The organism is Streptomyces sp. R-74717 (genome assembly GCF_047305335.1).
In the GTDB taxonomy this organism is placed as follows: domain Bacteria; phylum Actinomycetota; class Actinomycetes; order Streptomycetales; family Streptomycetaceae; genus Streptomyces; species Streptomyces atratus.
The window spans coordinates 57672-112245 of record NZ_CP102361.1 but is presented as its reverse complement, the minus strand read 5'-3'; the positions used below and the strand labels follow the sequence as shown (position 1 = coordinate 112245).

The 54574-nt window shown below is 68.4% G+C and carries 60 protein-coding genes, 4 pseudogenes and 1 riboswitch; of the genes and pseudogenes, 33 read left to right on the top strand and 31 right to left on the bottom strand.

Annotated features, from left to right (window positions below; genetic code table 11):
• Positions 1-140: 140 nt before the first annotated feature.
• Positions 141-899 (top strand): hypothetical protein, encoded by a 759-nt coding sequence (locus NRF20_RS00565; RefSeq protein WP_413751759.1) that lies wholly within the window; start codon positions 141-143, stop codon positions 897-899.
• On the opposite strand, the gene NRF20_RS00560 is transcribed toward NRF20_RS00565, so the two are convergent.
• Positions 800-1858: an IS630 family transposase gene (locus tag NRF20_RS00560; protein ID WP_413754502.1), complete on the bottom strand. Its 1059-nt coding sequence runs from the start codon at positions 1856-1858 to the stop codon at positions 800-802. The two genes, NRF20_RS00565 and NRF20_RS00560, sit on opposite strands and share 100 nt — an antisense overlap.
• Before the next feature lie 59 nt (positions 1859-1917).
• Here NRF20_RS00560 and NRF20_RS00555 point away from each other — a divergent pair, with 59 nt between their 5' ends.
• On the top strand, positions 1918-2706 hold the full coding sequence (locus tag NRF20_RS00555; protein ID WP_413751758.1) for a Fic family protein: 789 nt from the start codon (positions 1918-1920) through the stop codon (positions 2704-2706).
• A gap of 346 nt (positions 2707-3052) precedes the next feature.
• Here the strand turns inward: NRF20_RS00555 and NRF20_RS00550 are convergent, their stop codons facing one another.
• The 6 genes from NRF20_RS00550 to NRF20_RS00525 all read right to left on the bottom strand — a co-directional run bounded on the left by NRF20_RS00550 (position 3053) and on the right by NRF20_RS00525 (position 7237).
• Positions 3053-3814 (bottom strand): (2Fe-2S)-binding protein, encoded by a 762-nt coding sequence (locus NRF20_RS00550; protein ID WP_398635047.1) that lies wholly within the window; start codon positions 3812-3814, stop codon positions 3053-3055.
• Positions 3811-4599, bottom strand: coding sequence for an ABC transporter ATP-binding protein (locus NRF20_RS00545; RefSeq protein WP_398635046.1), 789 nt, complete (start codon positions 4597-4599; stop codon positions 3811-3813). Before NRF20_RS00545 ends, NRF20_RS00550 begins: the two co-directional genes overlap by 4 nt.
• On the bottom strand, positions 4596-5651 hold the full coding sequence (locus tag NRF20_RS00540; protein ID WP_398635045.1) for a FecCD family ABC transporter permease: 1056 nt from the start codon (positions 5649-5651) through the stop codon (positions 4596-4598). Before NRF20_RS00540 ends, NRF20_RS00545 begins: the two co-directional genes overlap by 4 nt.
• On the bottom strand, positions 5648-6634 hold the full coding sequence (locus NRF20_RS00535) for an ABC transporter substrate-binding protein (protein WP_398635044.1): 987 nt from the start codon (positions 6632-6634) through the stop codon (positions 5648-5650). The genes NRF20_RS00540 and NRF20_RS00535 overlap by 4 nt, the downstream gene beginning before the upstream one ends.
• A gap of 38 nt (positions 6635-6672) precedes the next feature.
• Positions 6673-6810, bottom strand: a riboswitch (cobalamin riboswitch).
• Positions 6801-6989, bottom strand: a complete 189-nt coding sequence (locus tag NRF20_RS00530; RefSeq protein ID WP_398635043.1) for a hypothetical protein — start codon at positions 6987-6989, stop codon at positions 6801-6803. It overlaps the preceding riboswitch by 10 nt.
• A gap of 65 nt (positions 6990-7054) precedes the next feature.
• Complete coding sequence (locus NRF20_RS00525) at positions 7055-7237, bottom strand: hypothetical protein (RefSeq protein ID WP_413751757.1); 183 nt, start codon at positions 7235-7237, stop codon at positions 7055-7057.
• Between the two features lie 263 nt (positions 7238-7500).
• On the opposite strand from NRF20_RS00525, the gene NRF20_RS00520 reads away from it, so the two are divergent.
• Positions 7501-8753 (top strand): IS3 family transposase gene (locus NRF20_RS00520; RefSeq protein WP_413751756.1). Its coding sequence is split into 2 segments (ribosomal slippage): positions 7501-7783 and positions 7783-8753, totalling 1254 coding nucleotides; the frame shifts between segments, so codons are not numbered across the junction.
• 23 nt (positions 8754-8776) lie between these two features.
• Here NRF20_RS00520 and NRF20_RS00515 read toward each other — a convergent pair.
• Positions 8777-9699, bottom strand: a pseudogene (locus NRF20_RS00515) (DNA-binding protein); the annotation flags it as partial.
• Positions 9700-9887: 188 nt separating this feature from the next.
• Between NRF20_RS00515 and NRF20_RS00510 the strand changes: the two are divergent.
• The 4 genes from NRF20_RS00510 to NRF20_RS00495 all read left to right on the top strand — a co-directional run bounded on the left by NRF20_RS00510 (position 9888) and on the right by NRF20_RS00495 (position 14402).
• Positions 9888-10496, top strand: a complete 609-nt coding sequence (locus tag NRF20_RS00510; RefSeq protein WP_398635040.1) for a hypothetical protein — start codon at positions 9888-9890, stop codon at positions 10494-10496.
• Positions 10490-12109 carry a hypothetical protein gene (locus NRF20_RS00505; RefSeq protein WP_413751755.1) on the top strand — a complete coding sequence of 540 codons (1620 nt, stop codon included), beginning with the start codon at positions 10490-10492 and terminating at the stop codon, positions 12107-12109. The genes NRF20_RS00510 and NRF20_RS00505 overlap by 7 nt, the downstream gene beginning before the upstream one ends.
• A 1446-nt stretch (positions 12110-13555) precedes the next feature.
• Positions 13556-13756: a hypothetical protein gene (locus tag NRF20_RS00500; RefSeq protein WP_398635049.1), complete on the top strand. Its 201-nt coding sequence runs from the start codon at positions 13556-13558 to the stop codon at positions 13754-13756.
• A 313-nt stretch (positions 13757-14069) separates the two neighbouring features.
• Positions 14070-14402 (top strand): hypothetical protein, encoded by a 333-nt coding sequence (locus tag NRF20_RS00495; RefSeq protein ID WP_413751754.1) that lies wholly within the window; start codon positions 14070-14072, stop codon positions 14400-14402.
• Between the two features lie 35 nt (positions 14403-14437).
• Here NRF20_RS00495 and NRF20_RS00490 read toward each other — a convergent pair whose 3' ends face one another.
• Both NRF20_RS00490 and NRF20_RS00485 read right to left on the bottom strand, forming a co-directional pair.
• Complete coding sequence (locus NRF20_RS00490; RefSeq protein ID WP_413751753.1) at positions 14438-15475, bottom strand: IS630 family transposase; 1038 nt, start codon at positions 15473-15475, stop codon at positions 14438-14440.
• Between the two features lie 111 nt (positions 15476-15586).
• The gene (locus NRF20_RS00485; protein ID WP_413751752.1) at positions 15587-17044 is read right to left on the bottom strand and encodes an IS701 family transposase; all 1458 of its coding nucleotides are present in this window, start codon (positions 17042-17044) and stop codon (positions 15587-15589) included.
• A 992-nt stretch (positions 17045-18036) separates the two neighbouring features.
• Between NRF20_RS00485 and NRF20_RS00480 the strand changes: the two genes are divergently transcribed.
• The 7 genes from NRF20_RS00480 (at position 18037) to NRF20_RS00450 (ending at position 24102) form a co-directional block, all read left to right on the top strand.
• Positions 18037-18180, top strand: a complete 144-nt coding sequence (locus NRF20_RS00480) for a hypothetical protein (RefSeq protein WP_398635402.1) — start codon at positions 18037-18039, stop codon at positions 18178-18180.
• 716 nt (positions 18181-18896) lie between these two features.
• Positions 18897-19538, top strand: coding sequence for a reverse transcriptase domain-containing protein (locus tag NRF20_RS00475; protein ID WP_413751751.1), 642 nt, complete (start codon positions 18897-18899; stop codon positions 19536-19538).
• Positions 19539-19615: 77 nt separating this feature from the next.
• Positions 19616-19963, top strand: a complete 348-nt coding sequence (locus NRF20_RS00470; RefSeq protein ID WP_327411920.1) for a hypothetical protein — start codon at positions 19616-19618, stop codon at positions 19961-19963.
• A 132-nt stretch (positions 19964-20095) separates the two neighbouring features.
• Positions 20096-21826, top strand: coding sequence for a recombinase family protein (locus NRF20_RS00465; protein ID WP_413751750.1), 1731 nt, complete (start codon positions 20096-20098; stop codon positions 21824-21826).
• Between the two features lie 103 nt (positions 21827-21929).
• A complete protein-coding gene (locus NRF20_RS00460; RefSeq protein WP_413751749.1) occupies positions 21930-22409 on the top strand; it encodes a hypothetical protein in 480 nt (159 codons plus the stop codon).
• Positions 22410-22487: 78 nt separating this feature from the next.
• The gene (locus NRF20_RS00455; RefSeq protein WP_413751748.1) at positions 22488-23318 is read left to right on the top strand and encodes a transposase family protein; all 831 of its coding nucleotides are present in this window, start codon (positions 22488-22490) and stop codon (positions 23316-23318) included.
• Between the two features lie 115 nt (positions 23319-23433).
• Positions 23434-24102 (top strand): group II intron maturase-specific domain-containing protein, encoded by a 669-nt coding sequence (locus tag NRF20_RS00450; protein WP_413751747.1) that lies wholly within the window; start codon positions 23434-23436, stop codon positions 24100-24102.
• A gap of 267 nt (positions 24103-24369) precedes the next feature.
• Here the strand turns inward: NRF20_RS00450 and NRF20_RS00445 are convergent, their stop codons facing one another.
• From NRF20_RS00445 to NRF20_RS00430, 4 genes are all read right to left on the bottom strand, one after another.
• Positions 24370-24837 (bottom strand): GNAT family N-acetyltransferase, encoded by a 468-nt coding sequence (locus NRF20_RS00445; protein WP_398635215.1) that lies wholly within the window; start codon positions 24835-24837, stop codon positions 24370-24372.
• Positions 24834-25352: a hypothetical protein gene (locus tag NRF20_RS00440; RefSeq protein WP_398635216.1), complete on the bottom strand. Its 519-nt coding sequence runs from the start codon at positions 25350-25352 to the stop codon at positions 24834-24836. Before NRF20_RS00440 ends, NRF20_RS00445 begins: the two co-directional genes overlap by 4 nt.
• Before the next feature lie 142 nt (positions 25353-25494).
• A complete protein-coding gene (locus tag NRF20_RS00435) occupies positions 25495-26352 on the bottom strand; it encodes a maleylpyruvate isomerase family mycothiol-dependent enzyme (RefSeq protein ID WP_398635217.1) in 858 nt (285 codons plus the stop codon).
• An 883-nt stretch (positions 26353-27235) separates the two neighbouring features.
• Positions 27236-27622 carry a hypothetical protein gene (locus tag NRF20_RS00430; RefSeq protein WP_413751746.1) on the bottom strand — a complete coding sequence of 129 codons (387 nt, stop codon included), beginning with the start codon at positions 27620-27622 and terminating at the stop codon, positions 27236-27238.
• A 214-nt stretch (positions 27623-27836) separates the two neighbouring features.
• On the opposite strand from NRF20_RS00430, the gene NRF20_RS00425 reads away from it, so the two are divergent.
• Positions 27837-27986 (top strand): hypothetical protein, encoded by a 150-nt coding sequence (locus NRF20_RS00425; protein WP_398635219.1) that lies wholly within the window; start codon positions 27837-27839, stop codon positions 27984-27986.
• On the opposite strand, the gene NRF20_RS00420 is transcribed toward NRF20_RS00425, so the two are convergent.
• The 5 genes from NRF20_RS00420 to NRF20_RS00400 all read right to left on the bottom strand — a co-directional run bounded on the left by NRF20_RS00420 (position 27965) and on the right by NRF20_RS00400 (position 31571).
• Complete coding sequence (locus NRF20_RS00420) at positions 27965-28240, bottom strand: hypothetical protein (protein WP_398635220.1); 276 nt, start codon at positions 28238-28240, stop codon at positions 27965-27967. The genes NRF20_RS00425 and NRF20_RS00420 overlap by 22 nt on opposite strands.
• A 442-nt stretch (positions 28241-28682) precedes the next feature.
• Positions 28683-29180: a hypothetical protein gene (locus NRF20_RS00415; RefSeq protein ID WP_398635221.1), complete on the bottom strand. Its 498-nt coding sequence runs from the start codon at positions 29178-29180 to the stop codon at positions 28683-28685.
• Between the two features lie 147 nt (positions 29181-29327).
• Complete coding sequence (locus NRF20_RS00410) at positions 29328-29726, bottom strand: hypothetical protein (RefSeq protein ID WP_398635222.1); 399 nt, start codon at positions 29724-29726, stop codon at positions 29328-29330.
• Complete coding sequence (locus tag NRF20_RS00405; RefSeq protein WP_413751745.1) at positions 29723-30724, bottom strand: hypothetical protein; 1002 nt, start codon at positions 30722-30724, stop codon at positions 29723-29725. Before NRF20_RS00405 ends, NRF20_RS00410 begins: the two co-directional genes overlap by 4 nt.
• Positions 30725-30986: 262 nt before the next feature.
• Positions 30987-31571 carry a TetR/AcrR family transcriptional regulator gene (locus NRF20_RS00400; protein ID WP_398635224.1) on the bottom strand — a complete coding sequence of 195 codons (585 nt, stop codon included), beginning with the start codon at positions 31569-31571 and terminating at the stop codon, positions 30987-30989.
• Between the two features lie 104 nt (positions 31572-31675).
• On the opposite strand from NRF20_RS00400, the gene NRF20_RS00395 reads away from it, so the two are divergent.
• From NRF20_RS00395 to NRF20_RS00360, 8 genes and pseudogenes are all read left to right on the top strand, one after another.
• Positions 31676-32116 carry a 4-oxalocrotonate tautomerase family protein gene (locus NRF20_RS00395; RefSeq protein WP_398634923.1) on the top strand — a complete coding sequence of 147 codons (441 nt, stop codon included), beginning with the start codon at positions 31676-31678 and terminating at the stop codon, positions 32114-32116.
• A 129-nt stretch (positions 32117-32245) separates the two neighbouring features.
• Positions 32246-32917: an enoyl-CoA hydratase-related protein gene (locus tag NRF20_RS00390; RefSeq protein WP_413751744.1), complete on the top strand. Its 672-nt coding sequence runs from the start codon at positions 32246-32248 to the stop codon at positions 32915-32917.
• Between the two features lie 94 nt (positions 32918-33011).
• Positions 33012-33323 (top strand): annotated as a pseudogene (locus NRF20_RS00385) (replication-relaxation family protein); the annotation flags it as partial.
• 308 nt (positions 33324-33631) lie between these two features.
• Positions 33632-33940 (top strand): AAA family ATPase, encoded by a 309-nt coding sequence (locus tag NRF20_RS00380; protein WP_398634925.1) that lies wholly within the window; start codon positions 33632-33634, stop codon positions 33938-33940.
• Positions 33937-34701, top strand: a complete 765-nt coding sequence (locus NRF20_RS00375) for a DUF899 family protein (RefSeq protein WP_398634926.1) — start codon at positions 33937-33939, stop codon at positions 34699-34701. Before NRF20_RS00380 ends, NRF20_RS00375 begins: the two co-directional genes overlap by 4 nt.
• Before the next feature lie 360 nt (positions 34702-35061).
• Positions 35062-35497 (top strand): annotated as a pseudogene (locus tag NRF20_RS00370) (relaxase domain-containing protein); the annotation flags it as partial.
• Positions 35498-35517: 20 nt separating this feature from the next.
• Positions 35518-35838, top strand: coding sequence for a hypothetical protein (locus NRF20_RS00365; protein ID WP_398634927.1), 321 nt, complete (start codon positions 35518-35520; stop codon positions 35836-35838).
• 107 nt (positions 35839-35945) lie between these two features.
• Positions 35946-36137 (top strand): hypothetical protein, encoded by a 192-nt coding sequence (locus tag NRF20_RS00360; protein ID WP_398634928.1) that lies wholly within the window; start codon positions 35946-35948, stop codon positions 36135-36137.
• Between the two features lie 16 nt (positions 36138-36153).
• On the opposite strand, the gene NRF20_RS00355 is transcribed toward NRF20_RS00360, so the two are convergent.
• Positions 36154-36648, bottom strand: a complete 495-nt coding sequence (locus NRF20_RS00355; RefSeq protein WP_398634929.1) for a hypothetical protein — start codon at positions 36646-36648, stop codon at positions 36154-36156.
• Between the two features lie 193 nt (positions 36649-36841).
• Here NRF20_RS00355 and NRF20_RS00350 point away from each other — a divergent pair, with 193 nt between their 5' ends.
• Positions 36842-37309, top strand: a complete 468-nt coding sequence (locus NRF20_RS00350; protein ID WP_398634930.1) for a hypothetical protein — start codon at positions 36842-36844, stop codon at positions 37307-37309.
• Between the two features lie 787 nt (positions 37310-38096).
• Here NRF20_RS00350 and NRF20_RS00345 read toward each other — a convergent pair.
• Together NRF20_RS00345 and NRF20_RS00340 are read right to left on the bottom strand one after the other, a co-directional pair.
• Positions 38097-38669: an HD family hydrolase gene (locus NRF20_RS00345; protein WP_398634931.1), complete on the bottom strand. Its 573-nt coding sequence runs from the start codon at positions 38667-38669 to the stop codon at positions 38097-38099.
• 16 nt (positions 38670-38685) lie between these two features.
• Positions 38686-39774, bottom strand: coding sequence for a helix-turn-helix domain-containing protein (locus NRF20_RS00340; protein ID WP_398634932.1), 1089 nt, complete (start codon positions 39772-39774; stop codon positions 38686-38688).
• A 169-nt stretch (positions 39775-39943) separates the two neighbouring features.
• Here NRF20_RS00340 and NRF20_RS00335 point away from each other — a divergent pair, with 169 nt between their 5' ends.
• Both NRF20_RS00335 and NRF20_RS00330 read left to right on the top strand, forming a co-directional pair.
• A complete protein-coding gene (locus tag NRF20_RS00335; RefSeq protein WP_398634933.1) occupies positions 39944-40336 on the top strand; it encodes a DUF6415 family natural product biosynthesis protein in 393 nt (130 codons plus the stop codon).
• 109 nt (positions 40337-40445) lie between these two features.
• Complete coding sequence (locus NRF20_RS00330; RefSeq protein ID WP_413751743.1) at positions 40446-41030, top strand: hypothetical protein; 585 nt, start codon at positions 40446-40448, stop codon at positions 41028-41030.
• Here NRF20_RS00330 and NRF20_RS00325 read toward each other — a convergent pair.
• Positions 40981-41277, bottom strand: coding sequence for a hypothetical protein (locus NRF20_RS00325; protein WP_398634935.1), 297 nt, complete (start codon positions 41275-41277; stop codon positions 40981-40983). The two genes, NRF20_RS00330 and NRF20_RS00325, sit on opposite strands and share 50 nt — an antisense overlap.
• 1139 nt (positions 41278-42416) lie before the next feature.
• Here NRF20_RS00325 and NRF20_RS00320 point away from each other — a divergent pair.
• Positions 42417-42887: a GNAT family N-acetyltransferase gene (locus NRF20_RS00320; RefSeq protein WP_398634936.1), complete on the top strand. Its 471-nt coding sequence runs from the start codon at positions 42417-42419 to the stop codon at positions 42885-42887.
• Between the two features lie 82 nt (positions 42888-42969).
• Here NRF20_RS00320 and NRF20_RS00315 read toward each other — a convergent pair whose 3' ends face one another.
• Positions 42970-44172, bottom strand: a complete 1203-nt coding sequence (locus NRF20_RS00315; protein ID WP_413751742.1) for an IS110 family transposase — start codon at positions 44170-44172, stop codon at positions 42970-42972.
• A 324-nt stretch (positions 44173-44496) separates the two neighbouring features.
• Here NRF20_RS00315 and NRF20_RS00310 point away from each other — a divergent pair, with 324 nt between their 5' ends.
• Entirely contained in the window at positions 44497-45381 is an 885-nt protein-coding gene (locus tag NRF20_RS00310) for a DUF2268 domain-containing protein (RefSeq protein ID WP_398634938.1), read from the top strand.
• A 10-nt stretch (positions 45382-45391) separates the two neighbouring features.
• Complete coding sequence (locus NRF20_RS00305) at positions 45392-46150, top strand: MerR family transcriptional regulator (RefSeq protein WP_398634939.1); 759 nt, start codon at positions 45392-45394, stop codon at positions 46148-46150.
• Positions 46151-46299: 149 nt separating this feature from the next.
• On the opposite strand, the gene NRF20_RS00300 is transcribed toward NRF20_RS00305, so the two are convergent.
• Genes NRF20_RS00300 through NRF20_RS00290 form a run of 3 tightly spaced genes read right to left on the bottom strand, consistent with a single transcriptional unit; the run spans position 46300 to position 46972 of the window.
• A complete protein-coding gene (locus NRF20_RS00300; RefSeq protein ID WP_413751741.1) occupies positions 46300-46617 on the bottom strand; it encodes a hypothetical protein in 318 nt (105 codons plus the stop codon).
• A 10-nt stretch (positions 46618-46627) separates the two neighbouring features.
• Positions 46628-46771, bottom strand: a complete 144-nt coding sequence (locus tag NRF20_RS00295; RefSeq protein WP_398633990.1) for a hypothetical protein — start codon at positions 46769-46771, stop codon at positions 46628-46630.
• Positions 46772-46819: 48 nt separating this feature from the next.
• Positions 46820-46972 carry a hypothetical protein gene (locus NRF20_RS00290; RefSeq protein ID WP_398633991.1) on the bottom strand — a complete coding sequence of 51 codons (153 nt, stop codon included), beginning with the start codon at positions 46970-46972 and terminating at the stop codon, positions 46820-46822.
• Between the two features lie 41 nt (positions 46973-47013).
• On the opposite strand from NRF20_RS00290, the gene NRF20_RS00285 reads away from it, so the two are divergent.
• A complete protein-coding gene (locus tag NRF20_RS00285; RefSeq protein ID WP_024757633.1) occupies positions 47014-47391 on the top strand; it encodes a nuclear transport factor 2 family protein in 378 nt (125 codons plus the stop codon).
• Positions 47392-47544: 153 nt separating this feature from the next.
• On the opposite strand, the pseudogene NRF20_RS00280 reads toward NRF20_RS00285, so the two are convergent.
• Positions 47545-47793 (bottom strand): annotated as a pseudogene (locus NRF20_RS00280) (IS630 family transposase); the annotation flags it as partial.
• Positions 47794-47865: 72 nt separating this feature from the next.
• Between NRF20_RS00280 and NRF20_RS00275 the strand changes: the two are divergent.
• Genes NRF20_RS00275 through NRF20_RS00265 form a run of 3 tightly spaced genes read left to right on the top strand, consistent with a single transcriptional unit; the run spans position 47866 to position 49689 of the window.
• Entirely contained in the window at positions 47866-48171 is a 306-nt protein-coding gene (locus tag NRF20_RS00275) for a transposase (RefSeq protein WP_331737113.1), read from the top strand.
• A 17-nt stretch (positions 48172-48188) separates the two neighbouring features.
• Positions 48189-49079, top strand: coding sequence for an IS3 family transposase (locus NRF20_RS00270; RefSeq protein WP_413754501.1), 891 nt, complete (start codon positions 48189-48191; stop codon positions 49077-49079).
• A 13-nt stretch (positions 49080-49092) separates the two neighbouring features.
• Positions 49093-49689, top strand: a complete 597-nt coding sequence (locus tag NRF20_RS00265; protein WP_413751740.1) for a hypothetical protein — start codon at positions 49093-49095, stop codon at positions 49687-49689.
• Positions 49690-50257: 568 nt separating this feature from the next.
• On the opposite strand, the gene NRF20_RS00260 is transcribed toward NRF20_RS00265, so the two are convergent.
• The 3 genes from NRF20_RS00260 to NRF20_RS00250 are packed head-to-tail and all read right to left on the bottom strand — an operon-like array spanning position 50258 to position 54488.
• Entirely contained in the window at positions 50258-52906 is a 2649-nt protein-coding gene (locus NRF20_RS00260; RefSeq protein ID WP_398633994.1) for a non-ribosomal peptide synthetase, read from the bottom strand.
• Between the two features lie 44 nt (positions 52907-52950).
• Positions 52951-53775: an SDR family oxidoreductase gene (locus NRF20_RS00255; protein WP_398633995.1), complete on the bottom strand. Its 825-nt coding sequence runs from the start codon at positions 53773-53775 to the stop codon at positions 52951-52953.
• Between the two features lie 8 nt (positions 53776-53783).
• Positions 53784-54488 carry a thioesterase II family protein gene (locus tag NRF20_RS00250; protein ID WP_398633996.1) on the bottom strand — a complete coding sequence of 235 codons (705 nt, stop codon included), beginning with the start codon at positions 54486-54488 and terminating at the stop codon, positions 53784-53786.
• Positions 54489-54574: the final 86 nt, after the last annotated feature.

The following is a 54574-nucleotide window of genomic DNA, read 5'->3' as shown; positions in this document are numbered from 1 at the left end:
GCAGGCTTGTTGTCACCAAGATCGCAGCGCGGGACCGCGCAGGGGCGGCTGACGGACTGAGACCGCTTCGGCTGGCAACTGAGCACTTCAGTCGGTAATCCGCTTGAACCACAGTCGAGTGGACGTGGCAGGCTTGCGCAGTGATCGTCGAGCTGGCCCCTCATTTTCTGACCTGGGGCGATGTGGACCCCGCCCGTCATTTCTTCGACAGCGCGTCGGCGCCGCAGGTGGTGCGGTCGCTCGGGCCTGCTCGGAGGGTACCCAGCCGTCCTGACATCTCCTTCGGTGACCCGGCGATGAATGCCTGGAGCTGGGGCGAGGGACAACCCTGGGCCGACGCCATGTCGCACGCCCTCGCCGAGCGCTACGGCCGCTGGACCGTGGGCTGGCGCTGGGCGCACGACGAAGGCGACTTCGACGGAGGACCTGTCGGGAACTGGTGCTGCCCGCGGGACTCGATCACCACACCGCAGGAGACGATCGCCCGTGTCGTCGCGGCGCTGTGCGAGTGGCGCGAGTGGCTGGAGAGTCTCGCCGGGTGGTTCGACGCGTACCCGTTGAACCTGGCCGAGGTCGAGGACCAGCGGATCTTGTGGGAGCGCGCCGCCCGAAACCTGATCCTGCAGGTCGTCGACCGCACCGGCTGTGGCAGCGGCTGGCACGGACATTGCCGTCAAGTGCTCACCTGGTTCCTCAGCCGCTGGGGCGTCGCTCCCGACCTTGCGCAGGAGCTGGTCGACGAGGCAATCGGCGGGCGGTTCGCGAGCTGGACCGGCCCTGAACTGGTGCTAGTGGCTTGTCACGCAGCCTTCGCCGGGTATTCGGTCCAGGATCTGATCGGTGAGTCGGGTGCGAAGGCCGTCTTCGGCTCGGCGTTGGCGTTGTGCCAGCGGACGTAGGAGGCGATGGCGGCGTTCTGCTCGTCGTGGCTGCGGTGGTCGGTGCCGTTGAGTGCGAAGTAGCGCAGGGCCGCAAACTCGGACTCGATCCAGTTCAGCCAGGACCCGTAGGTCGGCAGGAAGACCAGCTCGACGTCGTTGTCAGCGGCCCAGGTCCGCACCTCGGCGTGCTTGTGCGGGGAGAAGTTGTCCAGCACCACGTACAGCTTCTCCCCGGGCCAGCGGGCTCGCAGGGCCTTGAGGAGGCCGAGGAACTCGCGCCACCGCTTGCGCTTTCGGATGCGGTAGTACAGCTTGCCGGTGGCCAGATCGAGGGCGGCGAGCATGTGCATCACGCCGCCGTAGCGGTTGTAGGTGGCTCGCAGCCTGCGCGGACGCCTCACCGGGCCCCACGCCTTGCCCTTGCGGGGCATCAGGTTCAGCGGTCCGAACTCGTCGACGCATATCACCCGTCCGTCGGCAGGCGGGGTGTCGTACAGCTCCAGGATGCGGTGCATCTTGGCGATGAACTCCGGGTCGGTGGACGCCTTCCACGTGGTGGTGGTCTTCCAGGAAATCTTGCCGGCGCGAAGGATCCGGCGCAGGGTCTCCCTGCTGATGGCCGCTGTCACCTTCTGCTTGATGAGGTGGTCGGCGAGCTTGCTCAGGCTCCAGGTGGAGAACGCGGTGATCTTCCAGTCGGCGGGGGACGTCCGGGCGATCAGGCAGATGTGCTCGCGCACCTTGTCACTGATCGTCCTTGGGCGTCCCCCGCTCCATTTTGGGTCCAGCGCATCCAGCCCCTGCTCGTTGAAGGCGTGGATGACGTCACGTACGTAGTCCTCGCTGACCTGCATCAGCACGGTGATGTCCTTGACCGTCTGGCCCTGGGCGGACATCAGCACCACGATCGCCCGGCGGAGTTTCACCGGGTCCTTCGCGGTCCGGCTGATCCGCTGCAGCTTCCGGCCCTCCTCCATGCTCACCGGCCGGACGAACACACTCGGTCGACGTCCCACAACCACCTCCAAGATCAGTCTTGGAGACAGTCTGCTGGGTCACGAGCAACAGGTCGATTACCCGCCGAAGGCTGCGTGACAAGCCACTAGTCGAGGATGTCGCGGAGCACCTCGCGTTGTCGGTGCGGCCTGACAACGGCGCACGATCCGCCGGGCCAGCGCTGGATCACCTCGAGCGCTGGCTCGCGGTGCGAGAGACCGTGCCATGGCAGGAAGCTCCGGAAGGCGGCCAGGACGAATCGGTGGCCCCGGCCTGCGATGGCGCAACGGAGGATATACGTGCCTTCGACGGCGCCTTGGATCCCGCCCGCGCACGAGGCCTGCTTACCGCCCTGGAGCTGTTGCGGGCCGACGCTGTGCGCGGCTCCTCTCTCGACTTCGAGCTGCTCCAGCGCTGGCAGCAGCATGTCCTGGGCACACCACAGCCGCCGGCGTTCCGCGACCTGCCGGCCTTCGCCAAGGGAGGTCGGGAACGCTATGGAATCGACCCGGACACCCGAGCCCGCCTCGATGCCTGTCTGGCCGAAAGCGCGCGCAACATTGAGCGGCCCCTTCCCCTCACCGCCCGGGCCGCATGTGCCTATCTCGACGTGTGCTTCTTCCATCCCTTCGACGACGGCAACGCCCGGTCCGCCTTCCTCGCCCTCGTCTTCGTCCTCGCCCGCGAGGGCGTCGCGCTTGACGGGGTTAGCCTGCTGCGTCGCGTCACCTTCCAGGCCGATGAGCCGCAGGACGCGCTAACCCTCATGCGGTATGTCGACATCCATCTCGCGGAGACCCGACGCAACACCGCTTCCCTCGGCTCCTAGCGGTTGGGTAAGAAGGTGCTGGTTAGACCATCTGAGTTGCTCGTTCACGCGGATCTGTCATGCAGATCAGATGGCGGCGGAGTACCGGAGCCGGTGACAACTGCCCTGCCTCCACGCCGCTGGTGACAAGTAGCGTGCCAACCTGGTGACAACTACCGTGCCCCGCCGTGCCGAAGCCGCAGGTCAGTGGCCGCCGATGGTGACAACTATCGTGCTTCGGCACATCGCCGCCTCGGCCGGTGCCTGGCCGGAGCCCTCGAAGCCCGCTCGGCTCGTGCGGCGTGGCAGCGTGCGTTCCTCCGGCACCCTGGACCCGGCGCCCGGACCCCCCGGGCGCCCGCTGTCCCTACTTCGGCCTCGCGTACGCCCGCAGCCGCTCCTCGCGGCCTGTCAGACAACAGCTCGCACAGCGCACCGCCTCCGCGCTCGTGTAGTACAGACAGCAGGTGTTGCGCAGATAGACCAGCCGCTCCGGGCCGTCCGGCGCTCGCCGGACCCGTGCCACCTCGCCCAGCGCCGCGAGTCCGCCGGGTGCGGTGTCCGCGAACTGCCTCCAGCGAGCGGCCAGCAGATCCACCTGGGCGCCGTACGCGCACAGCGCCGTGGCGCAGCCATGGGCGATCCCGCCGCGCAACTGCCTGATCCCGGCGCGGGTACGACGGTGCAGTGCATCGGCGATCGGCAGCAGATGTCCGTCGAGTACGGTGCGGTGCAGCAGGCGTACGGGGTCCTCCCCGGCCCGGGGCACCAGCAGTCGGGCCCTACGCACCCGGACTCCGCCGATCCCGTGCGCGGCGGGGCGCAGCAGCACATTGCCGGACCGCATGTCAGGGACCTCGTCGTACAGCGCCCAGTGAAGTACGGCGGCAGCGGTGACCCGGCCCGCGTACACCGCCATCAGGGTCAGCGCGGTCGCATGGCCGGTGCGGTGGCCGCTGCCGGTGCGCTCACTCTCCAGCAGCCTGGACAGCTCCTCGCCCGCCGGGTCGGCCAGCCGGTCGGCTGCCAGCCACGGCCCTGCTTCGCCCGCGGACGGTTCGCCTTCGGTGACCTGCCAGCGTGGCCCGTGCGGCAGGGGCGTCCAGACAGGGGACGTCTTGTCGCTCATGACAGCGGGAGGTAGACGACGTTGGGGGAGCCGGTAACCGGGTGGGCGCCGATCCGCGACCGCACCCCGTAGACCTCGGCCAGCAGTTCTTCCGTCAGCACCGCGTGCGGGGAGCCGGACGCCACCACCCGTCCGGCGCTGAGGACGAACAGCCGGTCGCAGTAGGAAGCGGCCAGGTTGAGGTCGTGCAGCACCAGCAGATTGGTGGTGCCCAGCGTCCTCACCAGGCTGAGGATCTCCAGCTGGTAGCGGATGTCCAGATGGTTCGTGGGCTCGTCGAGCGCCAGCAGTCCCGGGTCCTGGACCAGGGCGCGGGCGATCAGGGCCCGTTGCCGTTCCCCACCGGACAGTTCCTCGAACCGCCGGTCGGCCAGGGCCGCTGCGCCGACGCGCCGCAGCGCCCGGTCGATGCGGCGGGCGTCGTCGGCGTCGTCCTGCTCCCAGAACCGTTTGTGCGGGCTGCGGCCCATCGCCACCACTTCGCGCACGGTCAGGCCGAAGGCGCCGGGGCTGTCCTGCGGTACGACGGCGACACGCCGGGCCCGTTCCTTCACGCCGAGGGCCGCGGCGTCCGCCCCGTCCAGCAGGACCCGCCCCGCTGCGGGGCGCAGGGCGCCGTACACACAGCGCAGAAAGGTGGTCTTGCCGCTGCCGTTCGGCCCGACCAGGCCGACCGTCTCGCCGGGGGCGGCGTCCAGCGCGACCCCGTCGAGCAGGGTGCGGCCGGCCACCTCGTAGCTGATCCCGTCGGCGGCGAGCGCCGTCGGGGACGGTGCCGGGCTCATCCGGTGATCCCTTCGGTACGGCTGGAGCGGCGCAGCAGCCAGAGGAAGAACGGGCCGCCCACCAGGGCGGTGACCACCCCGGCGGGGATCTCCTCGGGGGCCGCCACCGTCCGCGCCAGCAGATCGGCCAGCAGCAGGAAGACCGCCCCGCCGAGCGCGGTCACCGGCAGCAGTCTGCGGTGGGACGCGCCGACGATCAGCCGGGCGGCGTGCGGGATCATCAGGCCGACGAAGCCGATCGCCCCGCTGTAGGCGACCAGTACGCCGACGATCAGCGACACGAGCACGAAGACCCCTCCCCGGAAGCGGCCGGGGTCCAGGCCGAGGCTGCGGGCCCCTTCCTCCCCGGTCAGCAGCAGATCCAGCGGACGGGCCAGGCTGATCAGGAGTACGGCCCCGACGCCCAGGACCACGGCGGGCAGGGCCAGTTCGTCCCAGCGGGCGCCGCCCAGGCCGCCCAGGGTCCAGAACATGATCGCCCGCACATGCTCGGCCCGGGAGGACAGCACCAGAATCAGGCTGGTGAACGCGGACAGCACGTACTGGATCGCCACCCCGGCCAGAATCAGCCGGCCCGTCGTCATGGTGCCGCCGCGCCGGGCCATCGCGTAGACGGCGACCAGCGCGGCCATGGACCCGGCGAACGCGGCGGCGGGCAGCGCCACATCGGCGGCCGCCCCGGCGCCGACCCCCAGCACGATGACCACGACGGCGCCCGCCGACGCCCCGGAGGAGGCGCCCAGCAGAAACGGATCGGCCAACGGGTTGCGCACCAGCGCCTGGAGCACCGCGCCCGACAGGGCCAGCCCGGCGCCGACGACGGCCCCGAGCAGCACCCTGGGCAGCCGTACCTCCCACACGATCGTCGCGTACGCACCGGTGCGTTCGTGGCCCAGCACCGTACGCAGCACCTCGCCCGGCGGAATCCGTACCGGGCCGAGCACCAGGCCGGCCACCGCCGCCGCGAGCAGCAGCACCGTGAGGACGCCGATCACGACGGGCGTCGAGCGGAGGACGGTCTTCAGGCGGGGGCGGGCGGACTCCGCGCTCACGGGGTACCGGGGTGCAGCTGCCCGGCCAGGTCCTGCACGGCGTCGGCGACCCGGACGCCGAGCACGGCCGAGGACAGCGGGATCACCGCGAACCTCTTGTTCCTGATCGCCGGTACGTCCGCGAGCGCCGGGTCGTTCAGCAGCCGCTTCTTCTTGGCCGCGACCGTGGTGCCGCCGTAGTCGTAGATCACGACCACCTCGGGCCTGCGCTTGATGACCTGCTCCCAGGACACGTCGCCGAAGGTGCCGTCGAGGTCCGCGAAGACGTTCCTGCCCCCGGCGAGCCGGACGATCTCGTTGCCGATGCCCTTGCCGCCCGCCGTGAACGCGGAGCTGCCGCCGGAGTCGTACACGAACACCGAGGGATGTGAGGAGCCCTTGAGCTCTGTCTCGACCGCCCTGATCTTCTGCCGCTCCTCGGCGATCAGCTTCTTGCCGCGCTCCGGTACGCCGAAGATCCTGGCGACTTGGGCGATCTCGGTGGCGAGTTGATCGATACCGACCTTGCCCTTGGTGCAGTTCTCGATGTTCAGCCGGGTGTTGATGCCGTCCTTCTGGAGCCCCCCCCGGTCCTGGCCCTTGGCCTTGTCGAAGGCGCTGCTGTACCCGCCGTAGACGAAATCGGGGTTGGCGCCGAGCAACACCTCCTTGGAGGGGTACTCCTTCGCGAGTACCTTGGTCTTGGCGTACGCGGACCGGTACTTCGGCAGGATTCTGTCGTCCAGGTAGGCGGTCCCGGCCAGCCGGTCCTGGAGCCCGAGGGCCAGCATGACCTCGGTGGCGTGCTGGTTCATGGTGACGGCCCGCTTCGGCGGGGCGTCGAAGGTCGTCTTTGTACCGCAGTTGGTGACCGTGTAGGGAAAACCGTCCGCGGCAGGTGCGTCTTCTGCCTTGCCCTCGCCGCCCGTGCCGGAGCCGCAGCCGGTGAGCGGTAGCAGAAGCAGCGATATGAGCGCGAGTGGTACACGGCGGATCCGGGGCATGGCCGAGCCTTTCCGGGGGATGTCCTCGTCCCCTGGTTGTACGGAGAAGGCGGCGCGCCCAGTGTCTGGCTTCCGGGCTGCTGCAGCCCGGTCACAGTGGCGGGACCGTACCGGATTCACACCGGTTTCCTGACGCGCGTCGCCTGAGTTTTCGGGGCCCAGTCTGTCAGACCGCAAATTCCGGCCGGCCCCCAGCCGCCTTGCGCTGCCGGCCCCGGTCGGCCCCGGACGCCGACGTCCGCGACGACGACCGGCACTGCGGATGGTTCGCCAGGAACCGCAGGCTCGCCCGCTCCCGCGTGCCGTCGTCCTTCACCAACTGGACGCGGCCCAGATGCGGTTCGCGCCACTCCACCGTTCACTCCGTCCCGTCCAGCACCAACCCGGCACCTGGCGAAAGGACCAGCACCGCCGCCGCGGTCACCGCCCCGTCTCCCCGGCCGGCACGACGATCGAGCAGTCTCCCAGCGGGCTGGCCAGGTCAAGCCCCAGCCGCCGGGACCACAGCAGGTGCAGCAACTGGGCCCGGGTGACCGGCTCGCAGCCCGTCGCCGCCGCGAGCTCCCCGAACCTCCGCCCGCCGACGGCCTCGGCGAGCAACACCGGCCGCAGACCCAGCGGATCAGACCGTAGCCGGCGTCGCGAGGCCAGCGTCCAGCCCCGCGAAGGCGTGCTCGCGCCAGTGGGCGGCGACCGTGTAGCGCCAGCCGCAGGCAACGGCGACCTCGGCGCGGCCACTCCTGACGACCGTGCAGGCCCGCGAGGTGACGACCGGGCTGCGCGAGGCGATGGACGACGTCCGGCGCTCCGTGGCGGTGAACCGCCCCGGTTCGAATAGAGACTCGATTCCGTGAAAGGATTAAGTCATGGCACGCCCTTCTTCGTATCCCCTTGAGCTGCGCAAACGAGCGGTCCGTATGGTCGCTGAGGTTCGTGGCGATTACCCGAACGAGTCGGCCGCGCTGAGGGCGGTCGCCCAGAAGCTCGGTATCGGCTCGGCCGAGACTCTGCGGAACTGGGTCAAGCAGGACGAGATCGACTCCGGGCAGCGTCCGGGGACGACCACGGAGGAGTCCGCGCAGATCAAGGCGATGAAGAAGGAGATCGCCGAGTTGAAACGGGCCAACGACATCTTGAAGGCCGCGGCGTCTTTCTTCGCGGCCGAGCTCGACCGGCCACACACACGCTCGTAGCGTTCATCGACGAGCACAAGGGTCGCTTCGGCGGCGTCGAGCCGATCTGCAGGACACTCACCGAGCACGACTGCAAGATTGCCCCGTCCACCTACTACGCGGCGAAGAGACGCGCGGTCACCCCCTCGGCCAGGCAGGTGCGGGATGCCGCCCTCAAGGAGCTGATCACCGAGGTCCACGAGACCAACTTCCGTGTCTATGGCGCCAGGAAGGTCTGGCGTGAGCTGCACCGCCAGGGCCACGAAGTAGCCCGGTGCACCGTCGAACGCCTGATGCGCGATCTCGGCATCACCGGCGCCGTCCGCGGAAAGAAGGTCATCACCACGATCCCGGACAGCTCAGTCGAACGGGCGCCGGACCTGCTGGACCGCAAGTTCGTCGCGCCGGCGCCGAACCGCTGCTGGGTCGCTGACTTCACCTACGTCAGGTCTTGGTCCGGAGTCGTCTACGTCGCCTTCGTCGTGGACACCTTCTCCCGCCGGATCGTTGGCTGGTCCGCCGCCACATCGAAGGAGACCAGGCTCGTACTGGACGCCCTGGAGATGGCTCTGTGGCAGCGCGACCGGGACGGATTCCCCCACACGGCAGGCGAGTTGATACATCACTCGGACGCCGGGTCGCAATATACGAGTTTCCGGCTCGCCGAGCATCTGGACGCCGTGGGCATCGCGGCTTCGATCGGCTTGGTCGGTGACGCCTACGACAACGCCCTCATGGAGTCCGCGATCGGCCTGTTCAAAACCGAGCTGATCAAGCCTGGCCGGCCCTGGAGGACACTTTCCCAAGTCGAACTCGCGACGGCCGAGTGGGTCGACTGGTACTGCCACCGCCGACTCCACGGTGAAATAGGGCACATCCCACCCGTCGAATACGAGACCAACCACTACCTCACCACCGCGAAACCCCAGGTCAAAAACACAATCTGAGATCTCTACCGAACCCGGGGCGGTTCAGTCGCGGCCAACGGCCCCAGCCACCCCCGCCCGACCCGCTCGCCCAGCCGGTGGCAGAACGACCCGTCGGCGGGCAACGGCCGCGGCCGCCCGGCCCCGCTGTCTCTCCACACCAGCTCGGCCATCGCCGGGTCCAGCAGCGCGTCGGCGACAGCCACCACCTCGGGGAAGACGACCGCGTCCCGGCCCACGATCCGCCACCGCTCCAGCTCCGTCCCGGCGTTGCCGCCCGCGACCTGGTGCAGCCGCCGCGGCCAGACCGCCTCGCGCTCCCAGTACAGGGCCTGCTCCCACCACCGGGCCACCACCGCGTGCGCCAGAGCGAACACCCTCTCCGGCTCTACTCCGGCCCGTACCGCCCGCCGCGCCACCTTGACCCACCGTCGCTGCGCCGCGACCACCTCCGGTACGCCGCGAAGATCGAGGTGTTCCAGGACCTGGTCGGCGTCCGCGTCCAGCAGCCACCGCCGGTGCCGGACACACACACCCGCTCCCATCGCGGCGCGTACCGCACCACCCGCACGGCCGTCCCTGTGCGCCGGGCCGCGCACAGGCGGCAGCCGAAGGCGACCGGCCCGGCGACCGCGCCGCCGGTCCGCCACGCCGCCGCTGGCACCCCGTCCCTTCCGGCCGACAGCTTGGCATCCTCCTGTCCCCAGGACGGCAACGCCCGCGCCAGTACGTCTTCCTCGACGCCGCACAGGCCTGCCAGGAGCTGCCGTCCGGCTGCGTTCAGCAGCACCTCGGCGTCGGCTCGCGAGCCCCCACCGTCGTGCCCCGGCGGGTAGTTGCGCCACTGCCAGCACGACCGCAAGACCTTCGCTTCCATCCCGTAACGGCTCGCGATACGGCAGATCAGCGACGAGATCGTCTCCCCCTGCAGGGGAGCTGTCCGCAGGAGGCCGGGATGATGGGTCACTCCACCACGGTCTCGTGTTCGCCGATCCGGGCGGGCGTTTTCGCAGCAGCCGCCCGGTCCTCGGCCCGTCGTCTGCCTACTTCCCCAGGCCGTGAGTCTCCCTTTCCTGGAGCCTGCAGGCGTCGGTGTGGCGGGGGATTGGCCCGTTCGAGCGCATCGTGATGGTCCGATCGCACTAAGCTATGCCTGTGGTGGTTGGCGAAGATGCTCAGGTGAAGGGCTTCTCGGGGGCCCGCAGAGCCAAGCAGTGGCTCGAGGGCACGATGCGCATCTTCGGCGCGTACGCGAACACGGACTCGGAGTCCTGCGGCCGCCGGCTGACTCTGCCGTGGCCGTACGGAGGCCGGACGTTCTCCTTCGATCTGGGGGGTGCCATGCGCGGTGACCCTTACCAGAACGACATGTTCTGCGCAGAGGTCAAGAACTACGCGCAGCCGAGCGATCAGGGAACGCAGTTCGACGAGTTCCTCGCCAAGTGCTACGTCGCCGCCCAGGCCCAGCACCATCTCAGCGATCACTTCATGTGGATCACCTGGGCACCGTTCCGGGCGAACTCCTGGTCTGTTCTCAACTCACCTGGCCAGGTGGAGACCGCAGTCCTTCAGCACAGCAGCCGCGTTTTCGGCACCAGCGACACCGAAGAAGCCCGAAAGCTCCTGGACGCTGAACTCGCCCAGTCGGTCGCCGAACGCCTGTGGCTGATCGTGCTCTCGGACAAGCAGGAAACCCTCCTGCCGCTCAAGGACTGGGCAGCCATCGTCGCCGCCGAACTCACCCGCAGAGAGGGCTCGTGGTGAACATCGTCGAACAGTCGATCTCCCAGGCCATGGACGAGCCCGACGACCGGATGATGTTCACCCGGGTCAAAGACATCGTCGCCCGACACCTGCGCCGCATGGACCCCGGTGCCACCGTCACCAAGACCGAGTTCTTCAACCACACACATGTCCCCGACATGGTCTTGGAATGGCCCGGCCGACCCCGCACACCGCGCCGCTTCATCTATCTGCGCACCACATCGGACCAGCGCGAGCTCGAGGACGACCTGCAACGCCTTCCCCGTGCGGACCGGCCGGTGCTTCTGGCTCTCGGCCAACTGCCTTCCGTCCATCAACGAGGAGATCTCCTCACTGCGCCCGGCAGCAGCACCGCGCTCCTCCTTGACGCTTCCGCGCTCGGAGCGCTCCAGCCGGCCGATGATTCTCCCGGCATCCCTCATCTGGTGTCCCGCTCCGTCCTCGAAGGCGGCCGCGGCACCCTCGACAAAGCGGCGACCGAGGAGTTCTTAAGTACGGTCGTTCAGGGGGCGGAGGCCGCCCGCGCGGGAGAACGCGTTCCCACCCGCGATGCCGTCAACGCCCTCGCCGCGCAGATGACCACCGACGTCGCCGACCGGATGTCAGCCTTCCTTGCCGCGCTCTGGCAAGGAGGCGGGTCCACGCTCGCCAGCTTCCCCGCGCCCCAGCGCGGCATCGGCCATCTCGACGAGACGGCCCTGGTGTACCTACTGGAATCCGACGACATCGCCGACACCGCGTTCTGGAACCGGGTCGTCCGCATGATCAGCCTTTCTGTCCTGCTGCGCACCCCGGCCGCCAGCACCGGCAATCTGCAGCACCTGATGCGTGAGGCGATCCGGCTCTGGACCAGCCGCGTCTGCATGATTGTGCCCGGCGCGGCAGACGCGGACATCAGCCCGTGGCGCTGGGTGGTGAAGGCCGGCCAGCTGATCCTGCAGACCCCGCGTTTCCATGTGCTGGTTGCCCAGTCCCGGCGCCAGCTTCCGTCCGGACAGGAACACGATCTGCCCCGCCTCGACGAGGTGAGGAACAGGGCCGACCGCTACGGCATTTCGTTGACCTCTCTTCGCATGGTCGTAACAGACCGCCACGTCGGATACGGCGGCCCCGGCGACGACATCTCCCACGACGCCCAACTCGACGGCATCAGCGACGCGCTGGGACAAGCCGAGGGAGTCATCGAGGCAGATGCCCGCATCCCCTCCGGCGAGACTCTCCAGTGCATGTTCGGCTCCGGAATCGCCAGCGCCCGCGGCGCACGGACCCAGGTGCCGCTGGACGCTCTCCTCGGCACAACAACACGGCTGCTCTCCGAGCTCTCAAGCGGCGAAGCCGAGAAGATCACCCAGCTCCTTGGCGCCCAAAGACCGCCCCCCCGACCAGCCGTGGAGTCAGCCCAGCTTCGACGACGTATAGGGCTCATGCCGGACCAGCCAGTACGACGTGGGCACCGACAGCATCTGGCCATGCAAGCAACACATCGACGCCCCCTCGCGAGGCTGGCCGTGAGCACGACGCGAAAGCACCTCACCCAGGTTGAGCTGCCCGCCAGACACCGACGGACAGAGGTTTTGGCCTCCCCCGGCTTGCGATTCATAGCTGACAGATGAACAGCAACTACTGATCAGCGCGCTCGGAAAACCCGGGTCTCGGCCAGAGCACCAATAGGACGGCCTTGAGGAGCGGTCCTTGGAGACATGCCGGAGAGTTGGATCAACGGCCTCCGCGGGCCCGTCGCGACTTTTGATTCAGACGGGCGATCGTGCGGCGGGGTGATGTCAGTGGTGGCGGGCAGAATGTGGTCAGGGGAAGGAGTGGCAATGTCCACTAAGGGGTCTGACCTGCGGATACCTGCGCCCAGCGGTTGCCGTTGGTGTGGGGTCGATGAACGTGAGCACATGCAGCGATGTGCGATCTTTCGGTTTTGGGTCAGTGGCGTGAGAGACAGTTGGGCGTTGGTGTGTTGTTGCTGGTAGAAGCCTGTTCTCAGGGCGCAGTGTCACTGTCTTGAGACTGAGAGATTGGTGTGGGATCGCTGTCCCAGGCGTTTATCGCGTAGGGGGTGGCGCTGTCTCAGTTTCGTGAGTTCTGATCCACCGGCCGGCGGGGGTTGGTGAACCGCAACGGGCCCTGCTCCAAGATCACCGTCGTGCACCAGTTCCATTATTCGCGGCTGCGCGACATGAGCCGTGAGGCTGACGAGGGGCACTGATCGCCCCTCAAGGGGCCTGATGGTGCCTCTCGCTGACGATCTCTCCCCCGGGGTCCTCGGGTCGTCCGGGGTGGAGATCGTCCCGCAGAAGCCCGTACAGACGATCATCGGCAGGAGATCTCCCTCGTGGGCATCCTCGAAGACAGCACGCTTGGCGCGGTGCTCGCGGCCGGCCTCGCGCTCGTCCGCCAGCGGGAGAGGCTGGGCGTGCGCGGCCGGGTGCGTCCGGCCCGGCCGCGGTGACCGCGGTGGCCGCGTACGTCTCCGTCCGGTGCTGTACGTCACCGGGATGACGTACAGCGATGAGGACCAGGAGCACGACGTTGTCCGCATCGGACGGCGGTACGGGTCCGGCTTCCATGAGGTCCGAAAGGGGTCTCATAGGAAGTAGTCGGCGCGTCGTAGCCCCCTTGACCGCGTTGCTGACGTGCGGGTTTCCCGCCCGGGGCGGCTCGGGTGAGGCGCCTTGCAAAGCGTCCTGCGAAGCGCCCCGTGGCTGTGGCGTCGCAGGACGCCGCTGCGCGCCGCCGGGACGGGCGGCGACGTCGGCCAGGAGCACGGTGTCGTCCGGTCCGGGGGGAGCCGGCCGGAGCGGGTACGGCCCGGCCGGGTCACCGAAAGTGACGGACCGCCGCGAATCCGACGCGGCCATCTGTTCACGGGCCGTGGACGGCGTCACGATGCATGGACAGTCCGGCGCGCGAGATGGGGGAGAACATGAACTGTCCCAGCTGTGGAGCGGGAGCGTCTCAGGGATCCGATGGTTCCTGGACGTGCAACAACCAGTGCGGATGGGCATCGGGGATTATCCCGGCGCCTACAGCGGTAGCCTCCGACCATGGCGATGACCTCAGAACCGGAACAGCCGGCCCGGCCTGAGAGGCCGAAGCCGCTCCCGCACCCCGAGATCACCTACATAGCGTGTGCTCAGTGTGGGACGCAGATCGCAGGCCTTGACGGCCGGTACGCGTGCTCGGGATGCGGCTGGGTCAATGAGTGGTCCGAGGGACACCGTCCGCTCCCCGAAGCCCGGCGCCCGGCATGAATTCCCCCCACTACCGGCCGGCCCCGCCCAGCTCGCACAAGCCGCCTGACCCACCAACACCGCGACCAGCGCAAAGACTCGCACCGAACACACCGACACGACCACTTGTCATGCCTAACCCATCAAGAGCGCCTGGGTGCGATCGCGCCGCGCCGAGCGTAGCCTCAGCCACATGTGTCTGATGGTGTGGATCGGAACCGAACAACCCGTGTCGCGAGCCTGCGCGGCCGATTCCCACCTCGTAACCTACTCGTGCGAAATTCGCGAGATTGCTGCTGACGCGCCCGCTCGAGCACGCTTCACCTCACCCCATGTGACCTACGTCGGCTCATACCAGGGATGTGGTTGCGGATTCAACAGCTCCCAGTTCGAATGGGAGGGATTCGCTGACGCGGCCGACGCAATGACACTCATCGATGCGATGCGGGACGAAGAGCGCGAGGAGTTCCTCGCACAGAAGCACTCACGAGAGTGCCTCGCAGCGCTGGTATCCGAGGCCCTTGCGCACGGAAAAGTCGACATATACGCGTGCTGGGCCGGAGACGAGAGCGAACCCCCCGACCGGATAGAGCACATCGGGACAGACTGGCTGACGAAGCACCTGACCCCACTCCTAGAAAGAGTGAAATACACGGTGCCCGGCTGAGCAGGCGGCACTAGTGTCTCGTGATCCTGATCGTGTCAGTTTGAGTTGTTATTGACGAGTTTCTTCATGTTGGTCTGGACGAAGCGGACCTTCGCGAGGATCTCCTCGGCGGATGTGGTCCAGGTGAACGGACTCGCGTGCTCATTCCAGGAGTTGATGTAGTCACGGATCTGCTTGACCAGGACGTTGACGCTGGAGAGCGTGCCGCGGCGAATGGACTGCCGAGTAAGGATCCCGAACCAGATTTCGATCTGGTTCAACCACGAGGAACCGACGGGAGTGAAATGGAAGTGGATGTGCGGGTTCTCCTCCAGCCACGCCTTCACCTCCGGCGTGGTGTGGGTGGACAGGTTGTCCAGGACAACGTGGATCTCTTTGCCGGCGTGCGGCTTGGTCGCCTTCTTCAAGAAGGCGAGGAAGTTCGCCCCGTTCCGACTCGGCTTGCACTCGCCGGTCACCTCACCGGTATGGACATTGAGGGCGGCGAACAGATTGGTGGTGCCGTGCCGCACGTAGTCGTGGGTGCGCTTCTCGCTCGCGCCGAAGGCGACCGGCAGCACCGGCTGGGTCCGGTCCAGCGCCTGTATCTGCGTCTTCTCGTCGATGGACAGCACCACCGCGCCGCCGGGCGGGGCCAGGTAGAGGCCGACGACATCGGCGACCTTGTCCGCGAACGCGGGGTCCTTCGAAATCTTGAAGGTGCCGTTCCGGTGCGGCTTGAGATTCTCCTCCCGCCAGACACGGGCAACGTAGTGCCAGGACACCGAGATGCCCTCGCGTCGTTTCATGTGATCGGCCAGCGTCCGGGTGGACCAGTGCGACAGCCCCGAATCCGCCGGCGGGGTCATCTTCGTCAGCGCAATTACGCGGCCCCGCGTCTGCGGCGGCACTTGATCACGCCCGCCCCCGCGGCGTCTCTCCTCCAAGCCGGCCAACCCCTGGGCGGCATAACGGGCCTTGCACCGGTCCACCGTCACCGGCGACACCCCGGCCAACTCGGCGATTTCCTTACGCCGCCGTCCCTTGCCGGACCACAGCACGATCCGCGCACGCAGTGCCAGATCAGCCGTCACGTGACGAGAGTTCGCCAACTCCCGCAGATCAGCCATCTGTTCAGAGGAGAGATCCATACCGGGCTCAACGAGTAGAACGACCACAGGTTCCACCAACAGGATCACGAGACACTAGCGGTGGTTTGTTAGACCGGGGAGTAGAGATCGAGTGGATGGCCTGCGCCGACGGCGTTGATCAGGGCTTGAAGTTCGGGTGGCGGGGGTGCGTTGCTCCACGCTCGCCAGCAGCGTTGGAGGGTGGTCCAGGGGTCGAGCCAGGCCCGGACGGCGCGAATCGCCTGCGGCCAGCTGGCCGGTTGGGGCTGGTGGGGTCTGCTGGGGCCCCCTCTCAGCCGGCCCCACCGCTGTGACAGTCGGCGGGGCCGTGGGGACGACGGCGGGCTCCCGGTCCGGAGGTTGAGCGAACCAGGTGTCCCAGCAGAACGAGAACGCGCAGTTCACCAGGGTCTGGTGGCGGCGGATGGCGGTATCGGAACGGACCTGGAAGTCGGCCCATCCCAGTTCGTCCTTGATCTGCTTGTAGCTCTGCTCGATCCAGTGTCGGATGCCGTAGATCCGGACGACTTCATGCAGGTCGGCGGCCGGTTCGGAACTGTCGGCCTCGCGGGGTCCGCCGGGGCGGGGCAGGTCGGTGGCCAGGTACCAGGTGGCTTGCGGGGGAAGGGTGGCCGGGTCGGTGGTGGCCACGACGAGACGGACGTTTCCGTCGGGTCCCCACCAGCCAAGGGTCGCGTCGGCGGCCCACCAGGTCTCGGTGTGTCCGTCGCGGAAGGTGCGCTCGACGGAGGTCCAGTCACCCGGGTGCTCGGGGTCCGTCCAGGTCAAGGCGTGGGCGGCATGGACGGGGGTGTAGGCATCCTTGCCGTAGGCCCAGGTACCGTGGCTCGGTTTGAGAGCCATGACGAACGGCAGTCCTGCCGAGGCGAGTTGTCTGCGGAAGCCGTCCTGGTCGCCGTAGGCGCAGTCGGCGGCCACGGCGCGGAAGGCCACCCCGGCAGCCTTCGCGGTGCGGGCCAGTTCTGCGGCGATCTGCAGCTTCGTGCGGAAGCCGGGGTCGCTCTTGCCCTTGGGGAAGTGATGGGCGGGGCTGTAGGGCACGGCGTGCAGCGGGTAGTAGAGGTTCTCGTCGGCCCAGCAGGTAGTCACGGTGACGATGCCGTTGTCGGTCTTGCCCAGCCGGCCCAGCCACTGGCGGCCGATGTGCGCGGTCGCCTTGCCGTCCTTGCGGTCGCCCGAGTCGTCGATCACCAGCACCCCGCCTGGGTGCGGGGCGGTCGCGGGATCGGTCAGCAGCAGTTCCAGTCGGCGGGCGTTGACCTGCTCGTGGTCCCAGGACGACTCGGACAGGAAGAACTGCAGCCGCTGTACCGAGGCGCGCTGGGCCCCGACGACGGGTTCGGCGCCGGCCAGGCAGGTCAGGGTCTTGTTCCGGTCCCGCGGCAGCAGCAGTCCCGCGAGGTACTCGCGGAACCCGCGGCGCTGTGCCAACGTCGAGAGCAGGTCATCGAAGCGCGCGGCGTAGGCTTCCAGCGGGCCCGGAGCGGGCGGACACGGCAGACGGCGAGTCATCACAAGCCCCCAGGCGGCGAGGCGACGTTCCTCTGTTACCGGCCTACTACGGCCCTGACCCGCCGTCAACAAACCACCGCTAGCGATCAGCGCCGCATTTCCTGGCCACGTGGGGGAGAAGCATCTACATGCGAGGCCATTGGTGTTTGGCGGTGTAACCAGCCAAGACCCATCAACTTGTCATGTGTGGATCAAAAACAGGCACTGAGACTGAGAGATTGGTGTGGGATCGCTGTCCCAGGGGTTTATCGCGTATGGGGTGGCGCTGTCTCAGTTTCGTGTGTTCTGATCCACCGGCCGGCGGGTGCGATGTGCCGGTTTGGTGTCAGTGGGTTGGTGTCAGTGACGGCATGTCAGGTCGGGGCTGTTTCGCTGGTTGGGTGTTGAGGTAGAGCGCGGTCACTGACACGGGGCGGTACCTGGGGCGGGCGTGGCTGTCATGGGCCGGTACACCTCGGCCCGTGCCGCTGTCTCGGGAACGGTACTTCTGATCCTTTGGTGCCCGGGCGGCGGCACCGTGATGGGGGTTGGTGTCCGCGGCGGAGGGTTGTTCGGTGGGGGAGCCGAGTGCGTGGGGTGAGGTCGCGTCGGGGTTGAGGGTGTCCAGGCCGGTGCTGGTTGCGCGGCTGCTGGAGCTCGATGCGGCTGGGGCGTTGACGTCGGCGCATGTGCGTGCGGGTGCCCAGGCCGGTGGGGTGAACGTGCGCACGGTGTGGCGGTGGCTGGAGGCGGCGCGCACGGAGGGCCGTATGGAGCGCAAGCCCCGGGCCCGGCTGGAGTACAGCCAAACGCCGTCCTCGCGGCACCACATGAACATCCTGTGCCCGTCGTGTTTCGGCTCGACCAGTACGGCCCCGTTAGGAGCACCGGGGCAGCGCGAGCGAGTGCGATGGGGACAGGCGGGTCCACCTGCCCACCGCCGAGCGGCCCGGCGCAACGTGAGGGCTGCTCGTATAGCCACGGCCAGGTGACGCATAGCGCGCCTGCGGCCCGTGCTGTTCCAGACGTCCTACGAGAGCTCCGTCTCCACCGATCCCGAAGAGCCGATCGCGACCACCGTCGCGGGACTGCTCGAAGCCGGACTCATGGTCCGCGCCGGCGACGGCACCGCCGTCCTGGCCGACGAGGTCCGGTAAAGCCTCCGCCTCACCGACGCCGACGACGCCAGCACCTACTGACACACCTCATGGCAGAACCACTGACATCCAGCAGACTCCGCTGACGTCCCGATGGCAGACGACAAGGTGTGAGTCAGGGTGTCCTGTCCCTTGTGTCCTGAACATGAAATGGAGTTGGTTGTAGGCAAGCTTCCATAAGTGGTGCTGTGCGGAAGATGAAGGTTTTGTGGCCCTTCGGAGCCGCCCTGCGGGGGGAGGCTTCAAACCACCTCATGCTGCGTTGGCTGAAGACCGTCGTGGTGAGCGATGAGGAGAAGGCGTCGTAAGAGACGTCAGGTGGGGACCGGAAAGACGAACGCAAGTGAATCGCTGCTGACGCGTCGAAAGACAGACAGGCGACATCAAAACCGGTGTGTGAGACAGACCCCGGGATGAGCCTGGCGGGTGCCCGTCTATTGGCCAGGTGGTGTCCGGCGTGTAGGCGACGTGAGTCCGGTCTGCGGCTTCCGCATGGAACAGGAGAAGGCAGCCCCGATACCGCCCGCCGCGTAACGGCGGCGAGAGGGAGTGCCCCAAGCAGCGGACACTGCGAGGGGTCGAGTACCGAAGCGGGGCGTGCCGGCGGACCGGCTCGTAGTAGTGCTGAAGCCTCTGTAATGGGGGTGGAGCGAAGGGGCCGGGTCGTTCGTGACTATGTTGATCGCATCAACCGGAGTGCGTCCGGGAGGAGTTCGGTGGACCAGTTGAAGTCGCAGACCAAGCCGTTTGAGATTTCGAAGTGGGAAATCAAAGAAGCGTGGGAGGAAGTCAGGGCGAACAAGGGCGCCCCAGGGGTGGATGGGCAGAGCATCGCCGACTTTGAGAAGGGCCTGAGGAACAACCTCTACAAGGTCTGGAACCGGATGTCGTCGGGCTCGTACTTTCCTCCTCCGGTGCGCGCGGTGGCCATTCCCAAGCCACAGGGACGCGGCACGAGAACGCTTGGTATTCCCGCTGTCGCCGATCGGGTGGCGCAGACCGTGGTGGCCCGGCATCTGATGCGACGGGTGGATTCTGTTTTCCATCCGGACAGCTTCGGATACCGGCCCGGACGGTCCGCCTTGGATGCGGTGGAGAAGTGCCGGGACCGCTGTTGGAAAAGGGACTGGGTGGTCGAGTTCGACATCTCCCAGTTCTTCGACAGTGTGCCCTGGGATCTGCTGGTCAAGGCGGTGGAGGCGCACACCGATGCCGTTTGGGTGATGTTGTATGTCCGGAGGTGGCTTGCCGCCCCGCTCAAGATGCCCGACGGCACCCTGCTGGAACGGGAGCGCGGGACCCCGCAAGGGGCCCCGGTCACGCCCCCAACGCAATGGGCAACTTCTGCTTCGAGGTGACGCTCGGCTACCGGCGCTTGGAACTCCTTCCACGCGCGGAGGGTAAGGAGCGTCACAATGGGTAGTAGGTTTGTGACATGGTGCGTGGTGATCGTGTCGATAGCGTCGAGTACGCCCGGCGGGTCAACGCCGCCGCGGATCTGGTCGGGGCGGGTGTGCCCGTGGCCGCAGCCGCCCGCACGTTGGCGAGTAGGTACGGGGTGTCGGTGCGTCAGGCACGCCGGTATCTGGAGCAGGCCATGGCCGCTGGACATCTCGAAGTCCCTGAGTCGAGCGTGGTGTTCACTGTCAAGCTGCCGGAATCGCTGGCAGGACAGATCCGCGCCCGTGCCCACGAGAGCGACCGGGCGATCTCCGCGGTGGTGGCCCAGGCCCTGGCCGAGTTCCTTGAGCGGGGTGCCCCGGAGGGGCGGCCGGGCAGGTGAGCGGCCGGCCGGTGGAGGTGGAGGCGGTCTTCGACCGTCATGCGGCGGCGGACTTGTCCGCGGCCTACGCGGCGTTGGTTCCGCTGCGGCGATCCCGGATACCGGATCGCCTGGAGCAGGCAGGAGTGAGCGATGACCAGCGTGGCGATCTACGCCCGGGTGTCCTCGGCACGGCAGAAGAAGGACCAGACGATCGGCTCGCAGACCGCGGCCCTGCGCGCGCACGCCGCCGAACAGCGTCTTGAGCTGCCCGAGGAGTGGGTGTTCGAGGACGAGGGGCACTCCGGGGCGACCCTGGTGAGGCCCGCGCTGGAGCGGCTGCGCGACCTTGTCGCCCAGGTCGGCGTCGATGTGGTGCTGTGCTACGCGCCTGACCGCCTCGCCCGCAAGTTCGCTTACCAGGCCCTGCTGGTCGAGGAGTTCGCCCGGGCCGGCACCCGGGTGGAGTTCGTCCGCGGCCCACGCGGCGACAGCCCCGAGGACCAGCTGATGGTCCAGTTCCAGGGCATGTTCGCCGAGTACGAGAAGGCCCAGCTGATGGAACGCTACCGGCGTGGGAAGACCTACCGGGCCCGCTCGGGGGCGGTGAACGTGCTGGGCGGAGCCCCGTTCGGCTACCGCTACCTGCGCAAGACCCCCGAGTGCGGGGCCACCTACGAGATCGTCGAGTCCGAGGCGGCGCTGGTGGTCGAGCTGTTCCGCCGCTATACCGACGACGGGGCCTCCATCGCGGACCTGACCCGCTGGCTCACCGACAGCGGTACTCCCACCCGCACCGGCAAGACCCGCTGGGACCGCAGCGTCGTCTGGGGCATGCTCAAAAACCCCGCCTACCAAGGGCAGGCAGCCTTCGGCAAGACCCAGATCCTCCACGAGTCCCCGGGCCTCAACCGCCGGGCCCGCCTGGAGGGCCGCAGCACTCCGCGCGCCGTCAAGACCGCCGACCGCCCCCGCGAGGAGTGGATCACCATCCCCGTTCCCGCGCTCGTCACCCCGGCCACCTTCGAACGCGCCGCCCAGCGGCTCGCCGACAACAAGCGCTTCGCTTCGCGCAACAGCAAGGTCCCCTCTCTGCTTCAGGGGCTGTCGGCCTGCGTGAGCTGCGGATACGGCTACTACCGCACCTCGACCACTACTTCCTCCGGCAAGAAGATCTACTACTACCGGTGCCTGGGCTCCGACGACTACCGCTACGCGGGCGGCCGGGTCTGCACCAACAAGCCCGTCCGCGCCGACTACCTCGACACCGTCGTCTGGGACCACATCATCGGCATGCTCGCCGACCCGCACCTGATCCGGTCCGAGATCGACAAGCGCCTGGACCTTGCCCGCACCTCCGACCCCGCCACCCGCCAGCGCAGCCGTCTCGAACTGGCCCTCGCCAAGGCCACCGCAGCGATCACGCGCGTGATCGAAGCGTTCCAGGAACAGCTGGTCACCATCGATGAACTGCGGGCCCGGATGCCCGGCCTGCGGGCCCGGGAGAGCAACCTGCGCGGCCAACTCGACACGCTGGAAGCCCAGCTCGCCGACCGCGACGCCTACCTCAAGCTCGCTGACGACCTCGAAGGGTTCCTCGCCCAGCTCCGCGAGAACGCTGGGACAGCCGAGGTCCCCGAGCGCCAGCGCGTCCTGCGGCTCCTCGTCAAGGACGTCCTCGTCGGCCCCGAGAAGATCACCATCCGGCACCGCATACCCGTGCGTGAGCACACCGCCGACGACCAGCATCAAGATCAAGAAGCTACGGAGGGTGACCCCTGCCCGAGTTACCCATTGATCAATTTCCATCCTGATTTCGCAGGTCACGGGGCTGGCGTGAGTCGATGGCGGGGTACTCGGGCTGGTCTGGAACATGATCGGTAGCAGGTGATCGATTGCCACGGGCCTCGTTCGCGGAAGTCGCCGTACGGGCGGTTGTCTCCTCGTAGGGTCCGGCAGGAAGATCCGGCCCGGGGAGGGGAAGTTCATGGTGGATGTACTGACATGGACGGTGGAACGGCGGGTCCTGCTGGCCGACCGCGCCGAGCGGCTGCGTAAGGAGCTCGCCGAGATCGATGTCGAGGTGGCCCGGCTGGAGGCCGCGGAGGTGGTGTTCGGCCAGTACGCCGAGGCGACGGACGGCGGCAGGCGGGACGATCCGGTGGTGGAGCCCGATCCGGTGGAGCCGGATCCGCCGGCGACGCAAGCGTCGGGAGCCGGCGGGATGCTGCTCGTGCCGCACCGCGTCGAGGGGATGAGCGAAGAGGTGCTGCCCGCCGACTATCAGCGGATTGTGCAGGTGGTCGCGGGTGCGTCCGACGGGCCGGTCAAGACCCGAGAGGTGTGCGAGAAGCTGGGGCTGGGCGTGCTGCCCGCGCAGACCGAGGCGATGCGGGGCAAGCTGAGGCGGCTCGCGGACCGGGGCTGGCTGCACCGCACCCCGTCAGGCCGCTACGGACCGCGCTGACACCAGCCCGGCATCCGGCCGCAAAGTGGCCGATTCCTGCCACAACGCGAGGGCCCCCGGCGGGAGTTGGCGTGTTTTGTGAAGAACAACCAGCCCGCCGAGGGCTCTCAGGATGCTGTCTACCAGGTTCGCCTTCCGGTGTCGAAGTCGACCATCGACCTCGTCGCCGACCTGATACGCAAGCAGCGCAAGAGGCTGGGCACCCGCTGGCGCAAGGTCACCCCGGGAACCCAAGCGATCATCGTGCTCGCCGTTCTCCGTCATGACCAGCGCCTTCTGGACATGGCCGGCGGCAACGACGTCTCCGCCTCGACCGTGCGCCGATGGGTGATCGAAGTGATCGGCCTGCTCTCTGCCCGCGCCCCGCGCCTGGACCGGGCCCTGAAGAAGATCGCCGACGATGGCGGGGTGGTCGTCCTGCTGGACGGCACTCTCGTGCGCACCCGCCGCCGCACCGGGACAGAGAACCGCAAGAACTACAGCGGGAAACACAAGTCCCATGGCCTGCTGTTTCTTGCGCTCACCGACGAGAAGGGCAACCTGATCTGGATCTCCGCGGCCAAGCCCGGGCGGTCCAGCGAGATCACCACCGCCCGCCACAGCAAGCTCACCGAGCATCTCCGCGAGGCCAAACTCGGGGCCCTGGCCGACCTCGGCTTCGTCGGCCTGGACGACGACCCTGACAACCCGGTGATCATCACCGGCCGCAAGGCCACCCGCAACCACCGGCTCACCGACGCCGAGAAGGAGGCCAACCGCCTGCTCAGCCGTGAACGCGCCGCCGTCGAGCACGGCTTCGCAAACCTGAAGACCTGGCGATTCCTCAGCAAGGTCCGTATGAACACCCGCCACGCGACCACCCTCCTGCGGGCCCTACTCGTCCTGGCGAACAGCGAAGTGCAGAGGTGACAGACGATCTCCCTCTGCCGATCATGTCCTGGCCAGCACGAGTACCCCACTACAAGCTCACACCAGGCCCGTGACCAGCGAAATCAGGATGAAATTTCCTCATTGCGTTGGGGGCGTGGTTTCTCCCGTGCTGGCGAACCTGTTCCTGCACTACGCGTTTGACACCTGGATGGCCCGGGAGTTCCCGACCGTCTGGTTCGAACGCTATGCGGACGACGCAGTGGTGCACTGCGTCACTGAGCGCCAGGCCCGCCAGGTCCTGACCGCGTTCACGGACAGGATGGCTGAGGTCGGGTTGCACCTGCACCCGGCCAAGACCCGGATCGTGTACTGCAAGGACGGCAGACGCCACGGCTCCTTCGAGCACACCGCGTTCACGTTCCTCGGGTACACCTTCCGCGCCAGACGCAACCGGACCCGGCACGGCAGATTGTTCCTGTCGTTCGACCCGGCCGTCAGCAGCGACGCCCTGAAGAAGATGGGGCGGGAGGTGCGCTCATGGCAGCTGCACACCCGCTCGGACCTGTCCTTCAACGACCTTGCCCGATGGATCAACCCCGTCGTGGCGGGCTGGATCAACTACTACGGCCGCTTCCGGCCGTGGGAGCTGCATCCCTTCGTGATGCGCATCAACGCCTACTTGGTGCGCTGGATCCGCCAGAAGTACAAGCGGCTCAAGGCCAAACGAAAGGCCCTCGCAAAGATGCAGGAGATCGCCCGGCGATACCCCCGCATGTTCGCGCACTGGCGACTCACCGTGACGGTGAGCGCGGTGGTGGTCTGACGATCAGAACGACAAGAGCCGTGTAACGGGCGACTGTTACGCACGGTTCTGTGAGAGCCGAGGGGTGAGAATCCCCTCGGCTACTCGGCAGATAACTGTGGGCAGGGCAGGGCTCCGGCCTGCGGTGCCTACGGTTGAGTGGAACGAGCGCGCCCTGTCGGGTCCCACTCAACTGTAGGCGGCCGCCTCTGGGGGGTGCTTTGAAGGTCGCTTCCCGTCATGGGGAAGATCGCTTCGCGGTCTGCCGGTGCCAGGAGTCCGGCCAGGTCAGTTTGGAACTGTGAGGCTGTAGCGGAGTTTCGTCTTGGCATCCGCGCCGAGGCGGTCGTAGAAGCGGATGGCTCCCTTGTTCCAGACTGGGGTCTGCCACTGGATCTCGGTGAGGCCGAGGTTGCGTGCCTCGGCCGTCACGGCATCCATGAGTAGTGCGCCGAGGCCTGAGCCCCGGCTGTCGGAGCTCAGGAAGAGGCAGTCCATGTGGAGGTATTCGCGGCCTTCCCAGGTGGAGAGTTCGGGCGTGCAGGTGGCGTAGCCGACGACCTCTCCGCCAGGCAGCTCTGCCACCAGGCAGCGCAGCCGTGGTGTCGGGGTGGCGAAGAGCAGGGCTTTGAGTCGCTGCGCGAGGTCGAAGGCGGGTGGCGCGGCTTGTTCGTACGCGGCGTGCTCGGCAACCAGTTCGGCGATCCGCGGCAGATCGTCGGGGCGTGCATGCCGCACGTTCGGGGCACTTTTCACCGGACACTGCCCGTCAGGGTGTCCGCACCCCAGGCGGTCAGGCGGTTTGTGATCGGGCCGCTGCCGTCGAGGACATGTCGTGAGAATGCGTCGCGTTCATGGGCCAGGATGGCGGCTTCCCAGACGCAGGGGGCAAGGCCGGTGCGGCCTGGGCGGAGCTGGTCGGGGTGCCCGGCCGGTCCGGTGAAGATGGCCAGGTCGGACATGTGCCCCTCGATCCAGCTGTGGACCAGGACGTAGTCGCCGTCGCCGCCGGCATGCATGATCAGGACAGCGAGCCCGAGTGACCCGCGGGTGCGGCCGAGTTCCAGGTGTGCCGCGGTGATCCGCAGGGCGGCGGCGATGTCCTGCTCCGTCACAGTGCGGCCTGGTGCCTGAAGGGAGTAGGTCTTCACCAGGTGGCCGCTGGCCTCTCGGGTGCCTGCAGTCCGTGTGGTGCGTTCGTGGTGCCCCTGGGCCAGGGTGAGCAGTGCTTCCGTGTCCACTGCCGCTGGCAGTTCCTCGAGATCACTCATTCGTCCATCATGCAGTGCTCGTTGTCGACCGGATCCCCGAGCTGTGTTAGAGGCCAGTTCAGTTTTCCCAGTGGCGGCCAGTTACTGGGGAGACAACTGGCCGCCGATGTCACTGCATGTAACTGAGCCCAACCGGTTGGCGTCAGTACACGATTGACACGATCTGGCAGGCTGCTTCGGCCAGTTGACGGTCGCCGTCGATGTGGGCGCGGGCCAGGGCAGTGTCCGGCTGGATGCTGCGGGTGCACAGGCGCCAGGCGGTTTCCGCGTCCAGGCCCACGAGCGCGGCGGGACGTTCGGTGTCCGGCTCGGCGAGCGACCATCGATTCCCGGTGGCCGTCACCGTCCAGGTGCCGTCGGCTGGGCCGTTGATCCGCATCTGGATCTGCGTGCCGACCGGCGCGGTGACCTCGCGCAGGGTGTGGGGCAGGGCCCGCATGAAGGTGTCCAGGACCACGGACAGGAACCGCGGATCGGGGTCGGTGTCCTGGCCGATGGCGTGGCGGATCTGCTGGCGGTGGGTCCAGAACTCGGTGAAGTCGCGGGCGCTGTCCAGCCACATCGGCGCTGGATCGACCCCGGCCCAGGACACCCCAAGTGACGGAGAGTCGGGGTCGGTGGCCTCGAAGAACCGGGTGACCTGCCCGCCGATCAGGTCGAGGGTGTCGGTGAGCGCGGCCGGGCTCACCCGGCGGTAGGCGTCGACCCATTCCTGGTTGATGCGGTGGATGAACGCCTCCAGCGTCTCACCCGGCGCGAAGCCGGGGCCGTCCTGGTGGCCGTCGCGATCCCGGGCGAGGCGCCCGTAGAAGTCGCCCAGGACGTGCGCGGCAAGATCCCGGACGGTCCAGGCCGGCACCGCTTCCTTGCCCCAGTCGTCGGGCGTCAGGCTGCTCAGCGTGGCCATCAGCGCGGCCTGCTCCGGGGCGAACAGAGAGCGGGCATCGATCGGGGCTCCGAGCCAGGAATGGCTCGGTACGTCATCGAGCTGGGCGTTCATGGCTCAAGCCTGCCCATCAGATGACTGTTTCGCCAGTGAATATCTCATTGTGACGGCTCTCGTCAGCTACCTTGCGTAACCACGCCAACCGGCCGTACCTTGGGGAAATCCTGATGGCCGCTGTCATTCCGGGGTTGTGTCTGTGTTTTTGGGTGGTGGTTTTGCGGGTTCCGGGATTTGTATGGTGTGTCATTTTCTGATGGGTGGTGAATTCGGGGGTCGTGTTTTGTGGCGACGGATGGATTTCGGGTTGGGTGTCTGGTTGCGTGTCAGGTGAGGGTTGTTCAGTGCTCGGGTAGGGTTCGGGTGGTGGGGTCGGCCCTCGGGTGAGGGGAGTGCCGGGCGGTTGCGATCTCTCGGTTTGGTGTCGGTGGTAGTGAGAGTCAGTAGTGCTGGTGTGGGCCTGTGGTCTTTCAGCGCTGGTCAGTGGGGTGTCGGTGGTGGGGTTGTCACTGTCATAGGGCGAGAGATCTGGGTGGGGGATCACTGTCGTGGGGCTTTATCTCATGGCAGGTGATGCTGTCTCAGGTTCGAGACTCCACAATGGCGAACCTAAACTTCCCGGTATTGCGCCAAGACCTCCCTGCAGCACTCCTTCACCGCGGCCGCGATGAACTTCGCCCGCCTGGACGCCTGGCTCACCGGCACCCCCTTCACACCGACCCGCACCTCACCCTTCGCAGCACTCCGCCCCGCCGGATAGCTCCAGCAGGGCGGAATTAACCAACAGGGTCCGGTCCGGTGCGGGGCTCTTTCTTCGAGAGGTGAGTTGATCGGCTGCGCCGCTCCGCCCTGAGGCGAGCCCCGGGGCGGAGGGCTGCGGTGCTGTCACGACGCGGCCGCCGCACGGACGTTGGGGGCGGCACCGCCATTCGGCGAAGGGTCAGATGCTGATCGTCGGGCTGTAGTAGGTGTCGGCGGTGATCTGCCATCCGACGGCAGTGGTGCGGGACCCGGCGGGGCAGGTGATCGTGCCGGAGAGGTATCCGCCACGCGCCGTGAGGTTCTTCTTCAGTTCGTAGACGCGCTGGCCGGAGCCTCCCTGGCACGTCACGCCGAACGTGCCCTTGACGGCCTTGTACGTCTTGTTGACGAAGTTGACCCGTACCTTGTCCGCGGCGACCTTCTGGATGCACCGCGAGATCTTCACGCCTGAGCAGTGCCATGCGCCGGCGGCGCGGGTTGTCTGGGCCTGAGCGGCGGTGACGGACGTTCCCAGCAGTGCTGCCGCGGCGAGAGCCGTGGCCATCATTCGAGCTGTGTTCTTCACGTTTCCCCGTTGCTTTCCGTGCGTAACAGACCGGCTCCGGCGGGAGTTTCATGCCGGAGCGGCAAGGGCCGAGTCAATCATGGCGGCAGGCCCGCCGGACGTGAACCTGATTTCCGTCCCTGCCGGTGGTGCCGCAGTCCACGGGTCGTCCGGCTGCCACGGGTGAGCTCCGTCTCGCGGGCGGGGTCAGGGGGTGCCGGGTTCGGGGCGGGGGGTGAAGGGGCTGGAGGTGTGGGCGACGGCGTCGGGGCCGAGGGTGGGGGCGAGGCTGGACGACATTGACGACCTGGACGACATTGACACCGACGACCTGACCGAGCAGCTCGCGTACCGCATCACCGCTCACCGCGCCGACGCCTGCTGACGGTCGGCGTGCGCCTCCACCTGGAAGGGAAGTTCATGTCTGAGGTCGTGCAGCTCACCGCCGACGTGGTGTGCATCCGTGGCGCCGAGGTACTGACCATCGTGCGCGGCTGGCCGCCCCACCAGGGCGACCGGGCGTTGCCTGGTGTTCCAGTGCGTCCAGCGGCCGAGCGTCTCGCGCCGGTAGAGGAGCGTCGGCGGGATCCCGGAGCGGGACGGCGGGATCGGCATCGCGTCCAGGTCCAGGTCCCGCATGGCCAGCCCGAGTTGCCGGTGACCGTGCCTGTCCCAGTCGGCGGCTTCCTGGAGCAGGACGGCGTCGACGTGCCGGGCGCCGACCTGCTCGGCCGCGTTGTTGATGCGCTCGGCCAGCTGCGGCCAGCGATGGTCCGGGTCCCCCGATCCGGTGCGGAGGCCGCCGAGCCCGAGGTTCTGCAGAAGGGCCCGGCTCCGTTATGCGAGGGATCCGCCCGGCAGCAGATAGACCAAGGCCAGAGCCCGGCGGATGCCGGGGCCTCGGCAAGGACAGGCGGTAGACGTTGCCGCCGTGGAGGCTGGCGTAGAGGGCAGGCTCCTCGGGACCGACTGCCAAGGTGCGTACGTCCAGGTTGGGCAGGTCGCCGGAGATGTTCTGCCAGGTGGCGCCGTTGTCCGTGGACCGCAGGACCCCCCGGCCGGCTGCGATCTTCGGGCCCGGTCAGGTTGCTTCGTCGAGCAGGCTCTGGAATTTCTTTTGTACGCGGAGCGCCTTTTTGATATCTGCCGCCGTGGCGTCCGGGAGGTTCCGGACGTAGGAGCACGCAGTGGCCTGGTGCTCGACGATGTAATCCTTGATGTTGGGGTCGTGGATGCCCGGGTAGGCTTCTGTGTGCTGCAGTATGGCGTCGAAGAGGTCCGGGAATTTGGCGGCGAAGTCATCGATATACGCGTCCCAGTCGCCGTCGAAATTCGTGGCGAACAAGAGCCGCGTGTCGTCGTCGAAGAGCACCCACCGTGCGTCGTGCAGTGTGCCGACCCTCTCGTCTATCTCCTTTTGCCTCTCCTTGAACCCGGGTTGTACAAAGAACTCGCGGATCTTTTGTGCGTGGCCGGGTTTGATGTTGAAGAAGAGAGTGAACTCGCTCGTCCTGCCGTCCTGCCGTCCTGCCGTCCTGCCGTCCTTCAGTCCATGGCGGTGCGCCGCTTCTGTGACCATGACGGTATTCCCTCCTGCAGGTCCGGTGGGCCTTGTCGTGTCTGCAGTCGGATTCGTTTCGGCGGTCCGCTGGTGCCCCCGTGCCGGTGCTTCGAGCGTACGTCGGTCCTATGGCCACCGCGATTGCAGGTCACGGGGCTCAACGGTTCATCCTTCGAGGTCGGCGAGCCAGTTCAGAGCCCGGATTCCGGGCAGGAAGAGGTACTCGCCACCCTTGGTGATCGCGAAGCGGGGTAGCTGCTGAAGCCGGCGGCGCACGGGCCGCCGCGGGATGGTGAATGTCCCGGTGCCGTCGTTGTTTCCCACGATCGGGTCCTTCTCGGTGCCGAGTCCGACGAAGTCGCCGTCGTTGGCCCACTGGGATTTGAGGAACTCGAACTGCCGGACAAGGTCGGTTCCCATGAAGATGAACACGATGCCGCGCTCGGCGCCGTCGTCTTCGAACTGTCCTTCGGGGAGCATGGGGCCGTAGGGGGTGCCGCGGCGTAGGGCTCGGTGCAGTTTCACGTCCACGAAGGCGTCGGCCAGGGCGTCGCGTGGGTTCATCCGCCGGATATGGGAGCCGAGTGGGCAGCGCAGTCCCGCCGGATCCTGCTCGCGGTAGGTGAAGTCGTTGACGCGGTGTGGATCGGTGGCGATGTCCGGGTTGTCGTGGTCCGGGCTAGCACCAGGGGTGCCCCGCTGCGCCAGCGGCCGACCATCTTGGCCGCGAGCAGTTCTTCTTCTTCTTCTTCTTCTTCGGGTGAGGAGGCGTTGTCCTTCAGGTAGCGGCGGTACTCGGCCACCCGAAGGTGAAGTTTGCGGAAGGCCACGTAGGTGCCGTTGCGGCTCAGGACGTCGGGCTGGGGCATGGGCGTGACCCGTCCGGTCTGGTTGACGTAGCCCAGGAGGAACTCGCCGGCCTTGATGGTGGGGCCGAAGCCCGGCAGGTAGCCGTAGTCACCGCTGCCCATCCGCTGAGCAATGCTGGCCACTCCGGCGCCTTCGATGTCGGGCTCGCCGATCCCGTCCACGAAGCCCAGGTGGGTGCGCTTGGTCGGCAGCGCCGAGGCGTCCAGCCGGTAGATCACCGACACCCCCGGCAGGTCCCTGAGTGCCTCGCGGGCCGTGCCCAGCAGGGACTCCATCGCGGCGGCGTCCGGGGCGAACACGGACACCGCGACATGGACGTCCGCGCTGCCCAGCGGGGCGTCCCAGTGCTCGGGGCTGCTGTCGCCGGTGTCTCCGAGCCGTTCGGCACGGGCTGCCATGCCTTCGCGGAAGGCGTCGGGGAAACTGTCCAGCGACGCCTGAGGCACGCCAAGGGCCCGCAGCCCGGAGTGGCTCAGCCCAACGCTCAGCCAGGCTTTCTCCGGGGGATCCCACCACTGGGTCGCTGAGGCCACGTGGGGCACCAGACGCCGCAGCATCCGGCGGCCGTCGGCCGCCTCGTCGACGCGCAGCAGGAAATAGGCGCCGGTGAAGGGCGTGGGGCGCTGCCGCAGCACAGTGCCCTGAATGTCCTCCAACTCCAGGACCTGGGCGTCGTTCGTATCCTGCGACATCGGCCTCTCTCCGTTCGCCCCCGAACCGACCGGCACTCGAAGGCAACACTCGCCCTTCCCGTCGGGTCTCCTCTACGGGCCGTCAAGCGACGCTTCGCCGACCGTCATCACGGTAGGCACCCCAGGGGGCGGCCGCTCGTTGACGACAGCCAGTCGGCGTCCGCTCTCGTTGCCTCAGCGCTGCCGTCGCTACACCGAATGACTCACCTGCACGCTTGCCAAGTCTGTTGATGGGCTCGCAGGTCCGGACAGGTTCCTTGGGTCAGCGGTCGATCGCCTGGAGGACGAGTGCGTGGAGCTGCTCGGCGGTGTGGTCGAAGGGCTGGGCGCTTCGTTTGGCGCGGCACATCGCGATGGTGCCCTCGACCGACGCGACGATGAGGGTGGCGAGTTGAGCGGCCTGTCCGGCATCCGCTCCGTGCCGGCGCAGTGAGTCGGCAAGGAGGGTTTCCCAGCCGTCGAAGACCTCGGCGGCCGCGTCGAGAGCGGCGGGGACCTCATCGGCCGGGGGCTCCTCGATGGCGACCGCGAGCACCGGGCAGCCGGCACGGAAGTCGGTGGTGACGACGATGTCGCGCCACAGGGCGAGGAAGGCGCGCAGTCCGGCGACCGGGCCTGCCTCGAACTCCTCGCGCAGTGCGCGGGCAACCGTCTCGCCCGCGTAGCGGACGGCCTCGGTGGCCAGTTGCGGCTTGCCGTCGGGGAAGTAGTGGTACGTGGACCCGAGCGGCGCCTTGGCGTGCTTGGCCAGGTCGCGAATGCTGGTGGCGTTCAGCCCGCGTCTGCTGATCATGTCGGCTGCGCCGGCGACGATCCGGTCGCGGGCCTGCGGGCTCGGCTTTGGCATCCGCGCTCCCCTCTGGTTATAACGATCGTCATAGTCTAGCGTGAGCCCCGCCTATAACGACTGTCATAAATCTCGTGATGGTCGACACCGAGGGAGGGCCTGCCATGCCGATGATCCAGCTCACCGTTCCCCGCGGGTCTCTCACGTCAGAAGGTCGTGAAAGCGTCCAGGGCGCCCTGGCCGGCGTATTGCTGCGTTGGGAAGGGGCGCCGGACACGCCGTTTTTCAGGGCCCAGGCGTGGAGCTATCTGAACGAGCTGCCCGAAGGCGCGCAGACCACCGCCGAGGACGCCGCTCCACGCTTCCTGGTGGAAGTGACCGTTCCGCAGGGCGCTCTGTCCGAGCGCCGCAAAGCGGGTGTGGTCGCCGATGCGACCTCCGTGGTCCTGAAGGCAGCCGGGCTCTCCGAAGCGGACGCACTGCGGGTGTGGGTGCTCATCCACGAGCAGCCCGAAGGGAGCTGGGGCGCCGGCGGATCCGTCATCCGCTTCACCGACCTGGTCGCTCTCGCCCAGGACGCGAAGGGGCCGAAGGCCGATGCGTGAACCGACACATGCCGGGCGGCTCACGGCTGGTCTGCGCGCTGCGTAACCGGCCCGATCCCGGTCACGCGCCACCTCCGTGACCTGCCACCCCACCGATCCCATCCGCTTGCCCACTCTGAAGGATCCGCTATGCCCACGCTTGACCGCCAGGACAACGTCTTCGTCCTCGACCTCGGAGACGGCGAGAACCGCTTCCACCCCGACTGGATCGCCTCTGCCAACGCCGCGCTGGACGAGGTGGAGAAGGCCAACGGGCCGCGTGCCCTGGTGACCGCCGCCACGGGGAAGTTCTACTCCAACGGCCTGGACCTGGACTGGCTGTTCGCCCACGCCGACCAGCACCAGGACTACGTCATCTCCGTCCACGAGCTCTTCGCGCGGATGCTGTCCCTGCCGCTGATCACCGTGGCAGCCCTGCAGGGGCACACCTTCGCGGCCGGTGCGATGTTCTCCCTGGCACACGACTTCCGCGTGATGCGCACCGATCGCGGCTACTGGTGCCTGCCCGAAGCAGACATCAACATCCCCTTCACCCAGGGCATGTCCGCCCTCATCCAGTCCCGGCTGGCACCGCAGTCCGCCCACGAGGCGATGCTCACCGCCCGCCGCTACGGCGGGGGCGACGCGCAGGCCGCCGGCATCGTCGACCGCGCAGTCGACGAGGACGCCATCCGCACCACCGCCATCGAGATCGCCCAGGCACACGCCGGCAAGGCGGGCGACACCCTCGGCACCATCAAGGCCCGCATGTACGCCCCGGCCCTGGCCACCCTGCGGGACACGACCAACCCCCTCGGCTAGACACTGATGGTGCGCCAGGTGACGGCGGGCAGGGGGACAACGGCCCCCGCCGCCTCGGGCGCATCTCGCTGCCGCTTCGTGCGCTGACGCGGTCCTCGCGCTGCCGACCAGGACCAGCGAGGTCCGCCTCTTCGAGCTCGACAACGGCAGCATGTCGCAGGCCCGGCTCGCCAAGGAGGTCTGGGACTACGAGCGCTACGCCGGGCACCGGGTCTGGGAGGGCGCCCGCGGCACGATCGGCGGGACGTACCCGTTCTGGCAGCGCCACCGCTACACCCGGTCCAAGATCTTCCCGCGGCTGCACGTGGTCCTGGCGGGGAAGGTGGGGCACCTGCTCGACAACCGCCTCCAGGCGCTGGCCGCCGACGTGAAGGGAATCGCCGTCGCGGTGTGGGTGAACATGTGATCCAGGGTTCGTAGTTGGTGTGGTGGGCGTGCTTGAGCTGGGGTGTTGAAGGTTTTTTGATAAGTGGGTGGGTGCTTCCTGGGTGTCTGTGGCAGTGGTGACGGGGTGTCTGGCCTGGGGATGTTCAGGGTTCGTTGATAACGGTGGTGTGGTGTTGGTGATGGTCTCCGGCATCTAAAGGGTCGGTGCGGGTCTGTGCTGGTCAGCTGCTTGCTGCGCGCTTTCACTAGCAGCGTTTGTCCGGCACTTTGGGCAGCAGTTGGAGGTCGACGGGCTCGGAATTGTTCAGGAGGGATGGACGTCAGTGCATGGGTGAGACTGAGCGGCCGAGTTGGCCTGCCTTTGATGGCGTCGAGATACTGACCCCTGTGAGTAGCGTCGCGTTCGTGGTCATCTCAGGTCTACCGGGCAGCGGGAAGAGCACCCTGGCACGGAGTCTGGCCAGGCGCCTCAGCCTTCCGGTGATCGATAAGGATGTGATCCTGGAGTCCCTCTACGACTCGCTCGGAGTCGGTGACCATGCCTGGCGAAACAGGCTGAGCAGAGCAAGTGACGACGTCATGTTCGCCTTGGCAGCGGACGCCGGCCGGCGAAGGGACGAAAGGACAAGGTCATGACTGATCAGGAGAACAGGACGGCCGACCGCGCGTCGGCGTTGCCGGCGGTGGCCGACCGGGCCACCTTCCAGGCAGAACTGGACAAGCTGCGGGTGCGGGAGAAGGCGCACACCCGGGAAGGTGACGCGATCGCTGCGGCCCGACGGCGCCTGCCCATGGTCGAGGTGGCCGCCGATCTCGAGCTGACGGGGCCCGACGGGCCGGTCACTCTGCTCGAAGCGTTCGAAGGGCGCGGCCAGCTCATCGCCTACTACTTCATGTGGCACCACGGCCACCCCGCGGCCGAGCAGTGCGAAGGCTGCACGTGGGTCACCACCCAGGTTGAGGAGCTGTCCTACCTTCACTCGCGCGACATCACCTACGCGGTCTTCTGCCAGGGCCCCTACGAGGCAAGCCGCCGCTACCGCGACTTCATGGGCTGGGACGTGCCGTGGTACTCGGCAGTCCCCTCCCAGGACGTGCTTCTGGTCGGACGCCATGTCGGCATGATGCACCTCGTGTGCTACCTACGGGACGGCGACCGCATCTTCGAGACCTACTGGACGACCCTGCGCGGCGTAGAGGCCATGGACTACAGCTATGCACTCATGGACCTCACCGTGTACGGACGTCAGGAGCTGTGGGAAGACTCGCCCTCCGGCTGGCCCCGCGTTCAGGGCACGCCCGCCGATCACGTCCGACTGCGGAGCAACGGACGCCCCATCCCTCAGTGGTCACGACTCGAGGCTGGCCGTTCCGACGACCTCACACCGAGGCCCTGACGCTCAAGCGGCCACGCAGGGCCGGAGGGGTCGGCGATGACCGTGCAGCCCGGGGCGATCTCCGTGTAGCCGCGCGTCGCGGACCACCGGGAGGCCCGCGGCCAGACATCGCGGCGCCTGCAGCGGCCGCAAACCAGCGCTCACCCCCCCCAAGCAGGCGCAGGTCAGGGGCTACTTCGTTTGTCTTCTCGGCGAAACCTGCTGGGACCCCCGACCTGCGCCGATGCCGAGGCCGCGTCTCCGACGAGCAACCGCGGCACCAAAGGATTGCGCACGCCCGGCCGACGGAACGAGTGCGCATCGAGCCTGGATTCCGGCGTTTCCGCAGGAAGCGGTGCGCACGAAGACGTGGACCCTACAGCGTGGGAGCCGCGCGAGGCGACGCCCGGCCGACGGCCGGTCATGGAGATTGCCGGCATCGACCAGCGGCTCATCGGCTGGCAGTCGACCCGCCGTCAGCAGATCGCCGACGCGATGTCTGTCCTCGTGGCCGACTACGAGGAGAAGCAGGGGCACCCGCCGGGGGAGCGGGCCTCCTACGCGCTGGACTGCCAGGCCGCCGACCGGACGCGCCCGCCGAAGCGCACGGTGCTGTTGTCGCTGACCGAGCTGCGTGAGCGATGGCGGGCCTCGGCGATCCGGGCCTACGGTGCCGACGTCATCGACCGGTTGGCGGAGCGGGCGCGGGTGGCGGCCGCGGCAGTGTGGGCGCGGGCGCGAACCAGCCGTCGACGTCGCCCTGGCCGCCGTCGAAACCGTCGCCGTGGTGTACGTGATGCGCGGCGCGTTCAAGCGCCGGACCCCAGGAGGAGTTGCGTGAGCACACCGGAAGAACCCAGTTTCGATGACATCCTCGCCCGCGCACGCGAAGCCGCCCCGGAGCTGAATGCCGTGCTTGATGAGCCTGTGCTGTGGGAGCCGATCTGGAAACGGCCCCGGACACCGAAGTCGAAGGCGGAGAAGAAGCAGGAACTGCGCAAGCAGCGACGGCGGCTTCAGGACGCCGGACGCCGCCGCTTCATCACCGGGCAGTCGCGCCGGCCCCGGCCCCGACAGAACCGCATCGGCAACGCGGCCGCGCGCCGAGATGCCCGCGCCCTGTCCCGGGTGCGGCACTCCAACGCCTGGCTGTGGTGACGATGCCGAGCATCGTCCACCGAGTCACTGCGCGGTGTTCGGCATCCGGTCAGTCCACCGAGTGGACACCACCCGCGGCTCCACTCTCCGGCGCGCATCGCCTGACGGTGGGCTCCACTCTGGTGCGCACCACGCGCACCGCACCAGGTGCGCACCACCCGACGAAAGAGGCGGAAGGCCGGCTGTCCACGACGCTGGAGGGCACCGGGCGCTGTGTCCAGAACCGCGCCCGGATGGTGCGCGCCCTGTATGAACGCCTGGAAAGTCTCACCGAAGCCTTCCCGGCCGCCCACCCGTGACCGCAGCCAGCGGCTGTCACACGGCGGCTGGCTGCGGCACTTCGAGGGCATCGGCCACCTTGCGCGCCATCGCCGCCACCTGTGGCGGGAGGTAGCTGTCCAGGGAATTGACGTCGTCGCAGAGCTTGGCGCGCAGCCCGTGCAGGCACGCCTCGGTGAACAGCTTCTGCGGGTCTTCCTCGGGCTGCTGCGCAGCCTCCGCCTGGCGCCGACCACGGCCGTGCAGCGTCCCCAGCGCAGGGGCGCGGAGAACACCCCGGGGACGCCTAGCAAAGCCGGCCAGGTGCGCCCGGTCGTCGTCCTGGGGCCCGGCCACCCGGCTCTGCTTCCGATCGACCTGCAGGTACGACAGGAGCGTGTCCTTGGACACGCCCATGTGCTCGCAGTACGCCACGATTCCGGCAGTCGGCCAGCGGCTGCATCCGGGTCTCTCCCGCTCGGCGCGCTGGCGGTCGAAGAGACCACCCCCCGGGGCGGCCGTGGTCTCTTCCCCCACGACAAGTGCCTGCATGGCAGATGGCTTCAGTACCTGTGGCTGCCGGGGCCGGGACGCTTCACCCGCTGCCCGACACGTTCGGGTGATCACGGGGTGTTTGCCGGGCATGTTGGGCGCAAGTGGTGCGAATATCCCGCATGCAAGGGCAAAGCGCCCAAGTAGGTACTTCTGCCTATGTGTTGACGCATAGGCGTCGAAGGAGAGCGGCATGAACTTCGGACCCGACGAAAGCGGCCAGGGGCGTAAGCGCGCTGCGGGGATGCTGAGGAACAAGAACGTGCGTCGCGCCGCCTGGGTGGGTGCGGCACTCGGTGTCGTGGCGGTGGCAACGGGAGGAGTGGCCCTGGCGGTCACTGCTGGGCGGGTGACCGCTCCCTACGCTCAGGCATCCGCTCTGGTCAACGCGGACGGAAGCGTGGACCGAGCCAAGGGGATCAAGTCGGTGACCCGGGCGCCCGCCGCAGGGCGCTTCTGCGTCCAGCTGGAGGACTCCCGTCTGGACGTTTCCGAGCTGACACCGGTCGCCACCTTGACCACGGGCGGATACCCGGGCCAGATCTACGTCGAGCCTGGCGTCAACCCTCAGTGCGGCAACCAGAAGGACACCATCCTGGTCGTGACCACGAACTGGGAGAAGGGCGGAGACTACAAGCCCTTCTACCTGCTCGTTCCGTAGTAGCGCCCGGGCCAGGGCAGACTCTGCACGCCAGCCGCCGGAAGGTGCGAGCCGGCGGCGAATCTGGCTCGCCCCCGTGCAGACCTCCCGCCCGGCCGCCCGAACGTGCACACCGACAAGCGCCAACGAGACCCCGGAACGCCAAGACGTCCTGGGGTCTCCTGTCGGTCCGGTTCAGTTCCCGGCCATCGACGATGTCACGCCCACTCCATACCCAGCTTTGTGAGGGCGGCGCGCTGGGCCCGGTGAGCCTGTCGCGGCGGCTCTTGGCGTCGCTCATAAACACCCCCAGCCGGACACCGAGCGGGTGCTCCTCACTATCTACTCCGCGGTGCCATGGCGTCGGATGTCCGCGTACACCCGCGCCCTCACGCCCGCCTCTCCTGGAGCCGCCACACCGGAGTGATGCCGGAGGTGGCCCACCGCTGCTGCAAGCTGTCCATCACCGCACGGATGGTGTCCTCGTCGGCGGCGGTGACGTCCAGGCCACGAGGCCCGGCTCGGTGATGTGCTGCTCGTCGATACGCATGCCCCCGATGACGACGCGGTACGGCGGCCCGGTTCGCCGATGGCCGCGCGACCGCCCGGACGGGTGACAGCCGTAGTCACACTGCTCTTTGCAGGTCGCCGGGGTGCCACCGGGCCCGTAGACAGAGAAAGTGCAGTCGGCGGTCTGTGACAGGACGACCTGGGCTGCTGCCCCTCACGCTGGGGCCCGCGCCACCCCAGAGGGTGCGGGCCCCGGCGACACAGCTCTGGGCGGGCTGAACCGGCCGGTTGGGTCGGGCTATCGGAGGTAATTCTGCTGCCACTCCAGCGACGGCATGGACAGCGCGGCCTCGGCGAGGGCCTTCGCGGACGGCGTGTTGAGTGACGCGAGGCTGGTGTCGATCCAGTTCTGAGTGAGGGTGTAGCCCTGTTCCCGGTACTCCACCGCTTGCACCAGGCACTCGAGCTTGTCCGCGTCGCGGGCGACGACCGCCTCCGGGGTTTCGCCGGCCTCGTACTCGTCGACCGCGCTCTGCACCCCGGTACGGACGGCCGGGTGAGCGCTTGAGACCTGGTCCGCGGTCACCTCGCCGTTCGGGGCGGCCCGCAGGTAGCGGCGGCCGATGTGCGGGATGTCGCCGACGCGGGTTTCCTGGCTGTCGTGGAACAGGCACATCAGCGCGACCCGGGCCGGGTCGGCGCCTTCCATCATGGCGAGGACCGAGCCGATGATTCCGACGCGGAAGGAGTGCTCGGCAACCGACTCGGGGTTCTTGTTGCCGGTGAACCACCAGCCGGTGCGGGCGGAGCGCTTGAGCACGCCCATCTCGAAGATGAAGCCCGCGGTGCCCTTGGTGGTGTCGTCCGACATGCATGCCTCCGGTTGCTCAGGTGCGGTTGTTGTCGAGAACGTAATGGACCCTGCCCAGCTCCCGGCGTGATCGTGCCGAAAGGTGAACGCCGTCCAGTAGTTGGGCCGTGCGCTCGCGCAGTGGGGAGGAGAGCGGGCCGGCCGCCTGCGGTAGCCACGGGGCCACGGCAAGGAGCGCGTGCAGGGAGTGCGCGTACAGGTCGACGAAGCCGGGTGCGTCGACCAGACCCGTGGCGAGGCCGCGCAGCAGGGTCAGCGCGTCCCAGCCGGCCAGGCCCCGGTCGCACATGAACGTGTCGTCGCTCTGCGGGACGGGCAGCGCACCCAGCCACAGCGCCCAGTAGTTCAGGTTCGCCGCCTCGGCGGTGTCGTCGTCGGCCAGGGCGCGGTCGATGAAGTCGAGCAGCGGCTGCGGGTCACCGAGCCGGGCCAGGGCGGTCGCGGTGGAGCGGGCGGCGGCCCACTGCGGTGACCAGCCCCGGCGGGCGAGGACGTCGCGCCGCCCGTGGAGGGTGTGCGCGGTCCACGCGGCCGCGTCCGGGCTGCGGTGGTAGGAGGCGAGGTAGAGCGCCTGGCGGTGCAGCAGCACGCCGCCCTCGCCCTGCCGGGCGGCGTGCTCGGTGGTGGCGCGCAGCCGGTTGAAGAACACTGCCCGGTCACCCGTAGCCAGTTGCGGGGAAGGGGCGACCGGCCCGCGACGGGGCCCGGGTAACCGTCCGGCGAGGGCCGGCGGAGTGGTCCCGTTCAACGCCCAGGCCAGCATGTGCGCGGTGTCCCGGGTGTGCACCCACCCGGCCAGCGGATGCGGTCCACCCCCGTCGTCGAGCCCGGCCGCGACGATGCGGTCCGCGTCCATCGCCGCGTCCAGCCACCGCACCAGACCCGCATCCGCACCGAGCGCGGGCAACCGCCGCCGCAGCTCCAGCAGCGCCCCGGCCCTCATGTTCGCCAGCGGGCGCCGCCCCGACTCCCAGCCCTGCAACGTGTCGACGTCCACGCCCAGGGCCTCGGCCATCGCCACCTGCGTACGCGGGATGCTCTCGCGAGCCAGGCGCAGCACGAAGCCCGTGATCGCTCCCGCCGATGTCCGTCGAGGCCTGCCCATACCGGTCTGCTCCCCGGTCGCCCTGCGCACCGAAACCCGTACTCACGGTCAGTCCTACCGCATCCCGTCCCTCCATACGGTCGGGATACGGCCAACACCAGGCGATCGGGCACACCGGCGCCGACCGGCCGCTTCCGCACGCGCCCACGCCCACTGCAGCGAGGCCCTGATGAGCAGCACGCACACGGTCCTGTACGACCCCGACGGGCTGATCGAGGCGGAGCTCCCGCTCGACCGCGAACCGTACGAATGCCTCGTCGCGGCCGTGCTGGCGTGGACCGACCCGGACATACAGCCCCGCGACTACGCGCAGATCGCCCTACAACTCACCGGGCACGCACGCGCCGTCGCCTCCGACGTCCAGCGGCACGCCGACCGGCTGCCGAAGGACAGCGGCCGACGGGCACTCGCCGAGGTGGTGCTTGCCGAGGCGGAACGGCGGCTGTCCGCGCCGGCGGAAGGCACCCTGCGCTGCGCCCAGGGCCGCGCCCGGCTGGTCCGCGCCTTGTACGGGCGGCTGGACCGGCTCGCACAGCCCCCGCCCGCCACGGGGGCTTCCTGAAGCTGCCGCGTGCCCGGGCGGGACCACGGTCCCCGGGTGCGCGGCGTATCGCCCCGCCCGGACCCCGGGCGGACAGCACCACTCGATCCGACACGAGAGGGGCACCACCATGACCACCGTCATCGAGCCCGCCGCCGTCGCGGTCCGGGCCCGGCAGATCCTGGACGCCTGGCAGGCCGACCCCGAGTTCGGCCGGCTGTGGGAGGGCTGCGCGAAGTACAGCAGCGACTGGGACGACTTCTACGGCTACCCGATCATCCTCGACTACGACGCCGTCGCCGACGCGCCCGCCCTGTTCACCGAGACCACCCGCGCCATGGCGCTCAAGTCCGCCATGTACGAGCTCACCGGCTACGACGAGAAGCGGGCGGAGCTCCCGCTGCCAGTTCCGGTTGACGTCATGTCGCATGCCCTGTGCGCCCAGTTCACCCTGCTCTCCCGGATACAGGACCGCACCGGCATCAAGTTCGTCCACATGACCGACATGGAGGACAGGATGGCCGGCGGAACCTGGATCCACGGCGACTACACCCACCAGGCGTACCGGGCCGCGTGGGGGCCGGTGAGCGAACGGTTCTGGATCGACGCGGCCGAGACCGAGCGCCGCCGCCGGATCCTCGATGAGGTGTACGCGCAGATCGGCGTCACCGAGCGAGGAAGGAAAGCCGCCATCCTCTCCGCCGCCGCGGCATAACCTCCGGCTCGTCGACGGCCGTCTCAGTCTTCGGCGGCGGGGCGATCCGGTCCGGCTCCAGTCCCACCTTGTGCGGATGGACGCACGCCGGGGTCCGGTCGGCGGTGTACCGAAAGCCGTCGGCCGGATCGAACGGGCACTCCCAGGACGGCCGGTCGTAGACCACGAACTCCTCGCGCGGCAGCCGCTTCGACGGGCAGATCCCGCACGCCGGATGGTCCTCGCCCTGGGAGAAAGGCTCGCTCATACCGAGCACCGTAGCGGGACATGAGCCAGCCCCGACCACAACCACACGAACGAACACGGCTGAGTGGGCGGCGGGTCAGTGATTGGGTCAGCAGGCGCCGGCCCCATCTCGACCTGCCCATGGCCCCGGACATCCGGCCGCCTTCGTCCCGTTCGGCGCGCCGGGCAGGGCTGCTGTCCGGCCGAGGTCGTGCAACGGGTTGCGCAACGGTGGTGCTGACGAGTCGCGCAACGGGGTGCGCAACGAGGCGCCCAACAGGTTGCCGGGGTCCGGAGCGGGCGGCGGTGTTCGGGCAGGTCACACCCCCTGGGTCAGCACCGCCCCGGCAGCGACACCTCTCTCTGCAGGAGAGAGGTCCCTCCTCATCCGACCCCTCCCGGGCAGGATCGTGCCGCCGCGCCGGTGATTGCCGGTTCAGACCGGTGTCGCCTCCGGTGCCGGACGAATGGAGGCGAGCGGGGAGCGCCGGCCTTTGCCGACGCTACGCCGCTCTCCCAGTCGACCTCGGTTCGTGCGGCGGGCAGGGCGTCGACGGCTCTGGCCCGGCTCGTGCCGAACCGCACCTCGATTGCCTCCGAGGGCTTGATCGACTGCAACGCGGATGCCCGGTACCGCAACACGCCTGCGCGTTGCACCCCTGACCTGCGCAGACACCCACACCCGGCGGCCCTCAGCCGCGTGTTGCACCCCGTGTTCCACGCCCTCGCCGGCATGCCCGGCGGTGTCAGTGGCCGCCGGTAGCCTCCGCCGGATGATGGTGGGCACCGAAAACACGAGGCTGTCAAGTCTCTGTGCAGGTAGTCGCGCTGCGCTGCCGAAAGGCACGTGGCAGCAGCGCGTCTTGGCGACGGCGGGGCGCAGTGGTGGATGCTGTTCACCGCAGACCGCAAGACCGAGAGCTGCGCACGCTGGAACAGCGGCTGACCAAGTTGTGTGAGTCAATCGCAGCGGCGAACCGCCGGTCGCGACGGGCCTGGGGGCCCCTATCTCTTTCGTCAAGTGTCGGGTTGCGGTGTTCGGCCCAAAGCCGAGCGTTGTGGACCACGGCGTGGAGCCGGGAAGAGGACGGCGATGTGGCCGTCTGCGGGAGGGGTGCGGCGCTGGGAAAACCACTTGATCCGCTGGCTTACGGTTCCTGCATGACGACTACGCTCCGCCTGGCAACGGTCACTGCCGCCAACTTCGATGTCGCGATCGGCCTGAAGGTTCGCCCTGACCAGGAACACCTGGTGGCGCCGGTCGTGAAGTCCCTCGCCGAGGCGTACGTGTACCCCGGCATAGCTTGGCCCCGCGTCATCTTCGACGGCGACCGGCCCGTCGGCTTCCTCATGGCCTTCCTCGACATCGACTTCGCGGGCGACGGCAAGGGCACAGACATCCGCTCGGGCCTGTGGCGGCTCAACATCGCGGCCGGTGAACAGGGTCGCGGCTATGGCCGCTTCGCGGTCGAGTCCGTGGCCGCTGAAATCCGCCGCCGCGGTGGCACCCGCCTGACCACCACCTGGCACCCGGGCGAGGACGGCCCCGAGGGTTTCTACCTGGGGCTCGGGTTCCGGCCGACGGGGGAGATGAGCGGGGATGAGAAGGTCGGGGAGTTGGAGTTGGGCTAGGCAGATCCGCCGGACGTTGCGGCTTCATGCCCGCGTGTGCAGGAGTTCTCCCCGTAGAGGCTGACTGGCCTTGCGTTCCAGATCAGGCGGCTGATGCGGGTCGTGATTCGTAGAAGGTGCCGTCGCGGAGCATGGCGAACAGGACGTCGATACGGCGTCGGGCGAGGCAGAGGAGCGCTTGGGTGTGGGTTTTGCCCTGGGCGCGTTTGCGGTCGTAGTAGGTGCGGGAGGCCGGGTCGGCAAGGGAGGCGAACGCGGCTAGGAAGAAGGCCCGTTTGAGCTGCTTGTTTCCGCGTCGGGAGGGTTGTTCGCCGCGGATGGAGGATCCGGAGACGCGGGAGGCGGGGGCCAGGCCGGCGTAGGCGGCGAGGTGGCCGGAGGTGGCGAAGGTGCTGGCGTCGCCGACGTCGATGAGGATGCGCGTGCCGGTCCTGACGCCTATCCCCGGCATCGACGTCAGGAGTTTGGAAAGAGGGTGGGCCTCCAGGAGGTCGGCGATCTGCCGTTCCAGGGCGGCGCGTTGCGTGAGGTGGGCGCACAGTTGGGCGGCGAGGCCGGGCACGATCGTGGTGGCTGCGCCGGTGCCCGCGACGACGACGGTCTGCTCGTCGAGGGCGGTGAAGATGTCCTCGACCAGGCGCTCGGCCATCCTTGGTGCCTGGGGTCGGATCAGGGTGATCAGGCGGCGGCGTCCGGCTTTGCGGATCAGGGCCGGGGAGCCGTATCGCTCCAAGATGGTGAGGACGGCCGGGCGCTGGATGCGCGGGCCCAGGACCCGTTCCAGCGCGGGGTGGATCTGGGTGAGCAGGCCGCGCAGCCGGTTGGCGGTGCGGGTGACCTCGCCGGCGAGGTCGTCGTCGTATCCGGCAAGCATGTCGAGCTCGGCGATGGTCTCGTCGGTGGCGGCCAGGACGCGCAGGGTGTGGGGCATGGTGCGGGCGGCGTCGGCGATGATGAACGCGTCGCGGGCGTCGGTCTTGGCCTCGCCGGGGTAGAGGTCGGCGATCCGGCGCATGGTCAGGCCGGGCAGGTAGGCGACCAGGCAGCCCGCGTCGCGGGCGACGGCCAGCGGCAGGGCGCCGATGTTGGCGGGCTGGTCGACGACCAGCAGCACGGTGCCGTACTTCGCGCTCAGCTTGTCGAACAGGGCCCGCAGCTTGGGCTCGCTGTTGGGCAGCCGCTTGTCGAAGACGGTCTTGCCGGCCGGGGTCAGGCCCCGCCCGTGGTGTTCGCCCTTGCCGACGTCCAGGCCGAGGAAGACGGCTACCTCGCTGATCTCGATCACCAACAGCCTCCGCTGACGCGCTCGTGTCCCGGCCTCACGTACGGCACCAGATGCCGGCATCCACGTTACGAAGGCCTGCCGTACCCGTCGCCGGGCCGGCGGTCGTGCCCCTAATCAGCGGTCTACTGGTGCCTCCGGTGCCCGGTGACACCACCCCCCGGATCATGCGTACGACAGGGGGAGACAGTCATGCCGGGCCCGGAGGCCGGGAGCCCCATTGCGGGGCCACGAAAAAGGTAACGGGGGGGGCATGCCCGGCTGTATCTCGACGAAGAGCGCCGCTGGTTTGACCTTGACGCTGCGTCAACTTCTAGCATCGGGGCCATGTCGATCACTGTTCTTGACACCTACTCCGCTATGCGGCAGATCCTGCTGGCCCCGGTCGCGGACCGCGTTGACCTGCTGCGTTCGATGCTGGAGGCCAACGCGGGCATGTACCGCTACCACCCAGGCGAGCTCGACCTGGTAGCCGTACACCTCCAATCGTCCGGGTTCCCCATCGACCGCGACGAGGAGCGTTGCCTCGACGCGCTCGAGACCCTGGCGGCGGCCGGGGCCTGGGAGCGGATGCAACGCGCGCTCGACAACGCTCTCGCCGTACTGCTGGAGGCGACGCCGGGGCTGGAGGCCCCGGACATCACCGTGCTGTTCGTCCTCGGCGATCCGGGTGACGAACACTTCATGGGTCCCTGCCAAGGATTGACCGGGTTCGGCGGCATCTCGGGCAACATCGCCATCACGTTCTGGCCCTTCCCCGAGAACGTGGAGCGGCTGGAGGCCACCGCCGTGCACGAGCTCAATCACAACCTGCGTTGGAGCCCGGGCGGGGTCATGTGGGACCCGATGACCGTCACGGTCGGCGAGCACATCGTCGGCGAGGGCCTGGCCGACGCCTTCGCCCGACAGCTCTACGGCGACGAGCTTGGCCCCGCCCGCATCGGCGTGCCGCACCTGCACGACGACGAGGTCTTTGCCAAGGTGCTCACCGGGCTCGACGTGACAGGCATGCAGAACTTCACCGCCTGGGTGCACGGCGACCCCGGCGCGGAGCACCTCGGCGTCGCCCCGGTGGGATTGCCGATGGGCGCGGGGTACGCCGCGGGCAACCGGCTGGTCGACACCTACCTGGCGGCGACCGGGCAGACGGCGGCGCAGGCCCTGCTCGCCGACGCCTCGGAGATCATCGCGACCACGCTGCGCCGCGGGTGACAATGGAACAATGGAGTGGACGATCCAGGAGCTCGCGGCGAGGGCCGGCATCACCAGCCGGACCCTGCGTCACTACGACCGTTTCGGGCTCTTGGCCCCGTCCCGGGTCGGCGCGAACGGGTACCGCTACTACAACCCCGCCGCGGTCGCCCGGCTACAGCGGATCCTGCTCATGCGTCGGCTCGGCATGGGCTTGTCGGCCATCGCCGAAGTCCTGGCCGAGGAGGTGGACTCACTCGACGGACTCCGCGCCCACATTGCCGCGTTGGAAGAGGAACGGGACCGCATCGAACGGCAGATCCACTCTGTGCGTCACACGCTGGAGGCCATGCAGGCGGGGGTGGAACCGCGGATGGATGTCATGTTGGCGGGGTTCAACGACCACTACAAGGACGAGGTGATCTCACGTTGGGGCGAGCGCGCGTTCCAAGTGAGCAACGACTGGTGGCATGGCAAGAGTCTCGACCAGCAGCGGGCCTGGAAGCAGGACACCGAAGACCTCGTTGCCGCATGGATCGCCGCGGTGAAGGCCGGGGATTCGCCGGCATCGGAACACGCTCAGTCACTGGCTGCCCGGCACGTCCAGTGGCTGAGCCAGATCCCGGGCACCCCCACCGCCGAGGGCGACCGGGAGCGCTCAATCGAGATGGTGAACGGCATTGGGGACATGTTCGTCGACGACCCCCGCTTCGCCGCCATGTACGACGACGAGGCGGGGGCGACGTTCGTCCGCGACGCGCTGCACACGTACGCGCGTACCCGGATGTAGCTCGTGTGGTTCGCAGAAATGACCATCTGTGAGAGTTCTGCGACAGCCCCGAAAGCGATCACGTTTCCGCAGGCCGACGTTCGCAAAAGTCCTCTCGAAACCGGCGTGTTGTGCGAGGGGCCGTCGAGAAATTACTGGTGCGTGTCGGGTCAATCGTCTGTTGTCGTTGCGTGTATGACGTAGCGGGCGAGTTCGCTGGGGTCGATAAGACGGACCGGGAGCGGGTCGCTGTGGTGGCCGTGTCGCTGTAGCAGGGGGCGGGTCTGCTGGAGGAGGGTGCGCATCTGGTTCTCGCCGACGCGGAAGAGGTGGGCGATCAGCGAGGCGGGCAGCCCGCGCTGGTCCAGGACGGAGGCCCAGATGATGTTTTCGACCGCGAGTTTGCGGTGGCGGGGTCGCTGGCCCGGTGCGAGTTGGTCGATCAACTCACGAACTCTGCTGACGAGTTGGTCGAGGGCTTGCGGCACCGTGCGACGGTCAGTTCGGGTGGGAGGCGAGGAAAAGGCGGGCGTGCTCGTCGAGCTCGGCGGCGCACCGCACACCCCGAGCCCGGTACGGGCGCAGGTCGGAGCGGAGTGAGCGGACGGCATTGAGGGTGCGGGCGGACTTCACTCCGGCCATGGTGTCGATGGCCCGGCTCCAGGTGGTGCACGCCTGCTCAATACTGCCCTACTGGGCATGCTGCTCGGCCTCGGCGACCAGGTCGAGCGCGACGATCCGTGCGTACGTCGCCCCGGGGCGGCTCGCGGTGGCAGTCGCGTAGCTTCCCCGGTCGCTAGTGCTGTGACCGGGATGGTTCACCGTGGTCGGGAGACGGCTCACGGGACGAGCGCGGTCCGCGAGGCGACTGGTATTAATGGTGCATGCAGGAAGAGACCGCGCGGTCCGCGATCGACACGTTCATCTCCGCGTTCAACGCCTCGGACGACAGCTATGTGACTGCGCTGCTCTCCCAGGCCCTAACCTCGGACGTGGTCTTCTGGGGACCGTTGGGCCGCAGTGAGGGGATCGAGGCGGTCGAGCGGTTCGTGCTGGACATCCGGCGCCACCCCGCGGGGACCGGCACGATGGTGCGCTGTTCGGCGGTGGACATGCCGGACGAGTGGGCCCGGTACCAGTGGGTCTTCACGACGCCGGATGGAGGCCCCCGCCTGGCGGGAACGGACGTCGTCCATCTGCGGCGGAGCCTCATCGACCAGGTCATCGTCTTCGCGGGGGAGATCGAGCCGTCCGCCTCCTGAGTCATTCTCCTCTGGCGCCGTCCTTCTCCTGAACCGGCCCCGTTCGGGGCTCCGGGTCTGCCCAGCCGAGATCATCTTCACAACGCTTCGGTCGTCCGCGCTTGGCCACGAGCGGACCGATGATGCGCTGTGGCTGTGTAAGTTCGCGGTTGGTCAGGCTGCGGTGTTGAGGGGGCGTCCGCCCCAACGGATGCCCTTCTCGCTTCGGATGCGGGCGCGTTCCTTGCGTTCGGCGGCCAGGACGTCGCGGTGGCGGGCGTTGGCGTTGCGCCAGCATAGATAGGCGTGCAGGGCTCGTGTCTGCACGGTGTGGTTGGGGTGGTTGGAGTTGGCGATGGTGAACTGCCTCAGCGGTCCGAAGTGGGCTTCGATGGGGTTGGCCCAAGAGGCGTAGGTCGAGGTGATGAAGTTCCCCCCGATGTCAGGACAGCTTGATACTGGGACGTATGGGTCCCGGAGGAAGCAGTCCAGGTAGTGAGTAAGAAGAGCAACACGAGCAAGCGGTACACGGCGGAGTTCAAGAAGGACGCCGTCGATCTCGTCCGTTCCTCCGGGCGGACGGTGACGGAGGTCGCGCGAGAGCTCGGGGTGAGTTCCGAGGGCCTGCGGGGCTGGGTCAGGCAGGCCGGGATCGATCGGGGCGAGGGGCCGGCCGGGGTGTTGACCACCGCTGAGCGGGAGGAACTGGTCCGGCTGCGACGCAAGGTCCGCGAGCAGGAACAGACGATCGAGGTGCTGGGAAAAGCGACCGCCTTCTTCGCGCAGCAGAAGACGAAGTAGCCGCGCGCTACCGGTTCATCGACGCGGAGAAGGCATCCGAGGACAATCCCGGCGGCTACGGCGTGAGTCTGCTGTGCCGGGCGTTGAAGGTGGCGCGATCGGCGTATTACGTCTGGCTTGCCGCGCGGCCCGCCGCCGAGGTGCGCCAGGCGGCCGAGGACGAGCTCGCCGGGGAGATCCGGCAGATCCACGCCGATTCCCGTGGGGCTTACGGGGCCCCGCGGGTGACCGCGAAACTGCGACGCGGGGGCAGGCGGATCAATCGGAAGAAGGTCGAGCGGATCATGCGGGAGCGCGACATCCGCGGGATCACCCGCCGCAAGCGCCGCAGCCTGACCAAGGCCGACACCAAGGCGGCCCCGTCGCCGGACCTGGTCGGGAGGGACTTCACCGCCGCCGAGCCCGGCACGAAGCTGGTCTCGGACATCACATATCTGCCCACACTCGCCGGTTGGTGGCATCTGGCGACGGTCATCGACCTGGCGACCCGCGAAGTCATCGGGTACGCGATGGCCGACCACCATCGCGCCGAACTTGTTGTCGACGCCCTGAAGATGGCCGCCGGCCGCAGCGCCCTGAGGAAGGACTGCATCGCACACTCGGATCGCGGATCGGAGTACACGTCGAGTGAATACCGCAAGCTGATAAGGGAGTTGAAGCTGAGCCAGAGCATGGGACGAACCGGGTCATGTTACGATAACGCCGCAGCCGAAAGCTTTTTCGGTTTACTGAAAGCGGAGATCGGGACCACCGTCTGGGAGTCCCACGAGGCTGCTCGCGCGGACGTCTTCCGCTTTATCGAGGTCGAGTACAACCGAACCCGTCTGCGCAAGCATCCAATCTACGGCTACGTCACCCCGATCGAGACCAGGGCCCTGGCGGCCCAAGATCTCACCCACGCAGCGTAAACATTCGCTGTCCGTGATCGTGGGGGAACTTCAGCTCTCCTACGTCGTCGCCGTACCCAAGTCCCAGCAGGTCCACGGCCCGCGCATCGACCACCTCATCGGCCAGGCCCCGCCCGAAGCCTGGCAGCGGCTGTCCGCAGGAAGCGGCGCGAAGGGCGAGCGCTTCTACGACTGGGCCGCAGCCCGCCTGCCCGCCGTGCGGGAATTCGACGGCAACGAACCCGCCCGGCAACGCTGGATGCTGGCCTGCCGCAGCATCGCCAAGCCCGACGAGATCGCCTACTACCTCGCCAGCGCACCCCTGGAAGCCACCGTCGCCAACCTCGTACGCATCGCCGGCTGCCGCTGGAAAGTCGAGGAATGCTTCCAGAGCGCGAAGAACGAATGCGGCCTGGACCAGTACGAAGTCCGCCGCTACGTGGGCTGGTACCGGCACATCACACTCGCCATGCTCGCGCACGCTTTCCTCGCCGTCCTGGCCGGCCAGGAACGGAAAAAGGGGGAACCGAGCGGGACACACCCGACCTCGTGGACCTCACACCGGCCGAGATTCGACGTCTGCTGGCAGTTGGACCACGCCGCCGTGCTCCACACCACGACCACGCGATGACGTGGTCCCACTGGCGTCGCCGCCACCAAGCACGCGCCCGCGGCTGCCACTACACACGGCGCGGTCACACCTTCGTGGGACCACCCGGCAAAGACAGCCCCACCCCCGATTCCAACCCGCTACACTCCCCACGCCCAAGCCGTTGACCAGCGCGAATGAAGAAGTCCGGCTGGAGTACTAGTGCGCGGCTGTCGGCAGCCGAGCGGGAGTTCGCCGGGAACAAGGCCAGGATCGAGAGCGGCGAGACGTACCGAGCTCAGAAGCCTCGGACTGGTGGCGCGGAGCCTCGTCGTCCAGCACGCGCACTGCCCTCTGAACTCCTGCCGGGCGGTGTGGCATCGGCCACGGACGAGCCGTCCGGTCAACGGGTGGTCAAGGGGCAAAACGGACGCCAGCGGCCGGGATCGGCAGACCGCGGACAAGACAACGGGGAACTGGAGGCTCGCGAGGTTCCGGAGTCGCTGCCTCGCGTCTGTGTCCACACCCGCGCCTCGGTGTCGCAGGGCCGTCAGAGTTATGGGCGCGGGGGCGTCAGCAGGGAGCGCACCGCGACACGGGTGTGCCGGTCTCAGCCGGTGCCCTCGGCCGTCAGACTCGTCAGCAACGCCCGGACGGTCGGATGACGGTACAGGTCTCTCAGACGCACCGAGGGCAGGCCTTCGGCGCGCATCGCTGTACCGATCCGGATCGCGAAGAGCGAGTTGCCGCCGAGTTCGAAGAAATCGTCGTCGGGGCCGACGGGCACGCCGAGTACCTTGCTCCACACCGCGCTGAGCCGGGTGGTGAGGTCGTGATCGGCTGTGGGCGGGCCGTTCGGCCGGCTGGCCCTGGCCAGGACCGGCTCCGGCAGACGGGACGGGTCGAGTTTGCCGTTGCCGGTGAGCGGCAGTGCCGGCAGCGGCGTCACCGTGGCGGGAACCATGTAGGCGGGCAGTATGGCGGTGACGCGCTTGCGTATCTCGGAGGCGTCGCCCGGACTGGCCCCGGTGAGTACCACGTACGCGTCGATCCGGGCTGTGGCCGCGTCGGCTGGATCGTCGCGGCGGACCACCACGACGGCCGCCCGGACCTCGGGGTCCTCCAGGAGAACCGAGCGGATCTCGTCCAGTTCGATCCGGAAGCCCCGGATCTTCACCTGGGTGTCGAGACGGCCGAGATGCTCCAGCGTGCCGTCGGGCCGCAACCGTCCCCGGTCGCCACTGAGGTAGAGCCTGCCCCCGGTGTACGGATCGGGGGTGAACCGCCGGGTGGTCAGTTCCTCCTGGCCGAGATAGCCAAGGGCGACTCCGGCGCCACCGATGCGGATCTCGCCCGCGACCCCCGGCGGCAGCAGTCGGCCGGCCGGGTCGGTTACGTACAGGTGCCAGCCGGGCAGCGCCATTCCCACCGAACGGGTTGCGGCCAAGGCCAGCCCACGCGTGAGTGTCTGCGCGGTGACATGGACCGTGGTCTCGGTGATGCCGAACATGTTGACCACCCGGCAGCCGGACTCCGGGTGTTCGTCGAACCACGGCAGCAGCATGCGTGCGTCGAGCGGTTCCCCGCCGAAGACCATGAGCCGGACGGCCAGCTCTGTATGGTCCACGTTCAGCAACTGGGCGAAGGCCGAGGGCGTCTGGCTGAGGACGGTGACGTGCTCCGCCCTCAGCAGGTCGCGGAACCGGTCCGGCTCACGGGAGACGTCGTGCGGCACGACGACGACCCGGCCGCCGGTCAGCAGAGCGCCCCAGATCTCCCAGACCGAGAAGTCGAACGCGCTGGAGTGGAAGAACGTCCACACGTCCGAGGGCCCCAGCGCGTACTCCTCGCGGGTGGCGTCGATCAGCGCGACGGGGTTGCGGTGCGGGACCACGACTCCCTTGGGCCGGCCCGTGGACCCCGATGTGTAGATGATGTACGCCGGATCCTCCGCGTCCACCGCCGACCGTGGCGCACTGCCCTCCCCGGCCGCGATGAGTTCGTCTGGGGAGACGGACTCGGCCCCGGTGCCGCCCGGGAACTCCGCGAGCTCCGTGACGACGACGCCGAGGCGTGCGTCCTGCACGGTGTAGGCCAGTCGCTCGGCCGGGTAGGCCGGGTCGGTGGGCACATAGGCGGCGCCCGCCTTGAGCACGCCGAGCAGGGTGACGACGAGCCCGGCCGTGCGCTCCAGACACACCCCGACACGATCGCCGTCCCGTACGCCGCGCGCTCGCAGCCCGGCCGCCAACCGGTCCGAGTGCTCGTCGAGTTCGCGGTAGGTCAGCCGTACCGTCCCGGCGGACACGGCCTCCGCGTCCGGTGCCGCGGCTGCGATCCGGCGGAACGCCGCGTGCAGCGTGGTGGGGGTGCTGACCAGGACGGCTCGCGGGCGTCCCAGCGCGAGGATCCTGGCCCGTTCCGCCTCGTCCAGCAGCTCTGTCTCCGCGACCTCCCTGCCCGGCGTGCGCAGCACTTGCCGGTGCACCTCGATCAGATGCCGGACGAACTGCCGGGCCATCTCGGGGGCGACGTGACCGAGCAGATGATCACAGCGCAGCTGCCGGCCCCCGCCGTCCTCGAAGACCGAGAGGGTCAGCGGGAACGGGGGCGCCAGACACGGGACATACGTTCCCGCGCCCCTGGCGCCGTCGAACAGCAGCCCCGTGAAGGCCGGCTGGTCCGCCGGCACCGTCGTCACCGAGCTCAGCGGTCCGTCCGGGGACGCGGTCACTGCTCCCCGGAGCGTACCGATGACCGGCGCGTGCTCGGGGTCGTAGTGGTGCAGGGTGACGGCGAGCGCGGTCAGCCAGCTGCGCTCGTCACCTGCCTCCTCGTTGGCGAGGGCGGTCTGGAAGGTCTCCGGCCGTACGGAGCCCTCCTCGCCCTGGCCCCACGGGGGAGGGGGAGGGGAGGCGGTCACGGGCACCGCAGCCGACGGGGCGCCGACGGGGTGCCCGGGATCCGCGCCTTGGGACAGCTGCAGCAGTGCCGTGCGGTCGAGTACATCGCGCCGCGCCACCAGCACCAGATCCGCCGCGCCGTCCGACCAGCGCAGCAGCACACCGCGAACCGTGCCGGTCGGCCTGCCCAGTTCGAGCGACCGGCGGCGCTCCGCCGCAGGGCTCGCGGAGGGCACGGGCACGTCCTCCACCCACAGCCGGGCGTCATGTACGGTGGCCAGCTGTGCGGCGAGCGCCGCGGTGTCTACCGGTCCAGTCGCCCGGATACGGACGGCGTGGCACTGCACCCCTGTCATGACCGAGGAACTCAGGTTGCCTTGCACGGGATGTCCCTTCTGTCTCAGCGGGCGGTGAAGCCGCCGTCGACGGTGAGCACGGCCCCGGTCACCTGCCGGGAGTCGTCGGAGGCGAGATAGACCACGGCGGCCGCGACATCCTCTGGTTCTATCAGCGCGTTCATGGGCTGCGCCTCGGTGAATGCCTGCTCGTGCTCGCTGACCGGGACATCCAGTGCCCGGGCGATCTCGGCGAGCATCCGCCCCTCGGCTGACGTGTCGTCCCGTACTGAACCGGGGCAGACGGCGTTGACCCGCACTTTCATCGGTGCGTAGTCGAGGGCGGCGGCCTTGGTGAGGCCGATGACGCCGTGTTTGGCCGCGACGTACGCGGCGAAGTGCCGGTAGCCGACCAGCCCGGCGGTGGAGGCGATGTTGACGATGCTGCCCGAGCGCTGGGCGCACATCGCCTTGCCGACTTCGCGGATCACCCGCCAGGCCCCCGAGAGGTCGACGTCGATCATCAACCTCCACTCCTCCTCGCTGATCTCGTGGACCCGCTTGCCGGACGGCGCCGCGATGCCGGCGTTGTTCACGACGATGTCGATCCGGCCGAACCGGTCGCACGCGGCCGCGACCGCGTCCCGTATCGAGGCCGTGTCCCGGATGTCAGCCACGGCCGTGAGGACGGAGGAGCTGGCGGCGCGGCACAGGGCCGCGGTGTGGTTGAGCTGGCCGGGCGAGCCCAGCGGGTAGGGCACACCGGCGAGGTCGGCGCAGATGTCCAGCAGGACAAGGTCCGCGCCCTCCGCGGCGCAGGCCAGCGCGGTGGCCCGGCCGAGCCCGCGGGCCGCTCCGGTGATGACGGCTGTCTTACCGCTCAGACGCATGGTGCTCCTCAGAGACTGCCGACGATCAGCCGCAACAGGGCGGGCGTGCGGTCGGTGAGATACATGTGGCCGCCGGGTATCTCGACGTACTCGAAGTCCCGGCCGGCCACCTTGGCCCAGGCGGCGGCGTCGTCGGAGTCGACGAGGGTGTCCTCGGTGCCGCGGATTGAGGTGATGGGCACGTTCAGCGGCAGCGGAGTGCTTGGTGCGTAGCTCTCGTGCAGCTGGACATCGGCGCGGAGGGTCGGCAGGATCATCTCCCGCATCTCCGGGTCCTCCAGCGCCTCGTGGCTGTAACCGGCGAACTCGCTCACCTGGGCCAGGAACTCGTCGTCGGGCAGCCCGGTCGCCCGGCGCGGCCGCTGGGTTCCGGGCTCCGGCGAGCCGCTGACGAACAGCCTCAGCAGTTCCAGGTCCGGTGCGGCAGTCACGCGGTGTGCGAGTTCGTAGGCGAGAACCGCGCCGAGACTGTGACCGAAGAGAGCCACTCGGCGCGTACCGCTGAGTTGGTCGACAAGATCTCGGAAAAGTCCGTCGGTCGCTTCTCCCACCTCTCGGTACGGTTCTGCATCGATGAGCCGCTCGCGTCCGGGCAACTGGAGTGGAAGCACCTCCAAGGATTCGTTGAGTTGTGACCAGGGGCGGAAGAAGGAAGCTCCCGCTCCGGCGAACGGTAGGCATACCAGGGTGGTCTGTCGGTTGTCAGAGGTCATGGCGACTCGCTTTCCGAAGTGACGGGGCCTAGTCGGGAAAAAGGGACGAGTTGAGCAGGGTTCGGGTAGGGAGCGAAGCGGAAAGC

What these genes read in the sequence shown, in the direction of transcription:
- NRF20_RS00560 (WP_413754502.1), bottom strand. Translation starts at nt 1,858, where the DNA reads ATGGAGGAGGGCCGGAAGCTGCAGCGGATCAGCCGGACCGCGAAGGAC.
- NRF20_RS00550 (WP_398635047.1), bottom strand. Translation starts at nt 3,814, where the DNA reads ATGAGCGACAAGACGTCCCCTGTCTGGACGCCCCTGCCGCACGGGCCA.
- NRF20_RS00545 (WP_398635046.1), bottom strand. Translation starts at nt 4,599, where the DNA reads ATGAGCCCGGCACCGTCCCCGACGGCGCTCGCCGCCGACGGGATCAGC.
- NRF20_RS00535 (WP_398635044.1), bottom strand. Translation starts at nt 6,634, where the DNA reads ATGCCCCGGATCCGCCGTGTACCACTCGCGCTCATATCGCTGCTTCTG.
- NRF20_RS00500 (WP_398635049.1), top strand. Translation starts at nt 13,556, where the DNA reads ATGACCTCAGAACCGGAACAGCCGGCCCGGCCTGAGAGGCCGAAGCCG.
- NRF20_RS00485 (WP_413751752.1), bottom strand. Translation starts at nt 17,044, where the DNA reads ATGACTCGCCGTCTGCCGTGTCCGCCCGCTCCGGGCCCGCTGGAAGCC.
- NRF20_RS00470 (WP_327411920.1), top strand. Translation starts at nt 19,616, where the DNA reads ATGGTGCGTGGTGATCGTGTCGATAGCGTCGAGTACGCCCGGCGGGTC.
- NRF20_RS00465 (WP_413751750.1), top strand. Translation starts at nt 20,096, where the DNA reads ATGACCAGCGTGGCGATCTACGCCCGGGTGTCCTCGGCACGGCAGAAG.
- NRF20_RS00460 (WP_413751749.1), top strand. Translation starts at nt 21,930, where the DNA reads ATGGTGGATGTACTGACATGGACGGTGGAACGGCGGGTCCTGCTGGCC.
- NRF20_RS00440 (WP_398635216.1), bottom strand. Translation starts at nt 25,352, where the DNA reads ATGAGTGATCTCGAGGAACTGCCAGCGGCAGTGGACACGGAAGCACTG.
- NRF20_RS00435 (WP_398635217.1), bottom strand. Translation starts at nt 26,352, where the DNA reads ATGAACGCCCAGCTCGATGACGTACCGAGCCATTCCTGGCTCGGAGCC.
- NRF20_RS00420 (WP_398635220.1), bottom strand. Translation starts at nt 28,240, where the DNA reads ATGCGGGACCTGGACCTGGACGCGATGCCGATCCCGCCGTCCCGCTCC.
- NRF20_RS00415 (WP_398635221.1), bottom strand. Translation starts at nt 29,180, where the DNA reads ATGGTCACAGAAGCGGCGCACCGCCATGGACTGAAGGACGGCAGGACG.
- NRF20_RS00410 (WP_398635222.1), bottom strand. Translation starts at nt 29,726, where the DNA reads ATGAACCCACGCGACGCCCTGGCCGACGCCTTCGTGGACGTGAAACTG.
- NRF20_RS00405 (WP_413751745.1), bottom strand. Translation starts at nt 30,724, where the DNA reads ATGTCGCAGGATACGAACGACGCCCAGGTCCTGGAGTTGGAGGACATT.
- NRF20_RS00400 (WP_398635224.1), bottom strand. Translation starts at nt 31,571, where the DNA reads ATGCCAAAGCCGAGCCCGCAGGCCCGCGACCGGATCGTCGCCGGCGCA.
- NRF20_RS00395 (WP_398634923.1), top strand. Translation starts at nt 31,676, where the DNA reads ATGCCGATGATCCAGCTCACCGTTCCCCGCGGGTCTCTCACGTCAGAA.
- NRF20_RS00390 (WP_413751744.1), top strand. Translation starts at nt 32,246, where the DNA reads ATGCCCACGCTTGACCGCCAGGACAACGTCTTCGTCCTCGACCTCGGA.
- NRF20_RS00380 (WP_398634925.1), top strand. Translation starts at nt 33,632, where the DNA reads ATGGGTGAGACTGAGCGGCCGAGTTGGCCTGCCTTTGATGGCGTCGAG.
- NRF20_RS00375 (WP_398634926.1), top strand. Translation starts at nt 33,937, where the DNA reads ATGACTGATCAGGAGAACAGGACGGCCGACCGCGCGTCGGCGTTGCCG.
- NRF20_RS00355 (WP_398634929.1), bottom strand. Translation starts at nt 36,648, where the DNA reads ATGCAGGCACTTGTCGTGGGGGAAGAGACCACGGCCGCCCCGGGGGGT.
- NRF20_RS00350 (WP_398634930.1), top strand. Translation starts at nt 36,842, where the DNA reads ATGAACTTCGGACCCGACGAAAGCGGCCAGGGGCGTAAGCGCGCTGCG.
- NRF20_RS00345 (WP_398634931.1), bottom strand. Translation starts at nt 38,669, where the DNA reads ATGTCGGACGACACCACCAAGGGCACCGCGGGCTTCATCTTCGAGATG.
- NRF20_RS00340 (WP_398634932.1), bottom strand. Translation starts at nt 39,774, where the DNA reads ATGGGCAGGCCTCGACGGACATCGGCGGGAGCGATCACGGGCTTCGTG.
- NRF20_RS00335 (WP_398634933.1), top strand. Translation starts at nt 39,944, where the DNA reads ATGAGCAGCACGCACACGGTCCTGTACGACCCCGACGGGCTGATCGAG.
- NRF20_RS00330 (WP_413751743.1), top strand. Translation starts at nt 40,446, where the DNA reads ATGACCACCGTCATCGAGCCCGCCGCCGTCGCGGTCCGGGCCCGGCAG.
- NRF20_RS00325 (WP_398634935.1), bottom strand. Translation starts at nt 41,277, where the DNA reads ATGAGCGAGCCTTTCTCCCAGGGCGAGGACCATCCGGCGTGCGGGATC.
- NRF20_RS00320 (WP_398634936.1), top strand. Translation starts at nt 42,417, where the DNA reads ATGACGACTACGCTCCGCCTGGCAACGGTCACTGCCGCCAACTTCGAT.
- NRF20_RS00310 (WP_398634938.1), top strand. Translation starts at nt 44,497, where the DNA reads ATGTCGATCACTGTTCTTGACACCTACTCCGCTATGCGGCAGATCCTG.
- NRF20_RS00305 (WP_398634939.1), top strand. Translation starts at nt 45,392, where the DNA reads ATGGAGTGGACGATCCAGGAGCTCGCGGCGAGGGCCGGCATCACCAGC.
- NRF20_RS00295 (WP_398633990.1), bottom strand. Translation starts at nt 46,771, where the DNA reads ATGGCCGGAGTGAAGTCCGCCCGCACCCTCAATGCCGTCCGCTCACTC.
- NRF20_RS00285 (WP_024757633.1), top strand. Translation starts at nt 47,014, where the DNA reads ATGCAGGAAGAGACCGCGCGGTCCGCGATCGACACGTTCATCTCCGCG.
- NRF20_RS00260 (WP_398633994.1), bottom strand. Translation starts at nt 52,906, where the DNA reads ATGACAGGGGTGCAGTGCCACGCCGTCCGTATCCGGGCGACTGGACCG.
- NRF20_RS00255 (WP_398633995.1), bottom strand. Translation starts at nt 53,775, where the DNA reads ATGCGTCTGAGCGGTAAGACAGCCGTCATCACCGGAGCGGCCCGCGGG.
- NRF20_RS00250 (WP_398633996.1), bottom strand. Translation starts at nt 54,488, where the DNA reads ATGACCTCTGACAACCGACAGACCACCCTGGTATGCCTACCGTTCGCC.